This is a genomic window from Lacinutrix undariae (assembly GCF_052934785.1).
In genome coordinates this window covers 2,572,672-2,630,342 of sequence record NZ_CM128809.1, presented here as the reverse complement: position 1 = coordinate 2,630,342, position 57,671 = coordinate 2,572,672, and the positions used below count along the sequence as shown (strand labels likewise).

The window sequence follows — 57,671 nt, the reverse complement described above, 5'->3', positions numbered from 1 at the left end:
TTTTCACTTGTCGCAATATTATCCCACCAAACAGAGGTATCATTATGCAACTGTTTTGCAATGGTTCTTTTTAGTAAATGTGTTGTTAAAAATTGCTTAAAATAAGTATCTCCTAATTCGTCTTTATACGTGTTTTCTAAATATCGAAAAACAAATTTGGTATAAATTGTAGGCGCAACTTCATTGGTATTACTATTACCTTTCCATATTTTTAGGATCTGAAAAGCTTGTTTTTCCGAAGCATTTAAATCTTCTTCATTTATATATTTAGATATTTCCTTAATAATTTCAAGAGAAACAGGTGATGTTACATCATTCATCATTTCAGAAATAGTTGTTTTATTCCAATCGTTTTTAGGCTCTAATAATTGTACAATACGTTTGGCGCGATTTTCAGATAAATAATAACCAGGATACAGTTTATTTGCCACAGAATCTGGTTGATTATTTGCAGAATACACATAACCATAATCCGGATTTTGAGCCATGGGGTTGTGACTAAAATCTAAGTAATCTACAATATCATCTTCTCCGTTAGCACCATTCAAAATAAATTTAGAATTTACATGTGATTTATGTGTATATAATTTTGCACTTGCCCACCAAGCAACATTTCCTTTAGCATCTCCGTACATAATATTTAATCCGGGAGCATGAATTAAAGCCGTTCCTTCTTTAACATCTTGCATATTTTTTGCGTGAGAAATTTTGTACAATGCGTCTAATGTTTTGTTCTCTAATTTTGTATAAATCCACTGAATGGCTATCGGGTTTTCTTCTTCAATCTCATTTTGAACATTATTCATTATTGGACCGTGATATGTGCTTTTTACTACTAAATCAATTGGGTCTTTATCTTTAACCTTAATTTGTTTTGTAGTGTATGTATAGTTCTGATATCCTGTAGCCGTTTTATAAAGTGTAGAATCTGTTGGATGATTTTCTTCACGATAAAAATCGATATCATCATTTTCAAACATCGTCATTCCGTAAGCTAAATCACGATTATGTCCTAAAAGCGGAAACGGAACGCCTGCAATAAAATAGCCGTAAATTTCATAATCTGGCGTATTAATATGTGCTTCGTACCAAACAGAAGGTTGCGCATATGCGATGTGTGGATCGTTAGCAAAAATCACATTACCAGATTTGGTTTTACTTGGTGACACCACCCAACTATTACTTCCTATAAACGGAGGAATTGGAAGTGTTTCACTAATAGTATTAATGTTTTGGGTAATAGCAGTTAAAACCGATTCTGGGATTGTACTATTACTCTTAATTGTGGTGCCGTTAGTGTTTGGATTAACATCTAAATCTAATAAATAAGTACCTCCTAATTGTTGTTTAATATTAGTTAGTAAGGGATCAGTTTTTTGAGCTTGAGCAAAACTAAATGCCATATAACCAAATACACTATACATATCTTTAAGTGTAAAATGTTCCTTTTTTACACCAGCCAAAGTAAATTCTATTGGCGTTGCACCTTCATCTATAAATTGATTTACACCGTTTAAATATGCCATAGCTTCTTTATACGGTAAACCATTTTTATCTAATTTACTTATTGCAATTTCTGTAGCTTCATCAATAGATAGGGTTTTAAAAAACGCATCGGTTTCAATAAGTTTCTCTCCTAAAATTTCAGATAAATTACCTGGAGCAATACGCTTCATTAACTCCATTTGCCACAAACGATCTTGTGCGTGTAAATACCCTAAACTTGTCATAGCATCTATAGTATTATTTGCATAAATATGCGGAATTCCATAACTATCAATATATGCTGTGGTTGGTGAAGAAACATCTTTTAAATCTATATTTCCCGAAAGTTTTGGTTTTAAAGAATTGATATAGATGAATACACCTCCGATCAATACGATTAATAGTATTAGAAGATACTTAATTGCTTTTTTCATTATTAGTTAGTCTTAGATTGTCAATTTCGTAAATATAACATCTTTTACAGCTAACTTTATTAAATTTGTTATTCTAACTATTCAAAAAAAAACAAATTTTAACGATGGAAGAATATATTGATATTGTTACTGAAACAGGACAAGCAACAAATAGAACAGCGTTAAAAAAAGACATACATAAAAAAGGACATTACCATAATACAGCTCATATTTGGTTTTACACTAAAAATGGCGGTGTTTTATTAGCGCAACGTGCAGCAAGTAAAGTTATTTATCCGCTATTATGGGATGTTTCGGTTGCTGGACATGTTGATGCTGGAGAAAGTATTGAAGCTGCAGCAATTAGAGAAACCAAGGAAGAAATTGGACTAGATATTACAATTGAAGAGTTACAAAAAATCGGGATTTCAGAAAGTTTTCAAACTTATGAAAATGGTATTATTGATAATGAGTTTCATCACACGTTTCTTGTAGAACTTACGGAGCCATTATTAAAATTAAAACCCCAACTTGAAGAAGTTGAGGCCTTAAAAATTGTCCCGTTTGATTCTTTAATCTCCCTTATAGATAATAGTAACTCAAATATGCATTTTGTGTCATCAAACAGGACGTACTATAATTTTGTTTTTGATGAAATTTTGAAAAAACTATCTAGATAGTATTGATTTCATCATTTTATTTATGCCTTTATCGGCGTTTTTAATACTCTTTTTAGTCACCGAAATATCAACTCGTAATTTATTATTAGGATTTGATAACCACTCTTCCATAGCCATTTTCCCTTTTGATTGGTTAATGGTTCGTGAAGTGACGGCTACGTTTTCTGGACAGTTTACCACTTCGGCAATTTCTGTATTAGTTAAACGATCTCTATACATCATAAACACACTCTCGGATGAACGGATGTGTTCGTAATCGTATCTGTCGCCACCACGTAAGCTTTGACCAGTATAACAATCGGTATACAATGCGATTCCATCTCCTCCTCTTATTACAGCAGCTTGATGCATTTGAGATTTTACTTTATTGAAAAGTAGGTCTATTTCTGTGCGGTGATATGGACGGGTTGGGTTTGGCATAGTGGGTTGTTATTTAGTAACACTTAGTTCTAATACCATTTGTCTATCAGAGTTTAAATTATAGCGCTTAGCATATCGATTTAACATTTTTCGTTCAATATCACCAATGCTACCTTCTTCTAATAGCATCTTAAATTCTTCGATATAGTTTAACTCATCTTCATTAAACATCAACTCTTCTTCTATTTGTAAAGCTTCAGATGGAGTTAAACCATAATGTTTGATTTTTCTATTTAATAGTTTTCTTTCTACATCATCAATAATATTATCATCTTCTAACATAAATAATACTTCTTCTTTGTACTTTTCAATATTTACATTTGAATTATCCACATCTACTTTTATTTCAGAAAGATTCTTTTCTAATAAATCTGTATTTTCAAAATCAACAGAAATTATCCATTCAAAACTCGTTTTTGAATTTACATTTATCTCATGTTCTTTATTATATTTAACATTAACTTTAGGTAACAACAACCTTAATTCAGCATTTACATTAATAATCTCTTGATTTGAAATAATTTGATTTTGAACACTAGTAATAGTTTCTTTATGTTGACGAATATTACCTGTCAACCTTTGTTCTGCTAGCCTTTGCCAACTAATGTCTGTTTTGTACCAATTTAAGGTTTCAGGAATATATGGTGCCTTTGTAGGTGAAAAATATTGAGTTTTCTCAATTTTTATTTTTTTATCTGTTAAATTATTTATGTTAGAAACCTGTTCTTTATTTAATTCCCCTGTTGTTATCTTATTATTAGCTTCTACCTCAAGATTTGAATTCAATTTTTCATTCTGCTCTATTGAATCGTTTTTACTTGATATAATTTCAATCTTTGTTGCTCCTAAGCATTGTAATAAGTAAGTAAATTCATTAACTCTATCATAAAAAAGATCTTGTTGAAAATCTTTTAAAGGAATATAAAAATCTTGTTTTAAAGGATGACAAGTATAAACTTCATTAACATGTGGATGACCTATTGGGAAGTTTAATCTATCTGGAATTTCATCATTTTTAATAACTATTAAATCATTTTTCAACGTATTGTATATATCATTACTGGCGAAAAGTAATTTCCTCTTTTCATATGGAATATTTATAAAATCTTTTTTTATTTCAATATAAGCCTCTTCTTTTAAAACATTAACAGCTCTTATATTATCTTCCTCTATAAAATTCTCTTCAGAATACGCATAACAGTTTATAGCTTTTAATATTTCTCCTTTATTAAATAAAATATCTCCTTTAATTTTATGTGCATTTGGAGAAGTATCACCAAGTTTATTACACAATTCAATCATTTTATTTATTGTAAATAAAGATTCTTTTATTTCACCAGATTTTTCTAATAATATTGCTTTATTTTTATAATAAAACCATAAATCATTAGAATCTATATCATACTTCTTTGAATAGTTATCTAGTAAGCGAATTCCTTCTTTAAATTCTTTTCTTTCAATACTTACAGTAATTTCTTTCTCTTTTTCTTTTTTTTCTAAGCTTGCATCAAGTGATTTTCTAGAGGTATAATCATTTATTTCATTAAATAAGTCAACCAGTAAATCTGCCGATTTTTCATCATTAGTTCCAAACCTATTTAACGGTATATCTGTTACAGATGTTCCTTCTTTTTCAAAAAAACGTAATATATAATACTCATCATCTCCTTCATTTATTAAAAATAAATTCACATAATCTATTTCATTCCAATTTATAAATATAGGTTTATCTGGCTGTTTATTTGTTCCCGTTGTTTCTTCTGAATACAATGTAACTAAACCATCAATTGTAAGTATTGCTATGCGATAATGATTTCTATCCTCTCTCCAAATACTATCAGATTTTTCAACTATTTCATTTAAAAAAACTAAATACATTTCTGAATTAATAGTTAATAAATCTTGTCCTTTATTAAGATCTTCATATGCTTTATTTATTTTATTTATTAAATAATTTAAAGTATTTCTTTCTATATTTAAATTATAATCTTTATCAATTTCGTAAATGTTTCCATAAAAATTTGATATTGATTTTTTTTCAATAAAATTACTATTAATTATATTTAAAACTTCCTTCATTTCTTAACTTAAATTAATTTATACTCCAAATATCCCAAGCTCAAATACCCTTCAGGTTTTAAGTCAATACCGTGAACTCTAATAAATGCTTTACGTAATTTCTCTGCCTCGTCAAAAGGGTTAGAAAACATGGTACTCATCTGTACAGATAAGCCAGCATCTACATATTCACCTTGTACGTTTATTGGGCGTTTAATTTTTATTTCGAATGTTGCCATATTTTATATTTATTCGCACACCAAATCATCCTCAGAAATCTGCTTCCATTTATGAAAATTAATTCCGTCAGTTTGATTACCATTACTTTCACAGGTGATACTGGTATTTAACTGGGAGTTGAGTGTATCGTCTTTTTCTACACTACAATTAAGGCATCTATAGGTTGCCATAAGATTTTATAAATTTGGGGTTTATTACTTATTAGATTAACAAAACTACACCTCAAACAGACAAAACGTGTCCGTTTCAATAAAAAGAAAATAAAATAGATTTTGAACCTCTTAGTGTATTAAATTAGAAGAACATACACTTTAATAAAATTTTAATAATAATTCAGCATTAATTCAATATGATGCTTTATTTCATCTTTAACATGAAGAGGCGCAACTACTTTTACCCACAAATTATACTGTAAAACTTGCATTATAAACTCATAATTAGGCTCTACACGTATTTTAATTTCGCCCCAAATATCTAAATCCTCATAATTTAAAGACTCCGTTTCGGGTAACTTAGGATAAGAAATCACTTTTTGAGAAGGATGCATTTTATTACTCTGTAAATACTTAAAATGATGATTAGCGACTTTTAAATGAATCCATTCTGGTTTCATATTGGTTTTTAAAATACCTATTGCATCTTTAAAATAAGACGCCTCGTTAAACTTCACCTTTTTCTTGGCAACTTTACTCGTAATAATCAAACTAGAAATACGTTTATCTAAACAAAAAGGAATCATACCAACCGCTTCGTTATAAGCCATTAAATACCATACATTATTAATTTCTTTAATATGCAACGCTTGTATATCGCCCTTAAAAGTTTGAAATTTATTATCGTCGTACCAACCTTTATATTCTAATTCTACAATAAGATTATGCTCAATAGCATTAATTAGCGATACAATATCCACATTATCACTTAGCGATGTACGTGCAGAAGTTACATAAGCTTTCCAAGCGTGGGCATGATGATTTAATAGATAAAGTTCGGTTTGCTCATAAACTTCTTTTAATTTTTTGTCGTCTTTAGTAGCGTCATCAATAATATAATAGCCATAATTACGCTTAATCTTAATCGTAATATTATAGTAAGATTCTATAACCATTAAGTCGCGTTTTATCGTTTTACCGCTATGACTCTCTAATTTCTGATATAATACATCTTCCCAGTTTCTAGCTTTTATTCTATTTAAAGTGTGCTGTAAATCCTTCAAACTCACATAAGAATCTGGCAACTCATAAGCTTGAGGATTAGTAACGATACGTAAAATGTAATAGCGTCGTAAGAATTCTGGACTCATTAAAATAATTTTGAAAGCTCTAATGTAAGAAACTTCTTATAAACACAAGCTGCCCCGTGCAATTTTATATCTTTGATTTTTAATCCAACCTTATGCCAATTGCATTTAGCAAAAAAGACCTCAATTCTACAGCTTGGTTTTCTTTAGAAAAATTGATCCATTTAATTACAGGAGTTTTTATTGTACCCAAAATTTTCAACACGCTCGGTACCGTTGATATTGGGAAATTGAAATTTGTAGAATCTGTAATGGGTATGTTTACGCCACTATTCTTTTTAGGATTAGCAGCAATTTGTATCAGAGAAATTGTTTTTAAACCTTCCGAAGCTCAAAAAATTATTGCAACCACTTTTTTCATCCGTTTAATCAGTTGGCTCATTACCAGTAGTTTTATATTAATTTACTTAATTTTTAGTGAGAATATCTCCCTGTTTTGGTTGTATATTATTATCGCAATAAGCTACCTATTTAGACTTACAGATATTTTTGAATTCTATTTATTAGCAAAAAAACGCGCAAAATTAATTTTTATAGGAAAAACAACCAGTCTATTCTGCATTATTGCGCTACAATATTATGGCGTATCAGCACATTGGGATGTAAGTTATTTTGCCGAAATTATTGCCTTAGATTTTTTACTTCAAGGGGTCTTCTATATTGTGATTTTAAGTTCTAAAAACGAACTGAATTTAAAAGAATGGCGGTTAGATTTTAACTTAGCAAAACAGTTATTAAAAATGGCATTACCGCTTATTATTTCCGAAGCATTAATTATGTTTTATATTGGAATTGATGAGTTATTTCTAAAATATTATCATAACGATCATGCCAACGGCATCTTCGCTAGCGTACAATTTTTAGTTATTGGAGTAAGTTGGACATTAGGTTTCGCTATAGTTAACGCCATTTATCCATCGTTGGCTGAATCCTACAAAACCAATTATAAAATGTATGTTTTAAAAAATAAACAACTCTGTTTTACCCTAATTGCTTTAGGTTTAATTATCGCACTTATTTATACCTTCTTCGGAAACAGTATTCTAGATACCTATTTTTCAGAACAATATAACGATGCCAAAACAGCATTACATATTTTCTGCTGGGCACCTTTATTTATTTTCTTCGGAATGCTTTACGAGAAACACCTACTAACCACAAACAGATTACAGCATAATGTATATCGTTTTGCTATTGGCTGCGTTATCAATTGTTTACTTTGCTATTTATTAATTCCAAAATATCATGTTAACGGTGCAGCAATAGCTGTTTTAGTCAGTCATTTTATAACAAATATTGGCTATATTGTAATCGATAATAAATCTCGAAAAGAAATTATAAGCCTTATTAAATACGCTTAATTTATGAAACTCATCATTACAGCCATAGCGCCTGTTGCGCTAATTATCATATATATTTACATTAAAGATAAATACGAAAAAGAGCCCAAACGCTTATTATTTCTTAATTTTTTACTAGGTGCCATTGTAAGTATTTTTATCACTACAATTTTATATTATATTTCAGATTATTATTACCCAATTCCGTTTAATACAAGTGTTTTTGATCAGTTTATAAAAGCCTTTTTTATTGTTGGTCTTACCGAAGAATTTAGCAAATATGTTATTGTAAGATATGTAGCCCAAACCAACAAAGCTTTTAATGAGCAATTTGATGGTATTGTTTATGCAGTGATGGTTTCAATGGGTTTTGCAGCTACAGAAAACATTATGTACGTTCTAGATGGCGGTTATGAAACAGCACTTATTAGAGCATTTACAGCCATTCCAGCGCACGCAACTTTTGCAATCATCATGGGATATTTTATGGGAAAAGCTAAGTTTTCTAAAAATCGGAAAACGCTTAACTTATTAGGTCTCTTTTTAGCTATGGTTTTTCACGGCACTTACGATTTCTTCTTATTTATAGATTTTATTCCCGGTGTATGGTTGGGAGCTTTTGTATCTTTATTTATTGGAATATTACTCTCACGAAAAGCAATTAAATCACATCAAGAAAATTCTAGATTTAGATAACCTATAATTATGAAAAATACAATTGCAGAGCGAATTGCCGATTTCTTAAAACGCTTTCCGCCTTTCGATTTATTAAACAAAACACAACTTCTTGAAATTTCTCAACAAGTAAAAATTAAATATCTCGAAAAAAACCAAGTCGTCTATAATCAAAATGAAGACTTGCACAAACATTTTTATATCATAAATAAAGGTGCTGTGGCTTTGGTAAAAGATACCAATAACAAAACCGAAGTGATTGATAAATTTGATGAAGGTGACGTATTTGGCTTACGTCCGCTTTTTGCTCATGAAAACTATACCGTAGGTACGGTTACAGATGAAGAGTGTATTTTATATAGTATTCCTATTGATTTATTTAGACCATTAGCCGAAAACAATAAGAAAATAGGAAATTACCTTATTGAAATTTTCGCGTCAAATACCGAGAACCCATTTTCAAAAGAACACCAAGAAAAATTCTTTTCAGATGCCGATATTATACGCAACCCTACTGATAATCATTTTGAACTACAACCGGTTAAATACACTAAAAAAATTGTAACTGCCAAACCTAATAATAGCATTCAAAGTATCGCCATACTTATGAGTACAAAAAATATTGGATCGGTAGTTATTGAAGATAAAAATACGCCTATCGGAATTATTACCGATAAAGACTTACGTAATAAAGTAGCCACAGGAAGGTTCAGCATTTCTGATGATGCTTCAAATATTATGAGTAATCCCGTACTTTGTTATCCTAAAAACCTAACTATTGCTCAGGCACAAATTACCATGATGAAACATAAAATTGGCCATTTATGTATCACTCAAGACGGTACCCCAAACTCTAAAATTATGGGGTTAGTTTCAGAACACGATATGGTGGTTATGAAAGGAAGTAATCCATCGGTATTAATGAAAGCTATTAAACGCTCAAATAGTACTAAAGATTTAAAGCGTATTCGCGAAAAAATCATGGTATTACTTAAAGGCTATATTACTCAAAATATCCCATTAACACATATTAGTAAAATTATTTTTGAGTTGAACGATGCTACAATCAAACGTATTGTAGAGCGTTGTATTATTAAAATGAAAGAACAACCACCAGTAAAATTTGCGTGGATGTCACTTGGTAGTCAAGGCCGAAAAGAGCAACTCCTACAAACCGATCAAGACAATGCTATTATTTTTGAAAACGTAAAACCAGAAGATTTAGAAACCACAAGAGCTTATTTCTTAAAACTTGCTAAACGCGTAAACAAACGACTAAAAACTATTGGTTTTGAATTTTGTGATGCAGATATGATGGCAAAAAATCCTGAGTATTGCTTAACTTTAGAGGAATGGAAACAAAAATTTTCTAACTGGACCACAAACACAGGGAATGATGAAATTTTACTGAGTTCAATATTTTTTGATTTCGATATTAGCTATGGAGATTCTAACTTAACAAATGAGCTTGCCGAACATACTTTGCATCTCACTAAAAACAACAAACTTTTCATGTCCAAATTAGGAGCCAATGCCATAAGAAGCGCATCGCCTTTAGGGTTCTTTAGACAGTTTTTAGTTGAAAATGATGGAGAATACAAAGACCATTTTGACATTAAAAAACGCGGACTCATGCCAATGGTTGATGCAGGACGTTTGTTAGCCTATCATTATCAAATAAAAAATATCACCAATACCGCCGAACGTTTTGAAAAACTAGCCGAATTATCACCAGAAAACAAAACGCTTTACCTTGCCTGTTCTTATGCGTTTAAAGCGATTTCTAAATTTCGTACCAAAAATGGAATCTTAAATCATGATAATGGGCGTTTTATAGAATTACAAACTTTAACAAAAGAAGAGCGCATGAAACTTAAACGCTCCTTTAAAACCATTTCTAATGTTCAAGAATTTATAAAAATCAGATTTAACTTAAATCAAATATTATGATATCTTCATTTTTCAAAAGAGAAAAAAAAAAACCTAATCACCCAAAATATTGGATGGATTATGAGGCTAAATTCACCACTAATGAAACTTTAGAACGTCATCAAACACGATTTGTAGTTTTAGATACCGAAACTACAGGTTTTGATTATCATAAAGATCGGGTACTCTGTATTGGAGCTGTAGCTATAAATGATGATGAAATTGACATTGCTGAAACTTTTGAATTATACATAAAACAAGACCATTTTAACGAAAAAACAGTTGAAATTCACGGCATTATAAAAAACGAACGTATAAAAACCGTTACAGAAAAAGAAGCTTTAATTCTGTTTTTAGACTATATTGGAGACGCTGTTTTAGTGGCGCATCATGCAAATTTTGATTTATCGATGATTAATATGATACTCAATAGATTGTCACTTCCTAGACTAAAAAACAAGGTTTTAGATACCGTTAATTTATACAGAGCAACCAGAATTAAATCTAATTTTATTCAGCAAGATAAAAATTACACCCTCGATGAAATTGCCGAAAATTATGTGCTAGATGTTTCCGATAGGCATACCGCTGCCGGAGATGCATTAATTACAGCTCTTATTTTTTTAAAAACTACAACTTTACTGAGTTCTAAAAAAAAACTTACCTTAAAAAAAATGTTTAAGCTATAATCTCTTTCATTTATTATTTACGAAAACGTTTAAGTTTACTTATATTTATACTCTAAAAAAACGAGTAACATGAGTATATATAAGGTTTCTGTAAATAATACAGAACATTTTAGCATTAATGATGACGCTCTCAATGAGCTGGATGCAGTTACAACTCCAGATAACAAGTTTCACATCCTTCATAATAATACATCATATAAAGCAGAAATTTCAGATAAAAATTTCAACCAAAAATCATACACCGTAAAAGTTAATAACACCAAATACACGGTTGATATTGCTAATGATTTGGATACCCTAATTAAAGAAATGGGCTTTGAAGTTGGCGCTACAAAACACGTTAATGACGTAAAAGCACCAATGCCTGGGCTAATTTTAGAAGTTAGTGTAACCGTTGGACAAGAAGTAAAAGAAGACGATACCCTTTTAATTTTAGAAGCTATGAAAATGGAAAACGCACTAACCTCTCCTAGAGATGGTGTTATAAAATCTATTTCCGTAACCAAAGGAGATGCCGTAGATAAAAATCAACTTTTAATAGAATTTGAATAAGATGAAAAAACTATTAGTTGCAAACCGTGGTGAAATTGCTATTAGAGTAATGCAAACGGCTAAAAAAATGGGTATTAAAACCGTAGCTGTATTTTCTACTGCCGATAGAAATACACCACATGTAAAATTTGCTGATGAAGCCGTTTTAATTGGAGAAGCACCATCAAATCAATCCTATTTATTAGGAGATAAAATTATAGAAGTCGCAAAACAATTACATGTAGATGCGATTCATCCAGGATACGGATTTCTATCTGAAAACGCACAATTTGCCGAAACTTGTGAAGCCAATAACATTATATTTATTGGCCCGAAGAGTAAAGCTATAAAAATAATGGGAAGTAAACTCGCAGCTAAAGATGCCGTGAAAGCTTACCAAATACCAATGGTTCCTGGAACCGACCAAGCAATTACCAATATTCCAGAAGCTAAAAAAATTGCTTCAGAAATTGGATTTCCTATTCTAATAAAAGCCTCTGCTGGAGGTGGTGGAAAAGGAATGCGTGTGGTAGAAAAAGAAGTTGATTTTGAGTCTCAAATGAATCGTGCCATCAGTGAAGCTGTGAATGCTTTTGGTGATGGATCTGTTTTTATTGAGAAATATGTTGCCTCTCCCCGACACATTGAAATTCAAATTATGGCAGATACACATGGTAACGTAATTCATTTATTTGAACGCGAATGTAGTATTCAACGTCGTCATCAAAAAGTGGTTGAAGAAGCGCCATCATCTGTATTAACTCCAAAATTACGTCAAGAAATGGGTGAAGCGGCTATAAAAGTAGCCAAAGCTTGTGATTATGTAGGTGCTGGAACTGTAGAGTTTCTGCTAGATGAAAACAATAATTTCTATTTTCTTGAAATGAATACACGTTTACAGGTAGAACATCCTGTAACCGAACTAATTACTAAAACCGATTTGGTAGAACTTCAAATACGTGTAGCGCGTGGTGAAGAATTAGCTTTAAAACAAGACGATTTAAAAATTCATGGACACGCTTTAGAATTACGTGTTTATGCTGAGGATCCGCTGAATGATTTCTTACCAAGTGTAGGAAATTTAGAAGTCTATAAATTACCTGTTGGAAAAAACATAAGAGTAGATAACGGATTTGAACAAGGGATGGATATTCCTATTTATTATGATCCGATGCTTTCAAAATTAATCACTTACGGAGATACCCGTGAAGAGGCTATTCAATTAATGATAAAAGCGATTGCTAATTATCAAATTGAAGGGATACAAACTACGCTTCCCTTTGGTGCTTTTGTTTGTGAACATGAGGCTTTTCGTTCTGGAAATTTCGACACACATTTTGTAAAGAAACACTATTCTCCAGAAGCTATAAAAGCAAAACAACAGGAAGAAGCACATATTGCAGCACTAATTGCAGTGAAACAATATATTGAAGATCAAAAATTATTAAGAGTCCCTAATTAAGAAGAAAACAAATGGAATCTAAAATAAAAGACTTAAACGAAAAATTAGCCTTAGCCTATTTAGGTGGAGGTGAAAAACGTATAGAAAAACAACATGCCAACAAAAAACTAACCGCAAGAGAACGCGTTAATTATTTATTAGACGAATGTTCTTTTGAGGAAATTGGCGCTTTAGTAACGCATCGTACCAAAGATTTTGGTATGGAAAAACAACAGTTCTACGGAGATGGTGTTGTTACAGGTTATGGTACAATTAGCGGACGTTTAGTATATGTATTTGCACAAGACTTTACTGTTTTTGGTGGATCACTATCAGAAACTCATGCCGAAAAAATCTGTAAAGTAATGGATTTAGCCGTAAAAGTTGGTGCACCAATTATAGGACTTAACGATTCGGGTGGAGCACGTATTCAAGAAGGTGTACGCTCATTAGGAGGTTATGCCGATATATTTTTTAAAAATGTACAAGCCTCAGGAGTCATCCCACAATTATCTGCAATTATGGGACCTTGTGCTGGTGGCGCTGTGTATTCTCCAGCCATGACAGATTTTACGTTAATGGTAGAAAACACTAGTTATATGTTTGTTACCGGACCAAATGTAGTGAAAACGGTAACTAATGAGGAAGTCACTTCGGAAGAATTAGGAGGCGCTTCGGCACACTCAACAAAATCTGGAGTTGCCCATAAAACGTCTACAAATGATGTAGAATGTTTAGAAGATTTAAAAACATTATTAAGTTATTTACCTCAAAATAATCAAGAGAAAGCGAAAGCATTGCCTTTTGAATTGTCTGATGAAATAAGAGATAATCTTTCTGATATTGTTCCAGATAACGCTAACAAACCTTATGATATGCATCATGTAATTAGCGGAATTATTGATGAAGATTCATTTTATGAAATTCATAAAGATCATGCCGAAAACATTATTGTAGGTTTTGCCCGCTTAGGTGGAAAAAGTGTGGGTATTGTTGCCAATCAACCTATGTTTTTAGCTGGAGTATTGGATGTAAACAGTTCAAAAAAAGCGGCACGATTTGTCCGTTTTTGTGACGCCTTTAATATCCCATTATTAGTGTTAGAAGATGTTCCAGGATTCTTACCAGGAACCGATCAAGAATGGAACGGAATTATTGTTCACGGAGCTAAATTATTATACGCTTTTAGTGAAGCAACTGTACCAAGAGTTACAGTAATTACACGTAAAGCTTATGGTGGTGCTTATGACGTAATGAACTCAAAACATATTGGAGCTGACATGAATTTTGCATGGCCAAGTGCTGAAATTGCAGTTATGGGAGCAAAAGGTGCTGCTGAAATTATTTTTAGAAATGAAATAAAAGAAGCTGACGATAAAGAGGCCAAATGGAAAGAGAAAGAAGCAGAATATGCTGAAAAATTTGCTAATCCATATAGTGCTACCGAACGTGGATTCATTGACGAAGTTATCTTACCAAAAGATACCCGACGTAAATTAATAAAAGCGTTTGCAATGCTTGAAGATAAACAAGTAGATCGTCCAAAACGTAAACATGGAAATATTCCGTTGTAAGACATTTATTTTCAATATATAGACTAAAAACTCCTTAACAATACTGTTAAGGAGTTTTTAATTTTATGCTTTTATTTATAAGCATTCTCTTAAAACAAAGTATTTTTGCTAGATGCAAAACCAAACGACGACTGCCGATAAATTAGATATTAAGTTTATAGCATTAATGGCAGCACTAATGTCTATAGTTGCATTATCAATTGATGCACTATTACCTGCTTTACCTAATATAGGAAAAGATTTAGGTGTTATTAACCCTTCTGATAACCGCTTACTAATTACCATGATTTTTTTAGGTTTGGGTTTTGGTCAGTTAATTTTTGGACCACTTTCTGATAGTTTTGGTAGAAAACCGATTATTTATACTGGGTTTATAATTTTTGTAATTGCAAGTATCATCTGTGTGACTACCGATAGTTTTGAAATTATGGTATTGGGGCGAATTCTTCAAGGAGTTGGTTTATCGGCACCAAGAACTATAAGTATTGCTATGGTGAGAGATTCTTATAGTGGTGATTATATGGCCAAAATAATGTCGTTTGTAGTAATGGTATTTATTTTAGTCCCTGTAATTGCTCCTACTCTTGGTCAGTTTTTAATTACTTTTTACAGCTGGCATTCAATCTTTAATATCAACTTAATTTATGGGATGATTGTGATATTTTGGTTTTGGAAAAAACAACCCGAAACACATCCTAAAGAGAAACGTACCAAACTCTCTTTAGCTTTGTTTTTAAGCGGAACTGTTGAGTTTTTTAGACATAAAGATGCTGTTGCATTTACATTTATATCAGGGTTTATTACAGGGTCGTTTATGGTTTATTTAAGCACCTCTCAACAAATTTTTGAACACCAATATCAACTTGGTGATTTATTCCCTTACATCTTTGCTAGTTTAGCAATTGCTATAGGATTTTCTACATTTTTAAATAGTGCTTTTGTTGTGCGATTAGGTATGAAACGATTGGCATATTATGCTACAATTGCGTATTCTAGTGTATCTATTTTATATGTTATTTTGTTTTATTCGGGTGTAAACCCACAACTCCCAGTATTAATAGTTTTCTTTGGTTTACAGTTTACGGCTATTGGTTTTCTATTTGGAAATTTAAGATCGCTAGCTATGGAACCAATTGGACATATTGCAGGTGTTGGTGCAGCAATTAATGGTTTTGTGAGTACAATAATGGCGGTTCCAATTGCAAATTATATTGGAAGTTTTGTTACAGATAGTGTATTACCATTATTTATTGGGTTTTCGGTATGTGGGGTATCTGCGCTAATTTTATTTACAGTATTAAATAGAAGATCTAAAAGTTAATATTCTCAATAATTTCAACAACCGAACTTATTATATACTCCACTCCTATTGCGATAACTATAAAACCAATAACTCGTGATAAAGCATTAATCCCAGATGCTCCTAAAAATTTTACGATAAAGTGTGCGCTTTTTAAAATAATATAAATCACAATAGATACTACAATAATGGCACATAATATAATGAATATTTGTGATAGTGTTTGAAATTCCTGATTATAGGTAATTAATAAAGAAATTGTTCCTGGTCCCGCTAACATAGGTATTGCTAATGGCGTTAATGAAATAGCATCTCGTGTATGAATGTCTTTTTGAATACGCTCACGTTTCATTCCTTTATGTTCTCTAAATTTTCCGGTTAATAAAGCAAAACCTGACGAAGCAATAATTAATCCTCCAGCTATTTTTAGCGCGTTTAAACTTATCCCGAAGAAAGACAAAATATATTTTCCAGCAAAAAAGGATAGTAGTAAAATAATTAAAACGTTTATACCAGTCCAAAATGCAGTAACACCACGATCTTTAGGACTTGTATCTTCTGTTAATGCAACAAAAACAGGTACGGTTCCAAGAGGATTCATAATAGAAAATAAAGCTCCAAAACAGATTAAAAATAGTTCCATTGTTTTTTCTGCAAATTCACTAATTTATTTTCAAATATATGTTATCAAATATTTAAAGAATAATTATCTTGATGTAAAATCAGATAACACCTCCTTTTTAAATTAAATAGAGTTATAGGTTTAGTGTGAAAATATTTTAATATGCTTGATTTTTACATACAGAATCTTTAATTACTATCTTTGAAATAAATTTATACAACTTAAAATCACATGGAAAAAAACAATGCGCCTCAGCAAATACAAGAAAATAATCCAATGCACGGGATTAAGTTAACGACTATTCTTGACGAACTTGTAGAACATTATGGTTGGGAAGAATTAGCGGAACGCATAAATATTAACTGTTTTAAGAGTAATCCTACCATAAAATCGAGTTTGAAATTTTTAAGACGCACACCTTGGGCGAGAGAAAAAGTAGAGCGCCTTTATTTGAAAATGATCTCGTAGTTACCACCTTACAATCTTTATACAGTATTTATAATAATGACAACAAAACAAAAAGGTCTTTTTTATAAAATCATTTTTATTTTTGGCTTAATAGCTATGATTTGGCAAATACATATTTATCGTCAAACTGTAATTCCTTTTATAATCCCAATTAGTATTGTTTTAATTATGGGCTTATTAACTACCTTTTTAGCTTTAAATGATTTTCAGAAATTATTTAATTATAGTCGTAAAATGAGCTTATACTTTTGGGCTTTTATCCAAAGTGCTGTAAGTTGGGGATTTTTAGCATGTGCACTTTTCATGTTAACCAATTATTACATGGCACCTGCTGAAGCCCACAAACAGACTTATAAAATTATTGATAGGTCTTCATTACCAGGTAGAAAACACTATAGGCATGAAAGAAAACCTACTTTTAAAATAAACCATAACGGACAATTAAAAGAGTTAGTATTTGCTCATAAATATTATCCTAAAAAGGACTTTTATCAAAGTATTGATTTAACTGTAAAGAAAGGATTTTTAGGATATGACATCTTAGTTGAACAAAATCTAAAATAGATAACATTCTCTTTAATTAGCTATTTAATCAAAAAAAACACACAATTAAAAGCTTATAATAAGCTCCCAAATGTGTGTTATGTATATTTATTATTTGGTATAATGTGGACAACCAAAACACTTTACATCTAAATCAAATTGATAGGTTAATGAGAGTTCATAAACGCCTCCTGTTCTTCCAATTTTAGAGGTATTAAAATCGTACGAAAATCCAACTCTCATATTTTCATATTGCAAACCTGTAAAAGCATTTACAGAGGTTAAGAAATGACTATTATCTGCGTTTTTTGAAGGGTTGGTAACTCCTGTTGCTCCAAAAAAGATACGTTCAAAAACTAAAGATGCACCTAAATCTAATCTATTAAACTCGCCTTGTTGCATATAGTTAGATGTTAGCATTAAACTTGTACTATAAGGAAAAAGGGCTACATCAATATAATCGGCTAATAAAAACTCGTACCCCGCACTTAATGAGAAAAACGTTTCTAAATCAACATTTCCGTTTGCAGTAAATGAAATATTTGGTTTATTTAAATGTTTCATAGATAAACCAATCCAAGCTTTTTCGGTATTAAAAACAAAACCAGCAGTAATATCAACAAAACTTATTTTATCATTGAGTAATAAAGGGTCTATAGATGATGTATTTATAACTCCTGAATTTATATTTATTTGATCTTCTAATACTAAATTTTGAAACGCATAAGATTTTAGCCCATAACCAACTTCTATTGCAGGTCTAAAATACCAATCGTCATTAAGCCGAACTCGATATGCGTAATTAAAATTAATTTGCGAAAAATTATACTTAGTATTATTCTCTCTTTGGTTTAAAATACTCACTCCAATTCCGCTATTCATAGCTTCACTCCAAGTGTTTATAAACGCATAATCGGTATCTATTTTAAGACCTAAATCTGGCCATTGTGTACGGTGAATTGCACCAATATAGGTTGTTTCCATAAAGCCTGAAAATCCAGGATTCATAGTTTCAGGAATTAAAAAATATTGTGTAAAAATAGGGTCTTGCGCATGCGCTTTCAACATAAAACACCCTATAATGATAAGTAGGTTTAATTTTAACTTCATAATGATTGTGTTATTTTATTGAAACGAATGCTCCGTTTTCTTTAATTTTAGATCCATAAAATGTTTTAGCGGTAAACGTATAATAGTAGTTTCCATTTTCTGCTGACTCTCCATTTACGGTTCCGTCCCAACCTTGAATATCGTCATTGGCTTCAGTATAAATTAAACTTCCCCAAGTATCATAAATATTCAATTCCATATCATCAAGACCTATATAAACAGGGGTGAAATAGTCGTTAATCCCGTCTTGGTTTGGAGAAAAAGCATTGGGCATAATTAATTTATAGCCCTTTTCAATAATTAAGGTAACCACTTTGGTGTACACACAACCAAAAGGAAAAGTGACTGTTTGCGTTACAACGTAAGGTCCTTCACTAGTATAAATATGTGTTGGATTTTCTTCGGAAGAAAAATTACCATCTCCAAAATCCCAAAATACACTTTCATAATCACCGGATGTAGTATTGAAAAACTCAATAGGATCGGCCATAGAATATAATCCATAAGTTTGATAAGCTATTGAAGTAGTTTCAAAATCTGCAGCACTAAGCTCTGGAATATCAACTTCAAAAGTAAAACTGCTTACACAACCTAAATCATCTGTGGCTTCTAAAATTACTAATCCATTTTGAGTGGTATTCATAAACTCATTATTAACGCCACTAACTGTTCCGTTAGACCAATTTAACTGATAAGGCGGTACACCACCCGAAACATTAGCAACAAAAGTTTGAGTTACATTTACGTTGTCACAATCTGCTTCTGTTTCAGTAATTACATCTACAACAATTGGAGATGGTCTTACAATAGTATAACTATCTGAAATTTCACAACCATTAGCATCTACAACCTCAACAAAATAAGTTCCTGGAGGAATATTGTTTAAATCTTCGGTAGTTGATCCATTAGACCAGTTTACAGTGTAAGGCGTTGTTCCTCCTGTAATAATTAAATTAATTGCGCCACTGTTGGGATCGTCACAATCAAAAGCATTTGAAATGTTAGCAGTAATAGCTAAAATATCTGGTTCTAAAATGGTAAAGGTTTCATAAATATAACAAGGTGTACCATCACTAATTGTTAAATTATAGGTGCCTGGTGCTAAATTATTACGCTCTACTCCTGCGGTTGAATCATCATCCCAAATAACATCAATAGGATCTTGTCCGCCTTGAAAATTTAACGTTATACGACCATCATTTGCTCCAAAACAAGAAACATGTTCTATATCTGGACTAATAGCAAATATTGGTGCTTCTGGGATTGTTATGGTTGTAGACATTTCACAATTATCGGCATCGGTTACTGTAACAATATAATCACCTGCAGAAAGATTATTTTGAACCAATCCTTCTGCAAAATTATTCCAAGCGATATCAAAAATGCCCGCTCCTCCTGTGATAGAAGTGATATTTATTGAAGCATCTTCTGCACCGTAACATGTAATTTCGGTAAACGTGTAATTAATAACTATTTCGTCAGGTTGCGTTAACGTCACATTAAGTGTATCGCTACAATTATTAGCATCTGTTACTGTAAGTTGATATGTACCCGCAATAAGTCCGATTAAATCTGATGTCGAACTTAAAAACCCGTTAGGTCCTGTCCATTGATAATTATAATCAAAAACTCCTGGTGAAACTTCTGTTGGCGTTCCTCCAATAGTTGTAATATTAATTGATCCTGTTGAAAACCCATAACAAAGTACATCGTCTTTACTTGCTAAACTCACTTCTAACTCATCTGGTTCGGTAATTAAAAATGCTTGATTAACAGGACCACAATTATTAGCATCAGAAATAGTTATCTCATAATTTCCAGGTTCTAGATTATAAATATCTTCATCAGTAGAAAATGGTATACCGTCTTTAGTCCAATTATAAGTGTAATTAAGAGTACCTCCACTTACAGAAATAGTAATCTCACCATCTGCAGCTTCAAAACAACTTATTGATGTTTCTGTATCTACAACCATACTTAATATTTCTGGTTCAGTTATGGTATAAGTTTCCGATAACGGACAACCGCCTTCATCATCAATAGTTAGCACATAATCACCAGGCTCTAAATTTGAAATAGTAGCTGTATCAGCCACAAAACCATTTGGTCCCATCCAATTTATAATATATGGGTTTCCTGTTGAAAAAGGCACCCCTCCACTAATTACAGCAGAAATACTACCCGAATTACTCTCAAAACAAAAGCTATTTACAACAATAATTTCTGTAGAAATTGAAGGATTAACCGTTACCTCAATTGTGAAGTTTTCACCAATACATAATCCTGAAACAGGTGTTACTACATAAGTCACAACAGCAGGACTAGTTGTATTGTTTGTTAGTACTTGGCTAATTTCTGTTTGTGGATTATTTTCTTCTGAAATCCCTGTAATACTTCCCAACGGACTTACAGTTGGCATGTTCCATGTATAAGTTGTATTTGCAGGAACACTAGATCCATTTGTAGCATCTGGATTTACAGTAAAAACCTTTTCACTACAAACAACTATTACTAAATCATCAATACTTGGGGTGTCATTAACAATAATCTCAACTACATCTGAGACGATTTCGCTACAACCACCTTCAGAAAAAGTGATTACTCCGTAGTAATATGTTGTTCCTACGATTGATACGTCTGGACTATAAGTAGAATCTATTGCACCTGTAATTATAGTTCCTCCTATAGAAGAATTAACCGTATTGGAATACCATTGCAAACCAGGAACACCAACGCCATTTATATAGCTCATTTCTAACACAGAAGCAGATTCACCTAAGCATAATATCTCAGATTCGGGTTGCTCTACAAAAGCTGGTGCTTCGTTTACGATAACTTCAGAAATTGCACTGACTACTTTACAAGTATCATTTAATGTGTTATAAATTTCAACATAATAATACGTGGTGCCTACAGCATCGGTTTCAGGAGTGTACGTTTCCGAAGTGGCTCCTGTAATTTCAGTTCCGCCAGTAGTTGAATTACTTCCATTTGAATACCATTGATAAGAAAACACATCAACACCTCCACTTACTGTCAATTCTAATGTTGTTGCCGTGATAGATTCACATAATGTTTGTGTAGCTAAGGCTTGCGTGTCTATTACTGGAACTTCTGAAACTGAAATCTCTGCAATATCTGAGATGATTTCACTACAACCACCTTCTGAAAAAGTGATTATTCCATAGTAATACGTCGTTCCTATTATTGAAACATCTGGAGAATATATACTATTTATTGCTCCTGAAATTTCTGTTCCTGTTGCAGTATCATTAGTTGTGTTTGAATACCATTGTAAAGTCGTTGTTCCTACTCCATTTTCATAAGTCATTTCTAAATCTGTAACCGTATCACCTAAACATAAAGCTTGAGAGCTTGGTTGCCCTACAAAAGCAGGAGCTTCGTTTACGATAACTTCGGAAATTGCACTGACTACTTTACAAGTATCGTTTAGTGTATTATAGATTTCAACATAATAATACGTGGTGCCTATAACATCGGTTTCAGGGGGGTAAGTTTCTGTAGTGGCTCCTGAAATTTCAGTTCCGCCAGTAGTTGAATTACTTCCATTTGAATACCATTGGTAAGAAAAAACTCCCGTTGTACCTGAAATCTCAACCTCTAAATCTTGTGGAGTTATCGACTCACATAAAGTTTGTGTTGCTACCGCTTGAGTAATAATCTCAGGTGTTTCTGAAACTGAAATTTCTGCAATATCAGAAATGATTTCAGTACAACCACCTTCAGAGAAGGTGATAATTCCGTAGTAATACGTCGTTCCTATTATTGAAACATCTGGAGAATATATATTATTTATTGCTCCTGAAATTTCTGTTCCTGTTGCAGTATCATTCACTGTATTTGAATACCATTGTAAAGTTGCTGTTCCTACTCCATTTTGGTAAGTCATTTCTAAATCAGAAACCGTTTCACCTAAACATAAAGCTTGAGAGCTTGGTTGCTCTACAAAAGCAGGAGCTTCGTTTACGATAACTTCTGAAATTGCGCTGACTACTTTACAAGTACTGTTTAGCGTGTTGTAGATTTCAACATAATAATACGTGGTGCCTACAACATCGGTTTCAGGAGTATACGTTTCCGATGTGGCTCCTGAAATTTCAGTTCCGCCAGTAGTTGAATTACTTCCATTTGAATACCATTGATAAGAGAAAACTCCCGTTGTTCCTGAAACCTCAACCTCTAAATCTTGTGGAGTTATCGACTCACATAAAGTTTGTGTTGCTACCGCTTGAGTAATAATCTCAGGTGTTTCTGAAACTGAAATCACTGCAACTTCTGAAATAATCTCGGTACAACCGCCTTCTGAAAAAGTGATTATTCCATAGAAGTATGTTGTTCCTGCTACCGAAACATCTGGTGTATAAGTTGTACTTGTTGCTCCTGAAATTTCAATTCCTGTTGCAGTATCATTCACTGTATTTGAATACCATTGCAAAGTTGCTGTTCCTACTCCATTTTCATAAGTCATTTCTAAATCAGAAACCGTTTCACCTAAACATAAAGCTTGAGAGCTTGGTTGCTCTACAAAAGCAGGAGCTTCGTTTACGATAACTTCTGAAATTGCGCTGACTACTTTACAAGTACTGTTTAGCGTGTTGTAGATTTCAACATAATAATACGTGGTGCCTACAACATCGGTTTCAGGAGTGTACGTTTCCGATGTGGCTCCTGAAATTTCAGTTCCGCCAGTAGTTGAATTACTTCCATTTGAATACCATTGATAAGAGAAAACTCCCGTTGTTCCTGAAACCTCAACTTCTAAACCTTGTGGAGTTATCGACTCACATAAGGTTTGCGTTGCTATCGCCTGGGTAATAATCTCAGGAGTTTCTGAAACTGAAATTTCTGCAATATCAGAAATGATTTCAGTACAACCACCTTCAGAGAAGGTGATAATTCCGTAGTAATACGTCGTTCCTATTATTGAAACATCTGGAGAATATATACTATTTATTGCTCCTGAAATTTCTGTTCCTGTTGCAGTATCATTAGTTGTGTTTGAATACCATTGTAAAGTCGTTGTTCCTACACCGTTTGTATAAGTCATTTCTAAATCAGAAACCGTATCACCTAAACATAAAGCTTGAGAGCTTGGTTGCCCTACAAAAGCAGGAGCTTCGTTTACGATAACTTCGGAAATTGCACTCACTACTTTACAAGTAGCGTTTAAAGTGTTATAAACCTCAACATAGTAATATGTAGTTCCTATAACATCGGTTAGTGGTGTATAAATTGCACTTGTTGCTCCTGAAATTTCAACTCCTCCAGTGGTTGAATTACTTGTATTTGAATACCATTGGTAAGAAAAAACTCCCGTTGTTCCTGAAACCTCAACCTCTAAATCTTGTGGAGTTATCGACTCACATAAAGTTTGTGTTGCTACCGCTTGAGTAATAATCCCAGGGGTTTCTGAAACTGAAATCTCTGCAATATCTGAGAAAATCTCGGTACAACCACCTTCTGAAAAAGTGATTATTCCATAGTAGTATGTTGTTCCTGTTACCGAAACATCTGGAGAATATATATTATTTGTTGCGCCTGTAATTTCTGTTCCAGTTGCAGTATCATTCGCTGTATTTGAATACCATTGTAAAGTTGCTGTTCCTACTCCATTTTCATAAGTCATTTCTAAATCAGAAACCGTATCACCCAAACATAAGGCTTGAGAGCTTGGTTGCTCTACAAAAGCTGGGGCTTCGTTTACGATAACTTCGGAAATTGCACTGACTACGCTACAACTTGGTGATGCAGGTTGATATACAACACAATAATAATAAATTGTTCCTGCAGTATTAGTTGATGGCGTATAGATTGCATTAGTTGCTCCTGAAATTTCAGTTCCTCCTGTAGTTGAATTACTTCCATTTGAATACCATTGATATGCAAAATCACTAACACCACCCGAAACTTCAATTTCTAAATCTATAGGTGTAGCTGAGACACATAACGTTTGAGATGTTTCTGCTTGCACATCTACTAACGGAAGATCTAAAACATTAACTTCAGTTACACTACTTGTCACATTAGTACAACCACTAATATTAAAGCTTAATTCTACATAATAAAAGTAAGTCCCTACAGTATTAAAAATGTTTGGAGTATATGTACTACTTGTTGCTCCTGAAATTTCTGTTCCTCCTGTTGAACTATTTGAAGTATTACTAAACCATTGATAAGACACAGGTCCTAATCCACCTGTATGAACCACTTCAAAAGGGGTATCTATATTTCCTCCTACACATAAACTTTCTGTTTCAATTGGTTCAACCGAAATTTTAGGAATTGGAGCGACTTCTACCTCAGCAATATTAGAAACTAAAGAAGTACACCCTTCAATAGGAAATGTAATTTCACAGTAATAATATAAAGTTCCTTCAACATCTGTAGGTGGTTGATAAGTTGAATTTGTTGCTCCAGAAATTAATATTCCACCACTTGTACTATTAGAGTTATTACTATACCATTGATAATTTGGTGTATTAATATTGTTTGACAAACTCACTTCTAAAATAGTTGCAGTTCCGTTTTGACATACATTACTAGATAATGGCTGAGTAACGAATTGAGGTGCAGGATTTACAGTGATTACGAAATCAACAGCATCACCTAAACATAATTCCGCCGTTGGGGTAACACTATATGTTACGGTACCAGACACAGAACTTGTTGTGCTGATTATTTGTGCAGGAATAGTATTAGTTGTTCCTGATGTTGTAAAACCTGTAACTCCAGAAGTTCCTACGGCTGTCCATGAGTATGAAGTTCCCGGTACTGAAGATGTTAAATCAATAGCATCAGTATACGAACCCGAACAAATTGATTGAGAAAGATTGGTGTTTGTAATTACGGGGGTTTCTTTGATAGTAAATGTTTCTGTTGCGGTTTCAGACACACCACAATCATTAGTAACCTGTAGAGTGATTGTATAAGTTCCAGGAGTCGCATATACTATTTCTCCAGGATTTTCTAAATTAGACGTTGCGGGGGTAGCCCCTACAAAACTCCAAGCATAGGCCATAGAAGTACTATCATCTGTACATTCTGAAATTATTGCTGAAGGTGAGATATTAAACGTATTACAAACATCTGCTATAGAATTGATTTCTACTTTAGGTGGTTGTTTTACATTTACATTTTGAGTAGTTGTTTCCTCTCCACAAGAATTACTAACGGTTAAACTAATGGTATATACACCTGGAGTTACAAAATTAAAAGAAGCATTTATAGTATTTAAATCTGTTCCGTTAATAAAACTCCAAGAACCTGTTGTACTAGAATTACAAAAATCTGAAGTATAATCTACTTCCCATAGATATGTAACATCACTACAACTTAATGATTCATCGGTATTATTTATGGCATTAACCTCATCTGGTCCACATATCGAAATTTCATCTAAATTAAATATAGGAGTTAATGGTGTGTCTATACATATTGTTTCACTTATAGAATCAAAACCACAAGTGTTACCTGCATTTTGAGTTATAGTATATGTTCCTGATTCTGAAAAACTTAAACATAATTCATCAGATCCTGAAAACCATGATGAAGCATCGGTTAAACCAAAATCATTCCCTAAACTTCCGCTTGAAATTGTAAAACCGGTATCTGGTGATATACTCCATATAATATTAGGTGTAGTATTACAGGCTGAACTGCTTCCTGTATTTGTATCTCCTATAGATTGATTAGTTAAGCAAACAGAAGTATTAATACACGCTATTTCAGGACTATCAAAGTTAGCTTCGGGAGCGGTAGATACATATATAGGAACAACTCCTACAGATGAAGAACTACAAGGATTAGAGGCTAAAATATTAGCTGAAAATGAATTTTCATATGTATTTGTTCCGTCTGAACTATTAATTCCGCAAGATGAAGTTAAAAATGTATGTGTAACACTTGCTGGAGGTGGATGATTAAAAACTTCTGATTCTGAACCGTCATTAAAAGTAACCGTATATGTTGTTCCGGGTGGATTATTTTCTGTTCCTGTAATTGGGAAAGTTAATGATGATGTATTACATACGTCTGTATTACCTGGATTACCTAAAGAAACTGCAGGATTAGATCCTACAAAAACAATATAATTTTGAGTAGAACTACAGCCGTTGTTACCTTCAACAGTATACATAACATTCCATAAACCTACATCGTAAGTATGTGATAATACACTCCAAGAATTTCCTGAAAAATTTGGACTTCCATCGCCCCAATCAATCGTATAATTAGTATTTAATCCGCCTTGAGTTGACGATGTATTTGTGAAATTAAATAATGATGAAGTATTCATACAAACTCTAAACACTGAGACGCCTTCATAGACTGAACCGGATCCGGTTCCTCCCATACTGGTGTCTGGAGTTGGTTGAACTGCAATAACAGCACTCCCCGATTGAGTTTCAATATCTATATCTACACTATCTGAAACGCCTACTAAAGTGTAGGTAAAAGTTCCTGAAGTTCCTGTATTTACAGGAATACTTACAGAGTTATCTGAGTCTGTTGTACTTATTGTTAATGTGCTCCCATTATTTATAGTATACTCAAAAGTATAAGGCGCTGAACCACCAGATCCTATAAACGTAACTATAGGCATAGCACTATTTTGACAGATAGTAGTTGATCCAGCAATAGTAGCTGAAGGCGTTAGAAAAGTATTTACACTAAATATTGGGGCAGTTAGCGCAATGGTACTAATCAATAAAAAGCAAGCAAAGAACAAGGGTAAAGGGTATTTATGCTTCATAAAAATGAATAATAGGTTAATAAATACACTACTAATTTGGGAAAAAGCAAAAGTAGAAAAATATTTAACTTAAGCACTACACTCTCAAACAATTAAAGTAATAAAAACGTTATGGAAACATTACACAAAAAAAGCGCCTCTAAGAAGAGGCGCTCACACAATAAATAAAAAAAATTTAAAACAACTTAACTTTAATATTTATTTGTAACTGTTAATCATTACGTTGTACATCTTGTCCTTTAAAAGTCTGTATGCTTTTAAATGTGATAAATACCGACCTCTAAAGTCATCATGATTTTTTATAAAAAACAAGTCGCATTCCAAATCATTACACTCTTTAAAATCACTTAATTTACCTCTGTAGTTTTGTAACTCATCTACAAATGCAACGGTTCTATTTTTCATCTCAACAAGATTATTATTCAATTGAGAAACTTTAACTTCAGTAGCATTTACACTCTTAATTTTGTCATCTATTTTTATTAATTGATTGCACTCTTTAATAACATATTTTAAGTGGTCAATCCAAACCAACAATTCTTGATGATGTTTTATGTCAATAATATCTTCATCGGTAGCATTTACATAATTTTTTTTATCAATCATAAATTATACTTTAAAGTTTCAACTTGATTGCTTTGCTTCACTTTCTCAATTTTAAATTGTTTAATTCCTTGCGGAAACTCCCATGAGATTTCATCATCTTGAGCATAACCAATTACAGCTGTTCCCATTGGGGAAAGTATTGATATTTTATGTTTTGAAATATCACTTTCTGTTGGGAGTACTAATTTAAAAGTGTGCTTCCAATCATCTTTCGAACTAATTGTTATTTCAGAATTAAATCGAATAACATCATCAGGAATCTCATCGCCATCTTGAATAATGGCTGTTTCTAATTCTTTACTTAGTTTATAAACCGAGCGTTTTTCAACAGCATCTTTAAAATTTCCCGAAAGATTAATAAGCCGTTTTAGAATTACAAACTCTTTCTTTTCTATAATTAAACTTCCGTATTTCATAAGCTATAAATTTATCAAGGAAAAATACCTCTTTGAATGTAAGCTCTCTCAATACGCTCTATAGCTAAAACATAAGCGGCTGTACGCATATCAATTTCTTTTGATTTTGAAGCATTCATTACACGAATAAAAGCTTCTTGTAATTTCTTTTCTAACTTAACCAAAATTTCATCTAGCTCCCAAAGTTCTCCATTTCGGTTTTGTAACCATTCAAAATAACTTCCTATAACACCTCCTGAATTACATAAAATGTCTGGAATAATAGCTACATCACGTTCTAATAATATTTTTTCTGCCTCAACAGTTGTTGGTCCGTTTGCACCTTCAGCAATTAGTTTAGCTTTAATATTACCTGCATTTTCTTTAGTAATTTGATTTCCTAAAGCTGCCGGCACGCAAATATCACAATCTAATCCAAAAAAATCTTCTTTCGCAACTTCAGTACATCCAGGAAAACCAATCAGGCTTCCGTTAGTTGCTTTTATATAATTTGATAAATCTTCAACAGAAATCCCGTTAGGGTTAACAATAGTTCCAGATGCATCTTGTACACCAACTAGTTTAGCACCTTGTTTTTCTAAAAAGTGTGCTGTCCAATAACCAACATTTCCAAAACCTTGAACTATAAATGTCTTTCCTTCCAGGTTGACGCTATTATATTCTGCCCAAAATTTGATAGTTAAAAACACCCCAAATCCTGTAGCTCGATCACGTCCTTCTAATCCTCCTGATCCTACTGGCTTTCCAGTAACAACGTGTTGATTTTTTGAACGTTCTGCAGGAGCTTTTGTAGACATATAAGTATCTGCTATCCAAGCCATCGTTTGCGAATTCGTATTTACATCTGGAGCAGGAATATCATGTTCTGGGCCTATGTTATCTCCTAAAGCATAAGTAAAACGTCTTGTAATACGCTCTAATTCTCCTGCTGAATATTTTTTAGGATCTAATTGAATTCCTCCTTTTGCGCCTCCATAAGGTAAACCAGCTAAAGATGTTTTCCATGTCATCCACATGGCTAAAGCTTTTACAGCATCAATATCAATAGTTGGATGGTAACGTAAACCACCTTTATATGGTCCTAATGCATTATTATGTTGTACGCGATATCCTTTAAAAACCTCAACGTCTCCGTTATCCATTCTTACCGGGAAATGAATAATTAATTCATTGTTAGTAATCTCTAATATTTTTTTAATGTTTGGATTCAGATTTACTAAATCTGCAGCACTATTAAATTGCTCCATTACATTATTTAACATCCCTTGTTTAGGTTGTTTTTTTGACTTAATTTCTTTTGTTAATGTCATAAAATTAATCGTTAATAGGTTCAATTTTTTCTATTGAACTGGTACATTTTTTAAACTTTAGTTAATTATAACGGTTGTTAAGCGCTCATGATAATCTTCATATTCACTGCACGACCAAATAAACGTTTGACTTGTGTTTAATGAGCAATCATTTAAAAACCCACAACTCTTACACAAACTACTTCCTTTTATATTCATATAAATTTCATTAGTAATACAATCTCCTATTGGCAATAGCTGTGCCAACACAGAACGCGTTTAAACAAAAAAACGCAACACTCTTATAATAAGAATATTGCGTGGTTTTAATAAATTTTATAATTTTAAACGAGTGAGGAGAAATTCCCCAACAGGGTGTTTTTACCCAGTAAAAAATTGAGCTTATTTTATTTTATCTCGAAGTGTTTTTCTATCTATTTGAAGAATTTCGGCAGCTTTAGATTTATTATTATTTGTAGCTTCTAAGACTTTTAAAATGTGTCTTCTTTCAACCTCCTTAAGCGACTGTAAGCTATCATCTTCAGGAAAATCTATTTTGTATTTTAAATGCTCAGGAAGATCTTTAACCTCAAGTTGTCTGTCACACATAATTATAGCGTGCTGAACACAGTTTTCAAGTTCCCTAATATTACCAGGCCATGGATAACGCATTAAGACTTGAAGTGCTTCTTCTGAAATTTTAAGCAGTTTATCTTTGTACTCTACTCCGTATTTGAATAAAAATTTATCAACTAATAACGGAATATCCGATTGACGTTCACGTAAAGTTGGCACTTTTATTTGTACAACGGTTAACCTGTAATATAAATCTTCTCTAAACTCTCCAGATTTTACACGTTCTTGTAAGTTTACATTAGTTGCAGCAATAACTCGCAAATCTATTTTTTCTGATTTTTGAGATCCCACTTTAGTCACCTCTTTTTCTTGTAAAACCCGTAATAATTTTAACTGAGTTGCTATTGAGGCATTTCCTATTTCATCTAAAAATAGAGTGCCTTTATTAGCCGCTTGAAATAATCCGTTCCTAGTCTCATTTGCACCTGTAAAAGCACCTTTAGTGTACCCAAACAATTCGGCTTCCAATAAATTTTCAGGAATTGCGCCACAATTAACCGCTATAAATGGAGCCGTTCTAAATTTACCCATATAATGGATAGAACGGGCAACAACTTCTTTTCCTGTACCACTTTCTCCAGTAATTAAAACCGTCGCCTTATTATCTTTTACGCGTTTTATAACATCGGTAACCTTTTGTAAAGCTGAAGATTGCCCTATCAATTCTCCATATATTTTTTCTTCGGAAACGTTGACTTTTGGAAGGCTATTTTTTCTGTTTTGTAAAGTTTTAGCCACCGCAAGTCGTAATTCTTCTTTAGTAAATGGTTTGGTGAGATACTCCATCACTCCCGATTTCATAGCTTCTAAAGCGCCATCAATAGAAGGATACCCTGTGACCACCAATTTAGGTAGGTCTGGGTAATGTTCTGAGGCATATTTTACCAACTGTAAACCATCTACTCCTGGCATTTTAAGATCTGTAATGAGTAAGCTAATAGATTGATCTTTTAAAATCTCAACCGCTTCTTTTACTGAAACCGCTTTATAGGTATGATAATTTAATGATTGAAGATGACGCTGTAAGAGTTCTAAAATATGAACATCATCATCTACAATTAAAATATTTTCTTTATTTAAAGTCATTATTATTGCTTTGGGAATACGACTGTAAAAGTAGTACCTTTTATTGAATTTTGTTGCTGTGTGATACTACCTTTATGACTTTTAACAATCCCATGTACCACACTCAATCCCAACCCAGAACCTTCTCCTACGGGTTTGGTAGTGAAAAACGGATTAAAAATAGAGTCACTTACTGATTTTGGAATCCCCGAACCTTCGTCCTTAATTTTTAAAACCACTTCATCACCTGTTGGTGCTTCTATTGAAATTAGAATGTGTCCCTTTTCAGGTGAAAAATAAATGGCATTAATAACTAGATTAAAAATAACTTGTGTGATTTGAATAGGATCAACACGTAACTGCATATCATCATTTGCATATTCCACCTTATAAGTGAGTCCCTTTTTATCAAAATTAGGTTTGAGTAAACCAACAGCATCATTAATAATAGGAATAACATTAGTAAACATCATCTGCTGAGGCATTTCACAAGAAAAAAACATTAATTTCTTTACAACCTCCCTTGAAAAAATAGCACTAGTCATTATTTTATTTAAATCGTTTGAAGCGACCTCATCATCAATAAAACGTTCTTTTAATAATTCGGTAAAACCTAAAATATTAGCTAGTGGTGTATTTAACTCATGAGCAATACCCGCTGTAATTTCTCCTAAAATACTTAAACGATCGGTACGTTCCATTTGTCGCTTTACTAACGCTTCGTTATCTACAATTTGTTTCCGTTCTAATAAGCTACCAATCTCTAAAGCAATAGTTGCTAACAGTTGCTCTTCTTCTTGTAAGAAAACATCGGTGTCGTATTTCTCTTTTGAATAACCAACCTTTATACTGCCTATAATTTGATTAAATCGTTTTATAGCAGAAATCATATATACTTTATCACCGCCTTGATGTCCTGCTACAATTATAACATCATTAATTTTAAAGGCTACCGAGGCATCATCACTGTAATGCAAAGCATCTTTTAAACTTAATGCTATAGCATCCCAAGTTGGTTTTAAGTTTTGTAAATCGCTATTAACGATAAAAGAACTAACATTATATAAACATGTTAGCTCTTTTATGCGTTCTTTAAGTTTGTCTTCTGTTGAAGTCATTAAAAAAAAAATATTATGTTACAAGACGTTATCAATAATTTCTTGTACACATTCTGGGTTTAGTAATGTACTTGTATCTCCTAAGTTATCCGTTTCGTTTTCTGCTATTTTACGTAAAATACGTCGCATAATTTTTCCACTTCGTGTTTTTGGCAAGCCGTTAGTAAATTGAATTTTATCTAACTTCGCAATAGGTCCTATTTGTTCTGTAATTAACTGATTAATTTCTTTACGAAGATTATCGTGTTTTCTACTTTCTCCTGTTTCTTTTAAAGTAACATAACCGTATAGTGCGTTTCCTTTAATATCATGAGCAAAACCTACAATTGCACTTTCTGCTACTGCTGGATGTTCATTAATAGCATCTTCTATAGGAGCGGTTCCTAAATTATGACCAGATACAATAATAACATCATCTACACGACCTGTAATTCTGTAATAACCTACCTCATCACGTAAAGCACCATCACCAGTGAAATACATATTAGCATAAGCTGAAAAATAGGTATCCTTATAACGTTGGTGATTTCCCCAAATGGTCCTAGCTATACTAGGCCAAGGAAATTTTATACACAATCTACCATCCACTTGATTTCCTTTAATCTCTTGTCCATGCTCATCAATTAATGCAGGCTGAATTCCTATAAAAGGTAAAGTGGCATAGGTTGGCTTTGTTGGGGTAGCAAATGCGATTGGGGTAATCATAATACCTCCTGTTTCGGTTTGCCACCAAGTATCTACAATTGGCGCTTTTTTCTTACCAACATTATCATCATACCAGTGCCATGCTTCTTCATTAATAGGTTCTCCAACAGTACCTAATACTTTTAATGATGATAAATCGTGTTTTTCTAAATGCTCTACGCCTTCTTTCGCTAGGGCTCTAATAGCGGTTGGCGCAGTATAAAACTGACTCACTTTATGCTTTTCTACAATCTCCCAAAAACGACCAAAGTCTGGGTAGCTTGGTACACCTTCAAATAATACTGTAGTTGCTCCATTACATAATGGACCATAAACAATATAACTATGCCCTGTAATCCAACCTATATCTGCAGTACACCAATACACATCTTGTTCTCTATATTGAAACACGTTTTTAAACGTATATGCTGTGTATACCATGTAACCTGCAGTGGTATGCACCATTCCTTTAGGTTTTCCTGTAGATCCTGATGTATATAAAATAAATAAAGGATCTTCTGCATCCATAATTTCTGGTACACAATCATGATAAGCCTCATCCAATAACGGTTGTAGCCATTTATCACGTCCGTCCTGCATATTAATATCTGTATTAATACGTTTTGCCACTAATACGGTGTTTACTCCTGGACAGTCCTCTAAAGCCTCATCAACAATACCTTTCAAATCAATTGTTTTTGCACCACGATAAGACCCATCACTCGTCACTACTAATTTACAATCACTATCGTTAATTCTCGTTGCTAATGCTGTAGAAGAAAATCCTGCAAATACAACCGAATGTATAGCACCTATTCTTGCACAAGCTAAAACAGAAACGGCTAATTCTGGAATCATTGGCAAGTATACACAAACGCGATCTCCTTTTCCTACACCATGCTCTTTTAATACGTTAGCAAATCTACATACACGTTCATGTAGTTCTCTATAAGAAATATGAAGTGCCGCTTCGTCTGGACTATTAGGCTCAAAAATAATAGCGGTTTTGTCTCCTCTTGTATACAAATGTCTATCAATACAATTTTCTGTAATGTTTAATTTAGCGCCTTCAAACCATTTAACTTCTGGTTTATTAAAATCCCAACTTAAAACGTTATCCCATTTTTTACGCCACATAAAATGCTCTTCAGCAATTTCTTCCCAAAAACTTTCTGGATTCCTAACGGATTTACGGTAAACTTGATAGTATTCTTCTAAATGCTTTATGTGATAATTACTCATGTTTTGTGTGTTTAAATTTTAAGTACATATTATTATATACGCACCATACTTTATTTTTTTGTGGCCTGTTTTATACGACCTTTATTTTTAATCTAACAGTGTAGTCTCTTATTTAAAACCCCCTATATGATGGGTTTCATATACCAATTTAATTTCGTCTATAATACTAATATCATCAATCGTTGATGGAATATTATACTGTTGCTCATCTGCAATATGTCGCAACAATTTACGAAGAATTTTTCCACTTCGCGTTTTTGGTAATCGATTAACAACCAACACCTCTCTAAAACAAGCTACAGCTCCAATTTCGCGTCGCACATCTTGTATAATTTCTTTTTGAATAGTTTCATGTTCTGAAAGAACTTCCGTTTTTAAAACAATTAATCCTAAAGGTTTTTGACCTTTAAGTTCACAATGCACACCAAAAACAGCACATTCTGAAACCGACTGGTGAGACGCTACAATCTCTTCCATTTCGGCGGTTGATAATCGGTGTCCTGCCACGTTAATAATATCATCTACGCGACCTGTAATAAAGATATAACCATCTTCATCTTTATAACCACCATCTCCAGAAAAATAATAACCTGGAAAACGCTTTAAATACCCTGCCTTAAATCGGTCTGGGTTACCCCAAAGATTACTTAAGGTGCCTGGTGGTAATGGCAATTTTACAGCCACATAACCTTCTACACTAGAAGCGACTTCTTCACCTTCTTCATTTAAAATCTGAATATCATAACCACAAACAGCTAAACTTGCCGAACCTGGTTTTATCTCCTGTAAACCAACACCAACCATATTAGAAATCATAGGCCAACCACTTTCGGTTTGCCACCAATGGTCAATAACAGGAATATTTAATTTATCTTCTGCCCAATTTAAAGTAGACACATCGCAACGTTCACCGGCTAAAAACAAATATTTAAAGCAGGATAAATCAAAACGCTTAAGCATATGTCCGGTAGGATCTTCTTTTCTAATCGCTCTAATAGCTGTTGGAGCAGTAAACATTGCTTTTACTTGATGCTCGCTAATAATGCGCCAAAACGCTGAAGCATCTGGTGTTTTTATAGGTTTTCCTTCAAAAAGTATAGTTGTATTTCTGTTTAATAATGGTCCGTAAGCTATAAAACTATGACCAACAACCCAACCTACATCACTTGCAGCCCAAAAAGTTTCGCCTTCATCTACTCCATAAACATATTTCATGGAGAATTTTAAAGCCGTAGCATAACCACCAATATCTCTTATCACTCCTTTTGGAGTTCCTGTAGTTCCTGAAGTATACAATACATAAGACGGATGTGTTGAAGGTAAAGACACCGCTTCTACTGAAGGTGACTTTTCAACCAAATCTGTATAGTTTATATCGTAGTCTTTCTTAGGAATCTCAACACCTAATTGCCTATCAAAAACAATAACATGTTTTGGTTTATTTTTTGCTTTAACAATAGCATCATCTACAAAAGGTTTATAAGGAATAATCCGTTTTACCTCAACACCGTTTGATGCCGTAATAATAGCTTTAGGTTTACAATCGTCAATTCTAATTGCCAACTCATGCGGGGCAAAACCACCAAATACAACCGAATGTATGACACCTATTCTAGCACAGGCTAACATAGCATACAAGGCTTGCGGAATCATAGGCATATAAATAATGCACGTGTCGCCTTTTTGCAAGCCTAAACTTTGCAAACCACCAGCTAGTTTAGAAACTTCATGGTGTAATTGATTAAAGGTTATATGTTGTTTTGTATTTGTAACTGGTGAGTCATAAATAATGGCATTTTGAGTTTCAAAACCATCATTAATGTGTTTATCTATACACAAATAACTTAAGTTAAGTTCACCGTCTTCAAACCACTGATCGTAGTTATATTTATCTTTTGACAAGATGATTTTAGGTGTTTTAAACCACTCTAAATTGTGAGCCTGTTCTTGCCAAAACATTTCTGGTGATGTAATACTTTTTTTGTAAAATTCTTGATAGTACATGGTTATTATTTTTTAGAGTTAAACAAACCAAACCAATTAGGGTTAAGTACTTTTAGCTTTATTAATGACCAAAGAATAGCCACAAAACAAACTCCCATGACTATAGAAAGCATAGGACTTACATTGGTTTGACTTTCAAATTTAAACCTAAAAAAAAGTGTCACAATAACGTAAATACTTATAAGTATATCTGACGCTAATGCATTAATGTGAAATTTCATGTTTTTAATCTTTAATTAAACTTAGTTTGTTTGCACACAAAACCAATTTTAATTAAACTCAAAAAATACTTTTTAAGTCACAAGCTCCAATATTTCTGAAACTATTTTTTTTACTGAAAAAGGTTTTGTTAAATACTTATCTGCTCCTAATTTTAATCCTTTTTCAATATCTGAAGCTTTATTTTTAGCCGTCAAAAACACCACTTTGGTATCCTTTAAGCTCTCTGTGTTTTTTATATGTGTCAAGGTTTGATAGCCATCAACATTTGGCATCATTATATCTAATAATATAACATCTGGAATATACTGCTTTAAAATATCTAAAGCTTCACTTCCATCCCTTGCTATAAACACTTCAAAATCTTGTTTTTTAAACGTGTATTCTAATGACATCACAATATTAGGCTCGTCATCTACAATTAAAATTTTCTTCTTCATATTTATGACAACAATTTACTTAAAAGGTATGGTAAAAACAAGTATTGCGCCTTTTTTAACGTCTTTTTTTGCCCAAATTTTTCCATCATGCTTTTCTACTATTTGTTTTGTAATCGCTAAACCTAGTCCGCTACCTTGTGGTTTTAGTGTGTTTTGGTGTTGTGATTGATAAAATTTATCAAATATAAAATCATGATCTTCCGGTGGAATCCCTTTACCATTATCGGTTACAGAGATTTCTACATAACCATTTCCTAATTTAAAATCAACGATAATCACACCTACTTTTTCATTACAAAACTTAATCGCATTAGATAGCAAATTCGTCAATACCTGAAGGATGCGATCTTCATCATAAGTTGCTTTAAAACTATGCACATTCTTAGTAATAATTTTCACCTCTTTTTTAGCTGCAACCTGAACAATACTATTTATGGCTTTTGCAATGGTTTTTTGAAGGTCTTGATATTGCAAATCTAAATGTAAACGCCCTGTCTCAAACTTTTCAAAATCTAAAATATTATGTATTAATCGCCCTAAACGGTCGGAATCTTGAAGTATATTCTTTAAAAACTGGGTTTTAATTTCAGGAGGCATATCATCCTCTTCATCCATTAACAACTCCGTGGCGGCACGAATACCTGTAACAGGTGTTTTAAGCTCATGCGCTACCGTATCTAAAAATTCATCTTTTTGCTTATCTTTAGACAGCAACTCTTCATTGGCATCTTTCAATTTTGAAGATAACTGAGATAGCTCATTAGATTTATCCAACAATGCTTTATTACTCACAATGTTTTCTTTAGATTCTTCTAAAATCTTCAACACTTCAACCAAGCTAATCTGTTCTTCTTTTACCACACTCGCTATTAATATTTTGGCTGATGCCGAACCAATGCTTCCCGTTAGGAGTTTTTCTGAAAAATTAATTAATCGCGCATCGGCCAATTGAGTATCTTGTGGCAGCTTGTATTTTGTAAAGAAAATCTTCAATGCCCTCGTAGCTCTTTGTTCTCCTAAAAAACGAATTAGTACATTTTTAATATCTATAACGTGAGCTTCTCCTTTCCAAACCAAAGCATTATCTTGAAGTGTGGCAAAGTTTTCACTATCTACAAACATTTCGGCATAATTACGCTCTCTATAATTTCCTTTGCTGGTTAATGAAAACAACAAATAGGCCATGATATTAAAAGTCATACTCCAAAAAAATGCATGCGCTGGTGGACTTAAAAAATGGATACCAAATAAAGCATAGGGTTTTAATACCGAGAGACCTAATAAACCAAACTGTGTAAAATTATCGGTTCCGGTGTAAGCTTGGAGTGTAAATGGCAATACCAATGTGTAAATGGTTATAAAAAAGCCAATAAGTATCCCAATAATCGCTGCTCTTGAAGATCCACGATTCCAATATAAACCTATAAAAAATGATGGTGCTAATTGAGAGATAATGACAAATGATATCAAACCAATAGAATACAGAGATAATTCTTTTGAGAATGATACATAAAAGAAATATGCTGAAATTATGATTGTAAAAATAGAAATACGACGAATGTTTTTAATGTATTTTGAATTACGTTCTGGTTGATTTTTAATAAATTTATCTAAAAATCCATAAGGAATAATTAAATTATTACTCACCATCGTTGACAACGCCAAAGTAGATACAATAACCATAGATATTACTGCTGAAAAACCACCTAGAAACACCAAAGTTGCTAAAAACGAATTCCCGTGTTCTAAGGGTAATAACAAGGAATAATATTCTGCATTTTCAGTAGAACCAAACGTTATTTTTCCGGCCCAAGCTATAAAAATCACAAACATATTAAACAGCAATAAATACAATGGAAATAACCAAATTGCCTTCTTTAAATGTTTTTCTCTATTGTTTTCTAAAACTGATACTTGAAATTGTCGTGGCAATAAAAATATAGCCATAAAAGACAAACCGATTAAGAAAAACCAATTAAAACCATCTTCTACCCCATCAAGCGTAGTGAGTTGCTTAAAGTTTTCTGCTTTTGAAATTTGATTGTAAATATCCGTAGTACCATCAAACAGATAAAATGTAACATACACTCCAATAGCTAAAAAGAACACCAGTTTTAAAACCGACTCAAAAGCTACAGTAGCAATAATACCTTTGTGTTTTTCGGAAGCATCTGCATGCTGTGTTCCAAAAAACGTGGCGAATATAGCTAGTAGTAAAGCTACATAAAATGTAGAATCGTCCATGACCGTTGTAGATACATAACTGGTATCATCAGACATGATTTCGAAGGTTTCTGAAACGGCTTTTAGTTGTAGCGAAATATAAGGTAAGGTTCCAAATAAACAAACAATAGTAACTAACGCCCCCAAAAACCGACTGTTACCATAACGTAAAGAGATAAAATCGGCAATTGATGAAATTTTATGTTGTTTGGAAATCCTAATAATTTTCCGAAGTACTACAATCCATAATGGCGCAGCAATTACTGGTCCTAAATAAATAGATAAGAAATTGATCCCTGAATTTGCGGCAATCCCCACACTTCCATAATACGTCCAAGCTGAACAATATACGGCTAAAGATAAGGTGTACACGTATGGATTATTCACCCATTTACTTTGGCGTTTTTTTTCAGCAAGAAAAGCCAAATAAAAGAGTACCGCCAAATAAATGACAATGATGGTTATTAACGCGTAGTTATTCATAGTGACGTTTTAATACGATATACGAAATAACGATAGACAACAACCAAATTGAAAATATAGAAAAATACAATACAGGAATTCCTAAAACAACACCTTCAACATTAAAAACAAGAATGAACGGGATATTAAAAATTAAAAACAAAGCTAGAGCTAAGACAACAAGCTTTTGTTCGTGACGTTTTTTCATATGATCTTTTTATATAAAACTATTTTTAGCAACCTCAACGCGATACAGATTGCGTTACAATTTTGATTATTTTACTAATATAAGAAATCAGCACTACATAAATGTAATGCTGATTTGCAAACTAACTAAACTAAAAATCAAGTCGATTATTTTTAAACTAATTGCTAAAAATTAAAATCTATACTTAATACCTTAATGATCTTGAGCTTCTCCTGCTCCAGAAGGAATTCTAATACTTTCAACCATATCTTGTACGTCTTGTGGTGGTGCTGGCGTTAAACGTGATACGACTAATGATATCACTATATTTACACTCATCGCAATCGTTCCAAATCCTTCAGGCGATGTTCCAAACCACCAATCTTCACTTGTACCGCCACCAAACATGTCTAGTTTAAATTTCATCATATAAAATAACATTAAAACAATACCTACAATCATTCCTGAAATAGCACCTTGACTATTCATTCGTTTATCAAATATTCCTAAAATAATAGCAGGAAAAAAGGAGGCTGCGGCGAGACCAAAGGCGAGCGCGACGACTGCAGCAACAAACCCCGGTGGATTAATCCCAAAATATCCTGCAATTAATATCGCTATAAAAATGGCTATTCTAGCGACTTTTAATTCATCTTTATCCGAAATATCTGGTTTCAATTGTTTTTTAACCAAATCATGAGATACAGATGTTGAGATAACCAATAATAATCCTGCGGCTGTTGATAATGCAGCTGCTAATCCTCCTGCAGCAACTAAGGCAATAACCCAATTGGGTAAATTTGCAATCTCCGGATTTGCCAATACCATAATATCCTTATCAACATACAATTCATTTTGTGCAGTACTAACATTAGATACTATACGTTCTCCATGCACACCGCGAGCTTCTGTGTATAGTGGCTTTTTACCAGATAAAGCATCACCTGCTACATATTGTATTTTTCCATCACCATTTTTATCAGACCATGCTATTAATCCTGTATTTTCCCAGTTTTTAAACCATTCTGGAATATTTTTGTATTCTTTATTACTCACCGTTTCTATTAAATTTGTTCTTGAAAACACTGAGATTGCTGGAGCTGTAGTATATAAAATAGCTATTAAAAATAAAGCATAACCTGCAGATTTACGAGCATCTTTCACTTTAGGTACGGTAAAGAAACGTACAATAACATGTGGTAAACCAGCTGTTCCTGTCATTAACGCCAAGGTTATTGCAAAAACATCCCAAGTTGATTTTGTACCGCTTGTATATTCATGAAAACCGAGTTCTGTATGTAATTTATCTAATTTATCGAGTAAGAATTCGCCACCTTCTACAGATCCACCCATACCTATTTGAGGAATAATATTTCCGGTCATTTGCATAGAGATAAAAAATGCTGGTACCATAAAAGCAAAGATTAACACGCAGTATTGTGCCACTTGTGTATAGGTAATACCTTTCATACCTCCTAAAAGAGCAAAGGTTAAAACAACCGTCATTCCAATAATAACCCCCAGATTAATATCTACTTGTAAAAACTGAGAAAACACAATACCTACGCCTCGCATTTGACCTGCAACGTATGTAAAAGAAACAATTAATGCGCAAATTACAGCTACCGTTCTTGCTGTATTTGAGTAATACCGATCTCCAATAAAATCGGGAACCGTAAACTTTCCAAACTTACGTAAATAAGGTGCTAATAATAAGGCTAAAAGCACATAACCACCAGTCCATCCCATAAGATATACGGAGCCGTCATAGCCTGAAAAAGAGATCAAACCTGCCATACTAATAAAGGAGGCAGCACTCATCCAATCGGCTGCGGTAGCCATACCATTTGCTAAGGGAGATACGCCTCCTCCAGCAACATAAAATTCTTTTGTTGAGCCGGCTCTAGCCCAAATTGCGATTCCAAAATATAAGGCAAAAGTAAGTCCTACTAATAACCACGTCCAAAATTGTACAGTCATAATTTCTTGTTTTTTTAAAAAAGTTATTAGTAATTACTACTCGTCGTAGCCATATTTTTTATCTAGGTTATTCATTAATTTTACGTAAACGAATATCAGAATAACGAATACATATATGGAGCCCTGTTGCGCAAACCAAAAGCCGAGTTTAAAACCTCCTAGCCTAAATTGATTTAATTCTTCTCTAAATAAAATTCCACAGCCAAAGGACACTATAAACCAAATAACAAGTAATATGGCTAAATACCTTATATTCTCTTTCCAATATGCAGAAGCATTTTTTTGTTTTTCATTCATAGTTTTTGTTTTTATAGATAAATCATCGCTTGTAATGAAATAATAGTCTCATCTAAAGCACCAAATTGTTGATTTTTATACTCTAAGGTTAATTTGGAATTGTGTCCGCTCATATAAGCATTTACACCAACACCTAATGTTGATCTGTCATCGCTAACGGCATCATAGCTATGCGTACCATAACTTACATAAGGTTGGTATCTTGTTTTAGCTAAGTCACCTTTAAAAACATATCCTACATGACTATAAATCATACTTCCTGTACCATAAGCACTATACAAGTAATTTTTACCGTAGTTACTATTTTGATATACCGCATAAGCAGTAATAGCACTTCCATTGTCAGTTAAAGGCACATCGTAAAAAGCATCTACTGCAAATATGGAAACATCTTCGCCTTCTAAATTAGGGTTTAATGCCGTTCCTGTATCTATAACAGCGCCTTTAGGATGCAAAAAGAAACCTGCACCAACATTAAATATTTTTTTTCCACCTAAATAACTCCCTACTTTATACGGTAAGAAGTTTGACTCTTGATCTAAGAAATTATAATCGAAATAACCTGCGTAAGTTTTACCAGCATCTTTCGAACCTAAAGTTGCACGACCATTATAGACAGCATCTCCACCTGCAACAGCAGTTCGAGCGTCTAATGTTGAAACTGATGCATCATTAATAGCAACACGATATTGTAATTTATCGAATTTACCTTTTGCAAAGACACCTAAATGACGTGCAAATTGATCGGACAAGCCAATAGTTGCCCAAGATTGACGATTATTATCTAACGTCATCATGTTAAGTGTACTTTGATTGTTTAATCTAGAAATACCATTAAAGTAATGCAAACCACCACCAACTGTGTGGTCTTTACCTAAATTGTATTGTGCCCAAACGTCATGAAAAAAGAGTTGTGAGCCATCCCCTGTTCCTGTGGGACTTAATGTAGAACTGGTTAAACTATTTAATCCAAAATGAGTAACGATAAGAAAATCCTCATTAATTTGTGCGAACATTAATATTCGAGCCCGACGTAAATTAAAATTTAACGGACTATTCTCATTACCATTAGTATCAAAAGTCTCATCGGTATTGTAATTGGCTTGAATTTGCGCCCATGAAATTAATCGCAGATATTTGGACCCATCTTCATTGAATTTAAATTTCAGACCCCCTGTGTAATCTGGAGAGCCTTGAGCATTTATAAATTGAAAGGTCATTAAAAAAAAACCTACCAATAAAAGTGTCTGTGTTTTCATTGTTTAAAAGATTGGTTAGTAGTTAATTGGTTTTGTGTGCACTACTAAGCTCTTAAAAACAATGTGTTAACAAAAAAACAATATATCTTTTTGCTAATTTACTATACTAATCTTTAAATCGCTCCCACTTAATGAGCATAAACTTATCTCCTAACTCAGTCACAACAACACCTGCACCTTTTATGTTTTCTGAATTACTAAAGTAAATCGCCAATTCTGAAGCGTTTAAAATCTTATATGTAGGATGATAATTTGAATTATAAGGGCGTTTTATATTGTATTTTTTCACCCAATTCATAATACTTACGTGAGAAATCCCTAAAATACGTTCAATTTCGCGATAGGTCAAGCCTTCTAAATATAATTGTAGCGATTTATTAACGTAGTAGTCATCTATCTTCTTACCTATTTTATTTACAGAGAAAAAATAATTGCATTTTTTACACTTATAACGCTGTCTATCATTCACTATTCCACTCTTAATGTAATGGTCCGACCCACAGTTTGGACACAAATCTACAGTCATATATATTAATTTAGCATAAATATATAAATTTAGCAATATAAATAAAACAGAATTGTTAAAAACTTAAATATTTTCAACAAAAAAGCCCTAAAATCAAGAATACTTATGATATTTAGAGCTTAAACTGTTAAAATGAAAATACAGAGAACAATACCGGTGTTTAGGGATTAAAAAAGGCGTCTTCCGCTTTGGTTAGCAATCTTGAATGAATTAAAAAACGCAACCCTAAAGGAATTTCTAAAGAGAAACTAGCACCACGGCCTTTTGTAACATCTACAGTAAGATGGGTATGTTTCCAGTAGTTAAACTGATCAATATTCATATAAAAATTTACACCTGAAACGTCTCCTAATAATACATCACTTTCATCAAGATACATGGCGTCTTTTTCAAAAATCATTGGTGCCGATCCATCACAACAACCGCCACTTTGATGAAAAATAAGAGCTCCATGTGTTGCTTTCAGTTGTTCTACAATCTTTACCGCTTCATCAGTTATAGCTATTCTTTTCATATTATAATTAATTTAAAAAGGCTGAATATTTCATATCCAGCCTAAAGTTAAAAATAGAGGGGTATTAATGGTTTAAAAGAAACCTTGTTTATTTTTATCGTAAGAGATAAGCATATTTTTATTTTGACGGTAATAGTTAAGCATCATCACATGGTTTTCTCTACCAAATCCAGATTTTTTATACCCTCCAAAAGGCGCATGTGCCGGATAGGTATGGTAACAATTTACCCAAACTCTACCAGCTTTTATAGCTCTTGGTATTTGATAGAGTTGGTGGGCATCACGCGTCCAAACTCCAGCACCTAATCCGTAAAGCGTATCGTTTGCAATTTCTAAAGCTTCGGCCTCATCTTTAAACTTGGTAACACATAATACAGGTCCAAAAATTTCTTCTTGAAATACACGCATCTTATTATGACCTTCTAAAATGGTTGGTTTAATATAAAATCCGCTAGCTAAATTACCATCCAATGTATTTGCGGCTCCTCCTGTAAGTACTTTTGCACCTTCTTCAACTCCTATTTTTAAATAAGATTGAATTTTCTCATACTGATCTTCGGAAGCCTGAGCACCCGCCATAGTATTGATATCGTAAGGATTGTCTTGAATAATGGCTTCGGTACGAGCGATAACACGTTCCATAAATTTATCATAGATATCTTCTTGTACTAATAATCGTGACGGACAGGTACAAACTTCTCCTTTATTAAAAGCGAATAATACCGCACCTTCAACAGCTTTATCTAAGAAAGCATCATCATGATCCATTACAGAGTTAAAGAAAACATTTGGCGACTTCCCTCCTAATTCCATTGTTACAGGATTTAGGTTTTTTGAAGCATATTGCATAATCAACTGTCCTGTTGTAGTTTCCCCTGTAAAGGCAACTTTATCTACTTTTGCACTCGATGCTAACGGTTTTCCAGCTTCTGGTCCAAAACCATGTACTACATTTACAACTCCAGGAGGAAACACATTGGCAATTTTCTCCATTAATAAGGTCGCAGATGCTGGAGTTTGTTCAGCAGGTTTTAAAACCACACAATTTCCGGTAACTAATGCTGGTGGTAATTTCCACGATAACATTAATAAAGGAAAGTTCCACGGAATAATCTGCCCAATAACACCTAAGGGTTCTTTTATATTCATAGATAAGGTGTGCTCATCTAACTCCGTAGCACTTCCTTCTTCAGAGCGAATACAAGCTGCAAAATAACGCCAGTGATCTATAGCTAAAGGCACATCGGCATTTAAAGTTTCACGTATTGGTTTTCCGTTATCACAGGTTTCTACTAAGGCAAATTCTTCTAAATGTTCCTGAATAATATCAGCCACTTTATTTAATAATGTAGAACGCTCGGTTGCTGAGGTATTTCCCCATGCGTCTTTTGCAGCATTTGCAGCATCTAAAGCTAACTCTACATCTTCTTTTTGTGATCTTGGGTATTTAGCAATTAAACTATTATCTATTGGAGAGGTGTTTTCAAAATATTGCCCACCTATTGGTGCTACAAATTTTCCATTTATAAAATTGTCATATTTCTCTTTAAATTGCGGTTTTGAATAACTCATGTAATTTTGTGTTAAATTAATAATTAGACATTTATTTAATCTTAAAAATAGATTATCTTTATTTTTTATAAAGTTATTTTATCATATTCTAATTCCCTTGAACATATTTATCATAGTTTTGAACATATCTATTATTAACAAATTTGTGAATTATTTTTTATAACATTAAGTATGAAATCACTATTAAATACACATAGAAGTAACAGGAAGATGACTACTTTAGTAGAAAACAGAACAACCTACAATGCCGATTATGCTGAACTTAATATTTTTGAAACTCATGCTTTTGCCGAAAAAGTGTCTCTAACTTTTAACTTCCCCATTATTGCGAGTATGCTCACTGGAAAGAAAGTTATGCATCTTGACGGTTTTGAACCTTTCAATTTTTTTCCTGGCGAATCTGTAGTAATGCCAACCAATAAAGAAATGGTTATTGATTTTCCTGTGGCAACCACAAAAAAACCAACACAATGTTTAGCTTTAGGTATTGATGCTTTTAAAATTGATGAGGTTGTTGAGAAATTTAATCAGCAAGTAGCTATTGAAAATGAAAATAATACTTGGAATTTACAGGAAACAACATCTCATTTAATTAATAACGCAGATGTTAACCACTTAATAGAACGCCTAACCTATACGTTTACCAATAGCAACAAATCAAAAGATGTGTTATTAGATTTAATGATTCAGGAATTAATTATTAGACTCTTACAAACCAAAGCAAAATCTTTAATATTAAACGATCCACATCACATTTTTAACGACACCAGAATAGGAACTGTTATAAAATTCATTAAAGAGAACCTCACTAATAAAGATATTAGTGTTGATCTTTTAGCAAAAAAAGCTTATATGAGTACCTCTCATTTTCACAAACAATTTAAAAACACCTTAGGGATTTCGCCTATTGATTATATCAATTCTGAAAAAATTAAGTTTTCAAAAAAACTGATTAAAGAGTCTGTAGATGTTAGAATGTCGGAAATTGCATTCAAATCCGGTTTTAATAATACGAGTTATTTCAACAGACAATTTAAAAAAATGGAATTAATGACACCGCAACAGTTTAAACTGTCTTTACATAAATCATAAAAGGAGTCAATTCTCATGTGTCGTACGTCCTGTTTAGACACAGTTAAAAACAATTCAACCTAAAAAACAAATAAGATTTCATTGATCTTTTGAATTTAAAATAATTAAAGCCTAATTTCGCTTATCATAAACAAGTTCTTTATTTAATTTCATAAAAAAGAAAAGGTGACACTTAATCGTGCATTAAAAGGGAATCGTGTGAAAATCACGAACTGTCGCGCAACTGTAAGTAACACAAAAAGTACCATCGCTTAATATCCACTGTATATAAACGGGAAGGATGATGATAACTGTTACAAGTCAGGATACCTGCCATTTCTAAGACGACTTTGCTTTCGCGATTTGAAGCCTGAGGTCCCAACATACAAGTAACATACATTATCTATTATTAGGTAATTTGTGGACCTCTATGTGTACCCCTACTTTTATCATGTGTATTGCAAAGCAGAAATTCTGCTAAAAAACATTTAACTAAACTTAAAAACACATGCAATCACAAATCACCCCAGACATTGAAGATAAAATTAAACGTGCTGAGACACATATTTTCAAAGCTGTTTTCCCTAACACAACCAATCATTACGACACCCTTTTTGGTGGTACAGCTATGCATTTAATGGATGAGGTTGCTTTTATAACTGCAACACGTTTTAGCCGCCAAAGAATGGTTACCGTATGTAGCGATCGTATTGATTTTAAAAAACCTATTCCTGCAGGAACTATCGCTGAACTGATAGGTAAAATCACCTACATAGGAAATACGAGCTTAAAAGTGTCTGTAGAAATATATATCGAACAAATGTATTCTGAACATCGCGAAAAAGCGATACACGGAGAATTTACATTTGTAGCAATTGATACTAATAAAAAACCTATCAAAATCATGAAACAGTAAGTTTCAGATACAAAAAAACCTCGCCATAATTGATAGGCGAGGTTTTTTATAGTAATTGTTTGAAGCCTTATTTTAAATACGCTAAAACATTTTGTGCTATTCTATTTTCAATATCGCTAACGTCACCTTTTACAAAAGTTTCACCAGTAATATTTTCGTATAATTCAATATAACGTTCAGAAACCGATGTAATATATGCGTCTGTCATTTCTGGAACAGTTTGTCCTTCTAAACCTTGAAAATCATTAGCGATTAACCATTGGCGTACAAACTCTTTTGATAATTGTTTTTGAGCTTCTCCTTTATCTTGACGTTCTTGATACCCTTCAGCATAAAAATAACGTGAAGAGTCTGGCGTATGAATTTCATCAATTAATACAATCTTACCGTCTTTAGTTTTTCCAAATTCATATTTAGTATCTACTAAAATCAAACCTCTAGAGGCAGCTATTTCCGATCCGCGTTTAAAAAGTTTACGTGTATAATCTTCTAAAACTATATAATCTGCTTCCGAAACAATACCACGTTTTAAAATAGCTTCGCGAGAAATATCTTCATCATGATCGCCCATTTCTGCTTTGGTAGCTGGCGTAATTATAGGCTCAGGAAAAGCATCATTTTCTTTCATCCCTTCTGGCATCGCAACACCACAAAGTTCACGTTTTCCTAATTTATATTCTCTCGCTGCATGACCAGACATATAGCCACGAATTACCATTTCAACCTTAAAAGGCTCACACAATAACCCAACGGCAACGTTAGGATCTGGAGTGGCAGTTAACCAATTAGGAACAATATCTTGGGTAGCATCCATCATTTTGGTGGCAATCTGATTTAATATTTGTCCTTTATAAGGAATCCCTTTAGGCATCACCACATCAAAGGCACTCAATCTATCGGTGGCTACCATGACCAACTCGTTGTCATTGATATTATAAACGGCTCTTACTTTTCCTTTATAAAAACTTTTTTGTCCTGGAAAATTGAAATTAGTATCTGTTATTGTATTACTCACTGTGTATTAGTTTATGTTGTTGTTGTTGTTCTATTTTTAATTTTAATCTCTATTTTCAATACTCTTATAAGCTTCAATCACTTTTTTAACAAGTTTGTGTCTTATGACATCTTTATCATCCAAATGAATAATACCAATGCCTTTTACATCTTTTAAAACCAATAAGGCTTCTTTAAGTCCAGAAATTGATCGACGCGGTAAATCTACCTGTCCAGGATCTCCGGTTAGTAAAAACTTAGCATTTTTCCCCATACGGGTTAAAAACATTTTCATTTGTGCATGTGTGGTATTTTGTCCTTCATCCAAAATCACAAAAGCATGATCTAAAGTTCGTCCACGCATAAAGGCTAAAGGGGCAATTTGTATGGTTCCGTTTTCAATAAATTGGGCTAGTTTTTCGGCAGGAATCATATCACGTAACGCATCGTAAAGCGGCTGCATATAAGGATCTAATTTTTCTTTTAAATCTCCAGGCAGGAATCCTAAATTTTCTCCTGCTTCTACTGCTGGGCGAGTTAAAATAATACGTTTTACTTCTTTATTTTTTAATGCTTGTACTGCCAAAGCAACACCGGTATAGGTTTTCCCTGTTCCCGCAGGACCAATAGCAAACACCATATCATTTTTACGCATGCTTTCTACTAAGCGGCGTTGGTTAAAGGTTTGTGCCTTAATCATTCGGCCACCTACACCATGTACAATAATCTGACTACTTTTTTCTGAAGTGGCAAGCGCTTCGCTGTTTTGACTAGCAATTACACGTTCAATCACGTTCTCATCTAATGCATTGTATTTTGAAAAATGAGCCATCAACATTTTCATTTTACGATCAAAATCGTCTAGAAGCTCATCTTCGCCATAAACTTTAATTTCATTACCTCGGGCAACAATTTTTAATTTAGGAAAATGCTTTTTAAGCAGTTCAATATTTACATTTTGGGCTCCAAAAAACTCTTTTGGAGATATTTCTTCCAGTAAGATTATAAGTTCATTCAAAAGCTATGTGATTTAATAAATTAATCTGTTTTCTTTTAGTAGTTTTGTACTGTAACAAATCTACACAATTTTAAGCGAGGAAAGATTAAAAAAATATCAACATTTAATATATGGCAATAATCACATTAACAACTGATTTTGGTGAGAAAGATCATTTTGCAGGAGCAATAAAAGGCGCTATTTATAGCGAACTTCCTGAAGTGAGAATTGTTGATATTTCTCATTCTGTAGCACCGTTTAACATCCCTGAAGCCGCTTATATTATTCAGAATGCCTATAGTAGTTTTCCTAAAGGAACTATTCATCTTATTGGAATAGATTCTGAATTAAACCCTGAAAACAAGCATATTGCACTGCAACTAAATGGCCATTATTTTATTTGTGCAAATAACGGAATTATGAGTATGATTTGTGCTGAAATTGCACCCGATAAAATTGTAGAAATTAATATTCATGACAGAACTGCTACAAGTTTTCCTGTTTTAGATATTTTTGTTAAAGTGGCTTGCCATATTGCACGTGGCGGAACACTTGAAGTAATTGGAAAAGTTATTAACACCATTAAACCTATTACAAATTTAACTCCGTTTGTAAATGACGACAAAAACCAAATTATTGGTAGCGTGATTTATATTGATAATTATGGAAATGTAGTCACTAATATTAAGCGTAATTTCTTTGAAAATATTCAAAAAAATCGTCGCTATATCATATCAGCACGAAACTATAAATTTAAGACCGTACATAATAAATATAGTGATGCGATAGATTTTAATATTCCTGAAGAGAAACGCCATGATGAAGGAAAACGACTCACCGTTTTTAACGCCTCTAATTACCTAGAAATTGCCGTTTATAAAAGTAATAGCGCAACTATAGGAAGTGCTTCTACCCTTTTAGGATTAAAAATGAGAGATACGGTAACTGTTAACTTTTTAAAAGACGAATAAATGTTTGTACGCATAGTAAAATTGAGTTTTGAGCCTTCACATATTGATACTTTTCTTGAGAATTTTGAAGCTCAAAAAAAAGATATTAGAGCCTTTAAAGGCTGTCAGTTTTTAGAATTATACCGCGATAAGCAACATACAAATATCTTTTTCACCTATAGTTTTTGGGAACATGAAGATGATTTGGAAGCTTACAGACACTCTAGCTTATTTAAAGGAATTTGGGCAAAAACAAAACCTATGTTTAATGCCAAAGCCGAAGCTTGGAGTGTAGATAAATTAGCGAGTTTACAGTAGCGTTTTATCTTGTTATTGCTTGTTTGTAATGAGTGTAGACCTTAATATTTAACTTTAATTATTAAATCGCACATAAACTTCTTATGTTAGCATTGTACTAATAATAATATTTATAGTTATTAATACTATTATTAGCACTCGTTACAAACGAGCGCTAGCGGCGTGTCTTGGACTTTTTTACTACCAGGTAATACTATATCTCTGCCGTTCGGGTCTATATATAAAATGGGGTTATTCTCTGTTTAGTTTATTATAATCTAAAATTCTAATTAATTTACTTTTCCTATAATGTTCTAAAATTAATTGCCCTTTATGCTTTGATATAGAATCTCCTAGTTTAAAATAATTTTCCCATTCGGCTTCAACTTGAAATTCACATTCATTTGTTTTTAAAATCATTATATTATGATTCATTTTTTGTCTATAAATGGAATCTACTTTACCTGAACAATAATCATCAATTACATAATCTAAATATCTTTCTTTGGCTGTTCTATTATCAATTATTGTATTAAAAAAAACATACCCAAACAAAAAGAATATTGGTATTGCCATAACAGAGACTACTATTAGCTTATCTCCGTTGCTTATATTAAAATCTTTCATTTTTAGAATGTTTTTGTAGTTCCAAATGAATACATGCCTCCAGCTCCCCAACCTCCTCCTGACCCTATGCCTAAATGATCACTATGGTACCAATAACCATCGTATTTACTAGCATCGTGCATAAAACTATTTAAATACTACCTTCTTGTACTCTCTACTCATAAACCTAAAACACAAAAAAACTAAACCTTTATAGCGTAGTTTTTTGTTATTACCGTTACAGTACTCGTTAGAGCGCTAGCGGGGAAAACAACTATCATCAGGACTTAATCCAATTACTTCATACAGAACTCCGTCAATATCTACATATTTTCCATAATTTCCGATGTAGTTATACTCCGTATCTTTTTCTACTTCAGTAAATTTTGAACAATCCTTTTTATCAGGAATAGCATTTGTTTTGTAGTAACTGTTATACGCTTCCGGAATATCGCTTGCACATATCTTTTTCAACGTAAGTGTATATACTGTATTTTCTTTTAAATGACAGTTATAGAATATCCCTCGATTAATGATTTGTGCATTTCTCTCATCAAAAGGAACTTTGATATTTACTTTCAAAGTGTCTTTATCCTTTATAAATGTTAGTTCATCATTTACAAAACTTTTATTTTTGGTTTCCTTGTATTGGTAACCAATATAACGTAATGTCACTTTTTCTTGTGCCTTACAACTAAAGAAAGTAAGCAACATTATTCCATATAACATTAATATTCTCATGGTACTTTCTTTGCTGATTTTAATTCCCCTGTTCCTACTACTCTTAATTCTGTAATCTCTAAAGGTCCGATAAACTGACCTGTTCCTTTTGTCGTGGAAGTTGCTCCTTGTTGTAATTGGAACTTATTCTTGGAATTATATTCATATATCACGTTTTGATACCCATTTTGCGGTGCTCCCGTTTCATAATCCCTTCTTGTTGTGATTGTGTTATCTCCAACAAGTTCTCCATAAATTACTCCCTCTACTCCTAAACTTGCTTGGTGTGCTGGGTCATATGCTCCGCCTACCTGAACTTCATTTAAGAAGTGTCCTATTGCTGCACCTTGTAAAGCTGAACTTGCACCTCCTAAAGTTTTCAAATCGGAAATGTCTATTTCCATCTTTGAATAACTATCTATAAATACTCCTTTATCATCTCTTTTGTCCCCTACCAAATTCATAGTACAAACGCCTTTAGCACCTATCCCAGATTGAATAGTATTTATTAATGTTTGTGATTTAGCACCCTTAAAGTTTGCATCAACTCCTACAAATGTAAGTTTGTTATTTATGATAGAGTAATTATTTCCAGTAGATGCGTGTAGCATCTTAACATAAGCGTCTTGGGCTTTTTTACTACCAGATAATACTATATCTCTGCCGTCCGGGTCTATATATAAAATGGGATTATTCGCACAATAGGCAAAAGATGATATTGATGGATACTTCTCCGCCAACGGGTCCACACTCAACCAAGTACTCCATTTAGGGTTGTAATATCTTGCTCCGTAATAGTAGTTGCCAGTTTGCTTCATATACTTATTTCTATAGAATCAGCGAATCTCCTTCCTCGATTTCATCATCTAACTCTTTGCCGTTAAACTTAAATGGGGCATTATAGCTATTTTGGTGCTCGTCTACTAGGGTTTCGCCAAATGGTAAATATTCCATATGTTGCGACACAATTCCTATTCTATATCCAAACTAAAATAAGAGTTTTGACAAGTTTTTTCACCTATAAAATACTCACCTGAACTTGCTCTAAGACTAAAAAAATACAAATCCGTAAGTGAATCAAAATTATAAATAATATTATTTTCTTCACAAATTATAAATTTTCCGGTCTGTAATGACGACATTAAAAACAGAGGTGGCACAATATTAACTGTTCTATCAAATGAAATTTTTTGTCCAATGTCCAATTGATGAATGTCAACAATATTAGAATAAAAATTTATTTGTATGTTTCTAAAGATGTCATCACTATCATAAAAAGAAATTTTAAGACCTTGTAATCTCTTTTTAGATTTTCTTGAAATTTTAATATTACTTCCATTACTATTTGATGTAACTGAAATAACATTAAAATCATTAAAGTGATTTAGATTAATTTTTTCAACTCCTGTAATCTTGTATGAAGTATTAATATTAAAATTTGATTCATCAACTTGAATAAAATATCTTAGTAAGTTATTCTCTTGATTGTTATTCAATATATTAATATTTAAGCAAGAGAAAAAGAAAAAACTAATTAAAAAAACTAAAGAGTAAATTAAATTGATTTTACTTAGAAACATCCCATTTATAGTATTTTTTTTCTTCTGTTTTTTTCATTTCTAAAATTTCGATTTATAAACTGAGTTGCTTTTATTTCTTCTGTTTTATTATCTTTAATAACACCTTTATTCATTCTATAACTATGAAATAGTTCATGAAATAATGTTAGCGTCTTATTTTTTTTATGCGGACCTTCTATTGAACGATTTCTTTCTTTATTAATTTTGTCCTTTTTATGATTAATAAATATGTAAGAACCATCACCTTTACCATTTTGTTCGTCTTTAGGCTTATTTCTTCCCAAACGTCTTTTTTTTGGTCATAATCATTAATCTCGGCATCGGTTGCCGAGGAGTAATCTGGCATCGGAATTGGGTTCCTTAAGTCCTCTAATTTATAGTCATACAAGCTTTTAGCCTGAGAATTACTGCCAAGATTAACATCATTACTTTGTATTATTGTATGTACCTTTTTATCCTCTTTGAGTGCCTTAATCATTGATCGTGTTTCTTTAGTACCAAAATGGATTGGGCAAATATTCTCAGCTTAGCACCTAAATTAAACCAAGAAGTATTGTTCTCATGGTATTCAATCTGCATCCCATCTGGATCAATATACTTTATTGGATTTTGAGCAACATAAGCATAAGAAGATATACTTGGGTACTTCTCCGTCAACGGGTCCACACTCAACCAAGTACTCCATTTAGGGTTGTAATATCTTGCTCCGTAATAGTAATTACCCGTTTGCCTCATACGTTTATTTTTATGGAATCAGCGAATCTCCTTCCTCGATTTCATCATCTAACTCTTTACCGTTAAACTTAAATGGGGCGTTGTAGCTATTTTGGTGCTCGTCTACTAGGGTTTCGCCAAATGGTAAATATTGCCTCCTCATAGTCGGCGAATCTTTTATATAGACAATGCTACGCATTGAACAAGTTTATTTCGATTTCCATATGCTGTGTGACATCTCCGTTTGTGTTTGTAATATACGAAGAACTTCCTAAATGATCACTATGGTAGCAATAGCCATGGTATTTACTAGCATCGTGTATTAAACTTGACATACTACCTTCTTGTACGGGGGTTTTAAGCTTATACTTTGTTCTAATTTGTTGTAGGTCTTTATTAAACCTTCATTATCTAGTTCGCTAACAGCATCTGTAGCAGCTCTATTATTTGCTTATTACCCTAATCTTACCGCTTCACAGGTAAAACACATCATTATGGATAGTGGTATTGAGTACACTTTTCCTGTAAAAACACCTACAAAAGAAGATAAAACAAAAACAACACCTTTTAACGAAATATCTAAATCTGGTAAAATTGTAAATGTATATAATGCACTTATTATGGCTGATGAAATTTCTAAAGAAGTAAAATAACTATAACAAGTAAAAAGCAACCATAAATTATGGCTACTTTTTTACATAATATTTTTACAAATTATAAAAAAATGTAATGTTTTATATAGTTATGCTTACTCTTACCGACGGTCCTAAATTAAGAAGTCTCAATGTTTTTTTTATGTTTTAATATCTTTACTTTCTTATTTTGTATTACAATTTCCTGTATACTGAGTAATCACTTTTGGTAAACTACAGTTAAATACACCAATTACATTCTCTTGCTATTTATTTTTTTTTACCAATGAAGAAACAATCAAGGGTAAAATAAACACAAAAAGTGAAATGTATACAGAATAACTTATTGACATTTCAATTATATAATATAAAATTAAAAAAAATGTAATTGCAGATATTATAGCTGATACTATTGTAAATTTATTTGACATAAAGATATTTATTTATTTATTTTCACCACCAATGTGTTATCGCCCAAGCCCCGTTAGCGCTCGTTTCCAACGTGTGCTTTTAATAATCTTAATACTACTAATAAAATTTTAAATAAGGTAAAAATATACAGAACTAGATAGTGTTAGTAATATAAAAACACCAAATACTACAATGTTTGTTTTCGATATTTTTTTTAATTTGATTTCCTTATACAACACAATTGATGATATAATAAGAATGATAATTATAATTATCATTTGAATAAGGAATGAAATACGCTCATTTGAATAAACAAATGCTAAATATCCTCCTAAGAGTAAAAAAGGTAATATTTTTAATGATTTTTTCATAGTTTTTTATAATTGATTGAATAGTAATAGAGAACCATTTGACAAATAAAATAGTCCTCTATACTACTCAGACTAACATTTTTATTATTCTTGTTTTTCTTATTCAAAAAGAAGTGTCAAACAAAAACTATTATTAAGCCTAAAAAAACCGGCTTTTAGTATGGTTTTTAACATCTCACTCATATTGTTATTGTTTTTAAATTATTAATGAATCTTCTTCTGGTAAAAATCGACCAATAATCATAGGGGTTACAATACAGATGATTCCAATTATTGAACTCCAACTAAATTTGGGAATAAAATTCATTACAATTAAATATATTCCGCAAAGTGCAAATACGAGTTTTAACCATCTTGTATTGAAAGCCCAAGAAAAAACTAAATACGTAAGTCCTATTAAACAAAGCAGTAGTAAATAATGTATTTATCTCATCACTTAAATTTAAAAACCGACTTGCAATTTTTCCTACTATTACAACTCCAAGAATAATTCTTTAAACTCATTTTCTTCTTTTGATTCTGATTCATAAATTATATTTAAAAAGTATTCCGGCGTTTAGTATTGCTCCTGGAGAAATACTACTATAAGTAGATATAATTCTTAATCCGTAATGTAATCGTTTATCTAAGCCAAACATGGTTTGTATACCTAAATCAAGTCCTAATCCGTTATTATCATCAAGTTCTAGTTTTTTATCAAAATTGAGATAAGAAAATCCAAAAACAGACTCAAATTTTGAAGTTTCAGATTTAGCAAAATCATAATTCACTTGTAGTGCATATTTACTTAAATTGTATTTTACATCTAACTCATCATTCTTCATTTCGGCATTAGCTGCACTAAGTACTAAACTTATATCTGTATTAATATTATAGCTTAAAAAGCCTTCGGTATTAACACCCATATCTTTTTTTACAAACTGCTCGTTTAAGCCAAAACCTATATTAAATTTAGATTGCGAATACATCATTGTATTGCAAAAAAGGAAAGCCATAATAAATAATTTAATTTTCATCTGTTTTTATTTTAATGTTTGGGTAAACTTAGGGTAAACTATTCATTATCAAAAAATAAGCTTGTCGAAA

At 32.6% G+C, this 57,671-nt stretch carries 50 protein-coding genes, 1 pseudogene and 1 riboswitch (1 of these 52 running past the window's edge); of the genes and pseudogenes, 16 read left to right on the top strand and 35 right to left on the bottom strand.

The window, feature by feature from the left end:
* On the bottom strand, positions 1–1,919 hold the 5' portion of the coding sequence (locus ACU4C5_RS11770; RefSeq protein WP_446844406.1) for a penicillin acylase family protein. 460 nt of this gene lie to the left of the window's left edge; 1,919 of the gene's 2,379 nt are visible here — the first part of the coding sequence; it begins with the start codon at positions 1,917–1,919; its stop codon lies beyond the left edge, outside the window.
* A gap of 104 nt (positions 1,920–2,023) precedes the next feature.
* Here ACU4C5_RS11770 and ACU4C5_RS11765 point away from each other — a divergent pair, with 104 nt between their 5' ends.
* Positions 2,024–2,578, top strand: coding sequence for an NUDIX hydrolase (locus tag ACU4C5_RS11765; RefSeq protein WP_446844405.1), 555 nt, complete (start codon positions 2,024–2,026; stop codon positions 2,576–2,578).
* On the opposite strand, the gene ACU4C5_RS11760 is transcribed toward ACU4C5_RS11765, so the two are convergent.
* The 4 genes from ACU4C5_RS11760 to ACU4C5_RS11745 all read right to left on the bottom strand — a co-directional run bounded on the left by ACU4C5_RS11760 (position 2,567) and on the right by ACU4C5_RS11745 (position 6,599).
* Complete coding sequence (locus ACU4C5_RS11760; protein ID WP_446844404.1) at positions 2,567–2,998, bottom strand: hypothetical protein; 432 nt, start codon at positions 2,996–2,998, stop codon at positions 2,567–2,569. The two genes, ACU4C5_RS11765 and ACU4C5_RS11760, sit on opposite strands and share 12 nt — an antisense overlap.
* A 9-nt stretch (positions 2,999–3,007) precedes the next feature.
* Positions 3,008–5,077, bottom strand: coding sequence for a hypothetical protein (locus ACU4C5_RS11755; protein ID WP_446844403.1), 2,070 nt, complete (start codon positions 5,075–5,077; stop codon positions 3,008–3,010).
* An 8-nt stretch (positions 5,078–5,085) separates the two neighbouring features.
* Complete coding sequence (locus tag ACU4C5_RS11750) at positions 5,086–5,295, bottom strand: DUF6140 family protein (protein ID WP_446844402.1); 210 nt, start codon at positions 5,293–5,295, stop codon at positions 5,086–5,088.
* 323 nt (positions 5,296–5,618) lie between these two features.
* Positions 5,619–6,599, bottom strand: a complete 981-nt coding sequence (locus ACU4C5_RS11745) for a helix-turn-helix transcriptional regulator (RefSeq protein ID WP_446844401.1) — start codon at positions 6,597–6,599, stop codon at positions 5,619–5,621.
* Positions 6,600–6,691: 92 nt separating this feature from the next.
* On the opposite strand from ACU4C5_RS11745, the gene ACU4C5_RS11740 reads away from it, so the two are divergent.
* The 8 genes from ACU4C5_RS11740 to ACU4C5_RS11705 all read left to right on the top strand — a co-directional run bounded on the left by ACU4C5_RS11740 (position 6,692) and on the right by ACU4C5_RS11705 (position 16,096).
* The gene (locus ACU4C5_RS11740) at positions 6,692–7,957 is read left to right on the top strand and encodes a flippase (RefSeq protein ID WP_446844400.1); all 1,266 of its coding nucleotides are present in this window, start codon (positions 6,692–6,694) and stop codon (positions 7,955–7,957) included.
* A 3-nt stretch (positions 7,958–7,960) separates the two neighbouring features.
* Complete coding sequence (locus tag ACU4C5_RS11735; protein ID WP_446844399.1) at positions 7,961–8,632, top strand: PrsW family intramembrane metalloprotease; 672 nt, start codon at positions 7,961–7,963, stop codon at positions 8,630–8,632.
* 9 nt (positions 8,633–8,641) lie between these two features.
* Positions 8,642–10,561, top strand: coding sequence for a DUF294 nucleotidyltransferase-like domain-containing protein (locus ACU4C5_RS11730; protein ID WP_446844398.1), 1,920 nt, complete (start codon positions 8,642–8,644; stop codon positions 10,559–10,561).
* A complete protein-coding gene (locus ACU4C5_RS11725) occupies positions 10,558–11,229 on the top strand; it encodes a 3'-5' exonuclease (RefSeq protein ID WP_446844397.1) in 672 nt (223 codons plus the stop codon). The genes ACU4C5_RS11730 and ACU4C5_RS11725 overlap by 4 nt, the downstream gene beginning before the upstream one ends.
* 69 nt (positions 11,230–11,298) lie before the next feature.
* The gene (locus ACU4C5_RS11720; protein WP_446844396.1) at positions 11,299–11,781 is read left to right on the top strand and encodes an acyl-CoA carboxylase biotin carboxyl carrier protein subunit; all 483 of its coding nucleotides are present in this window, start codon (positions 11,299–11,301) and stop codon (positions 11,779–11,781) included.
* A 1-nt stretch (position 11,782) separates the two neighbouring features.
* Entirely contained in the window at positions 11,783–13,222 is a 1,440-nt protein-coding gene (locus ACU4C5_RS11715; RefSeq protein WP_446844395.1) for an acetyl-CoA carboxylase biotin carboxylase subunit, read from the top strand.
* Positions 13,223–13,233: 11 nt separating this feature from the next.
* Entirely contained in the window at positions 13,234–14,775 is a 1,542-nt protein-coding gene (locus tag ACU4C5_RS11710) for an acyl-CoA carboxylase subunit beta (RefSeq protein ID WP_446844394.1), read from the top strand.
* Positions 14,776–14,887: 112 nt separating this feature from the next.
* Complete coding sequence (locus ACU4C5_RS11705) at positions 14,888–16,096, top strand: multidrug effflux MFS transporter (RefSeq protein WP_446844393.1); 1,209 nt, start codon at positions 14,888–14,890, stop codon at positions 16,094–16,096.
* Here the strand turns inward: ACU4C5_RS11705 and ACU4C5_RS11700 are convergent.
* On the bottom strand, positions 16,086–16,718 hold the full coding sequence (locus tag ACU4C5_RS11700) for a MarC family NAAT transporter (RefSeq protein ID WP_446844392.1): 633 nt from the start codon (positions 16,716–16,718) through the stop codon (positions 16,086–16,088). The two genes, ACU4C5_RS11705 and ACU4C5_RS11700, sit on opposite strands and share 11 nt — an antisense overlap.
* A 210-nt stretch (positions 16,719–16,928) precedes the next feature.
* Here ACU4C5_RS11700 and ACU4C5_RS11695 point away from each other — a divergent pair, with 210 nt between their 5' ends.
* The gene (locus ACU4C5_RS11695; RefSeq protein ID WP_446844391.1) at positions 16,929–17,165 is read left to right on the top strand and encodes a VF530 family protein; all 237 of its coding nucleotides are present in this window, start codon (positions 16,929–16,931) and stop codon (positions 17,163–17,165) included.
* A 36-nt stretch (positions 17,166–17,201) separates the two neighbouring features.
* Positions 17,202–17,729, top strand: coding sequence for a hypothetical protein (locus ACU4C5_RS11690; RefSeq protein ID WP_446844390.1), 528 nt, complete (start codon positions 17,202–17,204; stop codon positions 17,727–17,729).
* 90 nt (positions 17,730–17,819) lie between these two features.
* Here ACU4C5_RS11690 and ACU4C5_RS11685 read toward each other — a convergent pair whose 3' ends face one another.
* From ACU4C5_RS11685 to ACU4C5_RS11595, 19 genes are all read right to left on the bottom strand, one after another.
* Complete coding sequence (locus tag ACU4C5_RS11685) at positions 17,820–18,818, bottom strand: PorP/SprF family type IX secretion system membrane protein (RefSeq protein WP_446844389.1); 999 nt, start codon at positions 18,816–18,818, stop codon at positions 17,820–17,822.
* Between the two features lie 10 nt (positions 18,819–18,828).
* A complete protein-coding gene (locus ACU4C5_RS11680; RefSeq protein WP_446844388.1) occupies positions 18,829–27,588 on the bottom strand; it encodes a DUF8696 domain-containing protein in 8,760 nt (2,919 codons plus the stop codon).
* Positions 27,589–27,786: 198 nt separating this feature from the next.
* Complete coding sequence (locus ACU4C5_RS11675) at positions 27,787–28,194, bottom strand: hypothetical protein (RefSeq protein ID WP_446844387.1); 408 nt, start codon at positions 28,192–28,194, stop codon at positions 27,787–27,789.
* Positions 28,191–28,610 (bottom strand): GreA/GreB family elongation factor, encoded by a 420-nt coding sequence (locus ACU4C5_RS11670; protein ID WP_446844386.1) that lies wholly within the window; start codon positions 28,608–28,610, stop codon positions 28,191–28,193. Before ACU4C5_RS11670 ends, ACU4C5_RS11675 begins: the two co-directional genes overlap by 4 nt.
* 14 nt (positions 28,611–28,624) lie before the next feature.
* The gene (locus ACU4C5_RS11665; RefSeq protein WP_446844385.1) at positions 28,625–29,920 is read right to left on the bottom strand and encodes a Glu/Leu/Phe/Val family dehydrogenase; all 1,296 of its coding nucleotides are present in this window, start codon (positions 29,918–29,920) and stop codon (positions 28,625–28,627) included.
* 381 nt (positions 29,921–30,301) lie between these two features.
* On the bottom strand, positions 30,302–31,621 hold the full coding sequence (locus ACU4C5_RS11660; RefSeq protein ID WP_446844384.1) for a sigma-54-dependent transcriptional regulator: 1,320 nt from the start codon (positions 31,619–31,621) through the stop codon (positions 30,302–30,304).
* 2 nt (positions 31,622–31,623) lie between these two features.
* On the bottom strand, positions 31,624–32,718 hold the full coding sequence (locus ACU4C5_RS11655; RefSeq protein ID WP_446844383.1) for a sensor histidine kinase: 1,095 nt from the start codon (positions 32,716–32,718) through the stop codon (positions 31,624–31,626).
* A gap of 18 nt (positions 32,719–32,736) precedes the next feature.
* Positions 32,737–34,644 (bottom strand): acetate--CoA ligase, encoded by a 1,908-nt coding sequence (acs, locus tag ACU4C5_RS11650; RefSeq protein WP_446844382.1) that lies wholly within the window; start codon positions 34,642–34,644, stop codon positions 32,737–32,739.
* A gap of 108 nt (positions 34,645–34,752) precedes the next feature.
* A complete protein-coding gene (locus ACU4C5_RS11645; RefSeq protein ID WP_446844381.1) occupies positions 34,753–36,648 on the bottom strand; it encodes an AMP-binding protein in 1,896 nt (631 codons plus the stop codon).
* A 5-nt stretch (positions 36,649–36,653) separates the two neighbouring features.
* Positions 36,654–36,869: a hypothetical protein gene (locus tag ACU4C5_RS11640; RefSeq protein ID WP_446844380.1), complete on the bottom strand. Its 216-nt coding sequence runs from the start codon at positions 36,867–36,869 to the stop codon at positions 36,654–36,656.
* 72 nt (positions 36,870–36,941) lie between these two features.
* The gene (locus ACU4C5_RS11635) at positions 36,942–37,307 is read right to left on the bottom strand and encodes a response regulator transcription factor (protein ID WP_446844379.1); all 366 of its coding nucleotides are present in this window, start codon (positions 37,305–37,307) and stop codon (positions 36,942–36,944) included.
* Positions 37,308–37,322: 15 nt separating this feature from the next.
* Positions 37,323–40,013 (bottom strand): ATP-binding protein, encoded by a 2,691-nt coding sequence (locus tag ACU4C5_RS11630; RefSeq protein WP_446844378.1) that lies wholly within the window; start codon positions 40,011–40,013, stop codon positions 37,323–37,325.
* Positions 40,006–40,200: a hypothetical protein gene (locus ACU4C5_RS11625; protein ID WP_446844377.1), complete on the bottom strand. Its 195-nt coding sequence runs from the start codon at positions 40,198–40,200 to the stop codon at positions 40,006–40,008. Before ACU4C5_RS11625 ends, ACU4C5_RS11630 begins: the two co-directional genes overlap by 8 nt.
* A 192-nt stretch (positions 40,201–40,392) precedes the next feature.
* Positions 40,393–42,159, bottom strand: a complete 1,767-nt coding sequence (locus ACU4C5_RS11620) for a sodium:solute symporter family protein (protein WP_446844376.1) — start codon at positions 42,157–42,159, stop codon at positions 40,393–40,395.
* A gap of 36 nt (positions 42,160–42,195) precedes the next feature.
* The gene (locus ACU4C5_RS11615; RefSeq protein ID WP_446844375.1) at positions 42,196–42,456 is read right to left on the bottom strand and encodes a DUF4212 domain-containing protein; all 261 of its coding nucleotides are present in this window, start codon (positions 42,454–42,456) and stop codon (positions 42,196–42,198) included.
* Positions 42,457–42,467: 11 nt separating this feature from the next.
* Positions 42,468–43,715, bottom strand: a complete 1,248-nt coding sequence (locus ACU4C5_RS11610) for a hypothetical protein (RefSeq protein ID WP_446844374.1) — start codon at positions 43,713–43,715, stop codon at positions 42,468–42,470.
* 106 nt (positions 43,716–43,821) lie between these two features.
* Complete coding sequence (locus tag ACU4C5_RS11605) at positions 43,822–44,241, bottom strand: transposase-like zinc-binding domain-containing protein (RefSeq protein ID WP_446844373.1); 420 nt, start codon at positions 44,239–44,241, stop codon at positions 43,822–43,824.
* 160 nt (positions 44,242–44,401) lie between these two features.
* Entirely contained in the window at positions 44,402–44,755 is a 354-nt protein-coding gene (locus tag ACU4C5_RS11600; protein ID WP_446844372.1) for a DUF779 domain-containing protein, read from the bottom strand.
* A 72-nt stretch (positions 44,756–44,827) separates the two neighbouring features.
* Complete coding sequence (locus tag ACU4C5_RS11595) at positions 44,828–46,327, bottom strand: aldehyde dehydrogenase family protein (protein ID WP_446844371.1); 1,500 nt, start codon at positions 46,325–46,327, stop codon at positions 44,828–44,830.
* Positions 46,328–46,498: 171 nt separating this feature from the next.
* Between ACU4C5_RS11595 and ACU4C5_RS11590 the strand changes: the two genes are divergently transcribed.
* Positions 46,499–47,419 (top strand): AraC family transcriptional regulator, encoded by a 921-nt coding sequence (locus ACU4C5_RS11590; protein ID WP_446844370.1) that lies wholly within the window; start codon positions 46,499–46,501, stop codon positions 47,417–47,419.
* Between the two features lie 146 nt (positions 47,420–47,565).
* Positions 47,566–47,750: riboswitch (cobalamin riboswitch) on the top strand.
* Between the two features lie 156 nt (positions 47,751–47,906).
* Positions 47,907–48,314, top strand: coding sequence for an acyl-CoA thioesterase (locus tag ACU4C5_RS11585; protein ID WP_446844369.1), 408 nt, complete (start codon positions 47,907–47,909; stop codon positions 48,312–48,314).
* A 67-nt stretch (positions 48,315–48,381) separates the two neighbouring features.
* Here ACU4C5_RS11585 and ACU4C5_RS11580 read toward each other — a convergent pair whose 3' ends face one another.
* Both ACU4C5_RS11580 and ACU4C5_RS11575 read right to left on the bottom strand, forming a co-directional pair.
* Complete coding sequence (locus tag ACU4C5_RS11580; protein WP_446844368.1) at positions 48,382–49,329, bottom strand: phosphoribosylaminoimidazolesuccinocarboxamide synthase; 948 nt, start codon at positions 49,327–49,329, stop codon at positions 48,382–48,384.
* Between the two features lie 42 nt (positions 49,330–49,371).
* Positions 49,372–50,325, bottom strand: a complete 954-nt coding sequence (locus tag ACU4C5_RS11575) for a PhoH family protein (RefSeq protein WP_446844367.1) — start codon at positions 50,323–50,325, stop codon at positions 49,372–49,374.
* 110 nt (positions 50,326–50,435) lie between these two features.
* Here ACU4C5_RS11575 and ACU4C5_RS11570 point away from each other — a divergent pair, with 110 nt between their 5' ends.
* On the top strand, positions 50,436–51,275 hold the full coding sequence (locus tag ACU4C5_RS11570; protein ID WP_446844366.1) for an SAM hydrolase/SAM-dependent halogenase family protein: 840 nt from the start codon (positions 50,436–50,438) through the stop codon (positions 51,273–51,275).
* Positions 51,276–51,572 (top strand): putative quinol monooxygenase, encoded by a 297-nt coding sequence (locus ACU4C5_RS11565; RefSeq protein WP_446844365.1) that lies wholly within the window; start codon positions 51,276–51,278, stop codon positions 51,570–51,572. It begins immediately after the preceding gene.
* A gap of 231 nt (positions 51,573–51,803) precedes the next feature.
* Here ACU4C5_RS11565 and ACU4C5_RS11560 read toward each other — a convergent pair whose 3' ends face one another.
* The 7 genes and pseudogenes from ACU4C5_RS11560 to ACU4C5_RS11530 form a co-directional block, all read right to left on the bottom strand.
* A complete protein-coding gene (locus ACU4C5_RS11560; RefSeq protein ID WP_446844364.1) occupies positions 51,804–52,178 on the bottom strand; it encodes a hypothetical protein in 375 nt (124 codons plus the stop codon).
* A gap of 237 nt (positions 52,179–52,415) precedes the next feature.
* Entirely contained in the window at positions 52,416–52,832 is a 417-nt protein-coding gene (locus tag ACU4C5_RS11555; RefSeq protein WP_446844363.1) for a hypothetical protein, read from the bottom strand.
* Between the two features lie 62 nt (positions 52,833–52,894).
* The gene (locus ACU4C5_RS11550) at positions 52,895–53,488 is read right to left on the bottom strand and encodes a hypothetical protein (protein ID WP_446846472.1); all 594 of its coding nucleotides are present in this window, start codon (positions 53,486–53,488) and stop codon (positions 52,895–52,897) included.
* A gap of 111 nt (positions 53,489–53,599) precedes the next feature.
* Positions 53,600–53,695 (bottom strand): annotated as a pseudogene (locus tag ACU4C5_RS11545) (RHS repeat-associated core domain-containing protein); the annotation flags it as partial.
* 153 nt (positions 53,696–53,848) lie between these two features.
* Positions 53,849–54,373, bottom strand: coding sequence for a hypothetical protein (locus ACU4C5_RS11540; RefSeq protein ID WP_446844362.1), 525 nt, complete (start codon positions 54,371–54,373; stop codon positions 53,849–53,851).
* A gap of 89 nt (positions 54,374–54,462) precedes the next feature.
* The gene (locus ACU4C5_RS11535) at positions 54,463–54,741 is read right to left on the bottom strand and encodes a M91 family zinc metallopeptidase (RefSeq protein ID WP_446844361.1); all 279 of its coding nucleotides are present in this window, start codon (positions 54,739–54,741) and stop codon (positions 54,463–54,465) included.
* Between the two features lie 190 nt (positions 54,742–54,931).
* A complete protein-coding gene (locus ACU4C5_RS11530) occupies positions 54,932–55,192 on the bottom strand; it encodes an RHS repeat-associated core domain-containing protein (protein ID WP_446844360.1) in 261 nt (86 codons plus the stop codon).
* A 473-nt stretch (positions 55,193–55,665) separates the two neighbouring features.
* On the opposite strand from ACU4C5_RS11530, the gene ACU4C5_RS11525 reads away from it, so the two are divergent.
* Positions 55,666–55,824, top strand: coding sequence for a hypothetical protein (locus ACU4C5_RS11525; RefSeq protein WP_446844359.1), 159 nt, complete (start codon positions 55,666–55,668; stop codon positions 55,822–55,824).
* Between the two features lie 1,285 nt (positions 55,825–57,109).
* On the opposite strand, the gene ACU4C5_RS11520 is transcribed toward ACU4C5_RS11525, so the two are convergent.
* Positions 57,110–57,601, bottom strand: a complete 492-nt coding sequence (locus ACU4C5_RS11520; protein WP_446844358.1) for a hypothetical protein — start codon at positions 57,599–57,601, stop codon at positions 57,110–57,112.
* Positions 57,602–57,671: the final 70 nt, after the last annotated feature.

Bases quoted from the DNA above. Each gene is read 5' to 3' on its own strand.
- ACU4C5_RS11765 (WP_446844405.1), top strand. From the start codon at position 2,024: ATGGAAGAATATATTGATATTGTTACTGAAACAGGACAAGCAACAAAT.
- ACU4C5_RS11760 (WP_446844404.1), bottom strand. From the start codon at position 2,998: ATGCCAAACCCAACCCGTCCATATCACCGCACAGAAATAGACCTACTT.
- ACU4C5_RS11755 (WP_446844403.1), bottom strand. From the start codon at position 5,077: ATGAAGGAAGTTTTAAATATAATTAATAGTAATTTTATTGAAAAAAAA.
- ACU4C5_RS11750 (WP_446844402.1), bottom strand. From the start codon at position 5,295: ATGGCAACATTCGAAATAAAAATTAAACGCCCAATAAACGTACAAGGT.
- ACU4C5_RS11745 (WP_446844401.1), bottom strand. From the start codon at position 6,599: ATGAGTCCAGAATTCTTACGACGCTATTACATTTTACGTATCGTTACT.
- ACU4C5_RS11740 (WP_446844400.1), top strand. From the start codon at position 6,692: ATGCCAATTGCATTTAGCAAAAAAGACCTCAATTCTACAGCTTGGTTT.
- ACU4C5_RS11735 (WP_446844399.1), top strand. From the start codon at position 7,961: ATGAAACTCATCATTACAGCCATAGCGCCTGTTGCGCTAATTATCATA.
- ACU4C5_RS11730 (WP_446844398.1), top strand. From the start codon at position 8,642: ATGAAAAATACAATTGCAGAGCGAATTGCCGATTTCTTAAAACGCTTT.
- ACU4C5_RS11725 (WP_446844397.1), top strand. From the start codon at position 10,558: ATGATATCTTCATTTTTCAAAAGAGAAAAAAAAAAACCTAATCACCCA.
- ACU4C5_RS11720 (WP_446844396.1), top strand. From the start codon at position 11,299: ATGAGTATATATAAGGTTTCTGTAAATAATACAGAACATTTTAGCATT.
- ACU4C5_RS11715 (WP_446844395.1), top strand. From the start codon at position 11,783: ATGAAAAAACTATTAGTTGCAAACCGTGGTGAAATTGCTATTAGAGTA.
- ACU4C5_RS11710 (WP_446844394.1), top strand. From the start codon at position 13,234: ATGGAATCTAAAATAAAAGACTTAAACGAAAAATTAGCCTTAGCCTAT.
- ACU4C5_RS11705 (WP_446844393.1), top strand. From the start codon at position 14,888: ATGCAAAACCAAACGACGACTGCCGATAAATTAGATATTAAGTTTATA.
- ACU4C5_RS11700 (WP_446844392.1), bottom strand. From the start codon at position 16,718: ATGGAACTATTTTTAATCTGTTTTGGAGCTTTATTTTCTATTATGAAT.
- ACU4C5_RS11695 (WP_446844391.1), top strand. From the start codon at position 16,929: ATGGAAAAAAACAATGCGCCTCAGCAAATACAAGAAAATAATCCAATG.
- ACU4C5_RS11690 (WP_446844390.1), top strand. From the start codon at position 17,202: ATGACAACAAAACAAAAAGGTCTTTTTTATAAAATCATTTTTATTTTT.
- ACU4C5_RS11685 (WP_446844389.1), bottom strand. From the start codon at position 18,818: ATGAAGTTAAAATTAAACCTACTTATCATTATAGGGTGTTTTATGTTG.
- ACU4C5_RS11680 (WP_446844388.1), bottom strand. From the start codon at position 27,588: ATGAAGCATAAATACCCTTTACCCTTGTTCTTTGCTTGCTTTTTATTG.
- ACU4C5_RS11675 (WP_446844387.1), bottom strand. From the start codon at position 28,194: ATGATTGATAAAAAAAATTATGTAAATGCTACCGATGAAGATATTATT.
- ACU4C5_RS11670 (WP_446844386.1), bottom strand. From the start codon at position 28,610: ATGAAATACGGAAGTTTAATTATAGAAAAGAAAGAGTTTGTAATTCTA.
- ACU4C5_RS11665 (WP_446844385.1), bottom strand. From the start codon at position 29,920: ATGACATTAACAAAAGAAATTAAGTCAAAAAAACAACCTAAACAAGGG.
- ACU4C5_RS11660 (WP_446844384.1), bottom strand. From the start codon at position 31,621: ATGACTTTAAATAAAGAAAATATTTTAATTGTAGATGATGATGTTCAT.
- ACU4C5_RS11655 (WP_446844383.1), bottom strand. From the start codon at position 32,718: ATGACTTCAACAGAAGACAAACTTAAAGAACGCATAAAAGAGCTAACA.
- acs (WP_446844382.1), bottom strand. From the start codon at position 34,644: ATGAGTAATTATCACATAAAGCATTTAGAAGAATACTATCAAGTTTAC.
- ACU4C5_RS11645 (WP_446844381.1), bottom strand. From the start codon at position 36,648: ATGTACTATCAAGAATTTTACAAAAAAAGTATTACATCACCAGAAATG.
- ACU4C5_RS11640 (WP_446844380.1), bottom strand. From the start codon at position 36,869: ATGAAATTTCACATTAATGCATTAGCGTCAGATATACTTATAAGTATT.
- ACU4C5_RS11635 (WP_446844379.1), bottom strand. From the start codon at position 37,307: ATGAAGAAGAAAATTTTAATTGTAGATGACGAGCCTAATATTGTGATG.
- ACU4C5_RS11630 (WP_446844378.1), bottom strand. From the start codon at position 40,013: ATGAATAACTACGCGTTAATAACCATCATTGTCATTTATTTGGCGGTA.
- ACU4C5_RS11625 (WP_446844377.1), bottom strand. From the start codon at position 40,200: ATGAAAAAACGTCACGAACAAAAGCTTGTTGTCTTAGCTCTAGCTTTG.
- ACU4C5_RS11620 (WP_446844376.1), bottom strand. From the start codon at position 42,159: ATGACTGTACAATTTTGGACGTGGTTATTAGTAGGACTTACTTTTGCC.
- ACU4C5_RS11615 (WP_446844375.1), bottom strand. From the start codon at position 42,456: ATGAATGAAAAACAAAAAAATGCTTCTGCATATTGGAAAGAGAATATA.
- ACU4C5_RS11610 (WP_446844374.1), bottom strand. From the start codon at position 43,715: ATGAAAACACAGACACTTTTATTGGTAGGTTTTTTTTTAATGACCTTT.
- ACU4C5_RS11605 (WP_446844373.1), bottom strand. From the start codon at position 44,241: ATGACTGTAGATTTGTGTCCAAACTGTGGGTCGGACCATTACATTAAG.
- ACU4C5_RS11600 (WP_446844372.1), bottom strand. From the start codon at position 44,755: ATGAAAAGAATAGCTATAACTGATGAAGCGGTAAAGATTGTAGAACAA.
- ACU4C5_RS11595 (WP_446844371.1), bottom strand. From the start codon at position 46,327: ATGAGTTATTCAAAACCGCAATTTAAAGAGAAATATGACAATTTTATA.
- ACU4C5_RS11590 (WP_446844370.1), top strand. From the start codon at position 46,499: ATGAAATCACTATTAAATACACATAGAAGTAACAGGAAGATGACTACT.
- ACU4C5_RS11585 (WP_446844369.1), top strand. From the start codon at position 47,907: ATGCAATCACAAATCACCCCAGACATTGAAGATAAAATTAAACGTGCT.
- ACU4C5_RS11570 (WP_446844366.1), top strand. From the start codon at position 50,436: ATGGCAATAATCACATTAACAACTGATTTTGGTGAGAAAGATCATTTT.
- ACU4C5_RS11565 (WP_446844365.1), top strand. From the start codon at position 51,276: ATGTTTGTACGCATAGTAAAATTGAGTTTTGAGCCTTCACATATTGAT.
- ACU4C5_RS11560 (WP_446844364.1), bottom strand. From the start codon at position 52,178: ATGAAAGATTTTAATATAAGCAACGGAGATAAGCTAATAGTAGTCTCT.
- ACU4C5_RS11550 (WP_446846472.1), bottom strand. From the start codon at position 53,488: ATGCTACACGCATCTACTGGAAATAATTACTCTATCATAAATAACAAA.
- ACU4C5_RS11530 (WP_446844360.1), bottom strand. From the start codon at position 55,192: ATGAGGCAAACGGGTAATTACTATTACGGAGCAAGATATTACAACCCT.
- ACU4C5_RS11525 (WP_446844359.1), top strand. From the start codon at position 55,666: ATGGATAGTGGTATTGAGTACACTTTTCCTGTAAAAACACCTACAAAA.
- ACU4C5_RS11520 (WP_446844358.1), bottom strand. From the start codon at position 57,601: ATGAAAATTAAATTATTTATTATGGCTTTCCTTTTTTGCAATACAATG.